Below are 54,935 nucleotides of genomic sequence, written 5' to 3' on the forward strand. Positions count from 1 at the left end.
GGCATCACGTCGCCGCGCTGACCCGGCGCTCCCAGCCTCCGCGAGAGCGCGTCACCTGGATCGACGGCGCGCTAGACGACACGCCCGCGCTCGCCCGCCTTGCCGAAGGAGCCGACGCGGCCATCCACGTCGCGGGCGTCCTCAATGCGCCTGACGAGGCCGGTTTCGACGCAGGCAACGTCGCCGGCACTGCCGCCATGCTCGACGCGGCCCGCAGCGCAGGCGTCGGACGCTTCGTCCACGTGAGTTCGCTCGCCGCGCGCGAGCCCGGCCTGTCGCTCTACGGCGCGAGCAAGGCGCGCTCGGAAAAACTCGTCGAAGCCGCGCCGCTGTCGACCGCGATCGTTCGTCCGCCGGCAGTCTATGGTCCGGGCGACCGCGAGACGCTCGACCTGTTCCGGATGGCGAAGCGCGGCGTAGTGCTGCTGCCCCCCGCGGGTCGTCTATCGCTAATCCACGTCGACGATCTCGCCGACCTGCTCCTCGCCCTCGCCGACCCGGCTGCGCCGCACGAACTGCTGATCGAGCCCGACGACGGACGCGTTGGCGGTTGGACCCATCAGGAATTTGCCCAAGCGCTCTGTACCGCGGTCGGGCGGGCCAAGGTCGCGACCATCGCCGCGCCTAGCCCCCTCCTTCACTTCGCCGCGCGGATCGACAAGCTGCTTCGCGGCACCCGCGCCAAGCTCACCCCCGACCGCGCCGCTTACTTCAGCCACCCCGACTGGGTGGTCGACGCCGCGCGCGCCGCGCCGGCCACCCTGTGGCGCGCAAAGGTCACGACCGCCGACGGACTCGCCGCCACCGCGCGCTGGTATCGAGAGGCCGGCTGGCTCTGACGCCTTGCCTTCGCCCCATTCGATTGCGAAAGCCGCCCCAAGCAGCCTAGGACGAAACCATGACCGACAAAGCCGAAACCAGCGCACGGGTGAAAGCCCTGATCGAACCCTTCAACAAGAAGGGCGTCGCCGTCACCGACGACACGCGGTTCGCGCAGGACCTGGAATGGGACAGCCTGACCGTGCTCGATTTCGTGGCGACGATCGAGGACGAATTCGACATCCTGATCACCATGAATCAGCAGGCGGAAATCGAGAATGTCGGGCAGCTGGTCGACGCGGTCGAGACGCTGAAGGCCGCCTGATTTGACCGACCTTTTCTCCAAGTTCGATCCGCTGATCGAAACGCGCCGCTCGCTCCTGTCGACCGGGCTGACCGATCCTTTCAACCTGGTGATGGAAGAGGTCGTCTCGCCCACCGTCGCGATCTGCAACGGCAAGCGCACGATCCTGCTCGGCACCTACAATTACATGGGCATGACCTTCGACCCCGACGTCATCGCGGCGGGCAAGAAGGCGCTCGACGAATATGGGTCAGGCACCACCGGCAGCCGCGTCCTCAACGGCACCTACCAGGGCCACAAGGAATGCGAAGCCGCGCTGTGCGACTTCTACGCGATGGACCATGCGATGGTCTTTTCGACCGGATACCAAGCTAATCTCGGCATCATTTCGACGATCGCGGGCAAGGACGATTACATCGTCCTCGACATCGACAGCCACGCGTCGATCTACGACGGCTGCGCGCTGGGCAACGCCAACGTCGTCCCCTTCCGCCACAATGACGTCGAGGCACTCGAGAAAAGGCTGAAGCGCATTCCCGAGGGCGCCGGATGTCTCGTCGTCCTCGAAGGCGTCTACTCGATGCTCGGCGACATCGCGCCGTTGAAGGAAATGGTCGCCGTCTCGAAAGCGGCAGGCGCGATGGTGCTGGTCGACGAGGCGCACTCGATGGGCTTCATCGGCGAGAACGGCCGCGGCGTCGCCGAGGCGCAGGGCATCATTGACGACGTCGACTTCATCATCGGCACCTTTTCCAAGTCGGTCGGCACCGTCGGCGGCTTCTGCGTGTCGAACCATCCCAAGTTCGAGATTCTGCGACTGGTGTGCCGCCCCTATGTGTTCACCGCGTCGCTCCCGCCCTCGGTGGTCGCCACCGCCGCGACCTCGATCCGCAAGCTGATGCACGGCGCCGACAAGCGCGCGCACCTTTGGGAAAATTCGCGCAAGCTTCACGCGGGTCTGAAGGCACTCGGCTTCACGCTTGGCACCGACACCCCGCAGTCGGCGATCATCGCGGTCATCATGCCCGACCTCGAAAAGGGCGCGGCGATGTGGGAAGCGCTTCTGAACGAAGGACTTTACGTCAATCTCGCACGTCCCCCGGCCACCCCCGCGGGCATGACCCTGCTGCGTTGCTCGCTCTGCGCCGAGCATAGCAGTGAGCAGGTCGACGAGATCCTCGGCATGTTCGAAGCGGCGGGCCGAGCCACCGGCTGCATCGGCGGAGCAAATTAAGGTTTCGCAGGGCGACTCGAAGGAATAGAGTAAGCGCCATGACGTCGGGGGAAGAACAAGAGTTCGACTGGCGCGGTGGCGGCGCGGCAGCGCTTGGCCTCGTCGCGACGCTCGTCCTGCTTGGAATGCTGGTACTGGTCACGCTGACCAACAGCGCCCGCGACCGCGCGATCCGCGACGAGCGCCACACTTACGATGTCACCCTGCTGACGCGCTCGCTCGATTCCGCCATCGCCCGCTCCGAGGCCGCGCTCGGTCGCTTCGTCCTCGATGAGGATGTCGCGGGCAACGGCAACATCTATTATTCGCAATGGCGTCTCGCCGGGCAGCAGGTCCGTCAGCTCGACCGCCTCGTCAGCGGCAATCCCGAACAGCGCGCGCGGGTCGACGAACTTGAAAAGCTGTTCGCCAAGCGCGGCGAGGAATTCGCGCAGACCGCTCGCGTCGTCGGCGGGCGCCAGAAGGACTATGGCCTCCGCTATTATTACAGCCTCGGGAAAGCCGCGCCGGGCGAAACCAAGACGACCGGCGAATTGCTTCGCGCAAAGCTTGCCGAAATCGCCGATGCGGAGCGCGAGACGCTCACCCGGCAGATGCGCGAGACACAATTCTTCGCGGCCGAATCCAGCCGCCTGACCGACTATCTCAACCTCCTCGGCCTCGTCGTCGGACTGTTCGCGATCTTCATGGGCTATGTCGCAGTCAAGGCGATGCGCCTCAACGCCTCGATCCGCCGCGAAGTCGAAAGCGAGTCCGAACGCGCGCAATTGCTCGAACAGGCGGTCGCGGAGCGCACGCAGGAGCTTTCGACCGCCAACGAGGCGCTCAAAGCCGAAGCAGTCGAGCGGCAGGCGGCCGAAGCACAGCTGCGCCAGGTCCAGAAGATGGAGGCGGTCGGCCAATTGACCGGCGGAATCGCGCACGACTTCAACAACATGCTGGCGGTCGTCGTCGGCGGGATCGACCTCGCCCGGCGTCGGCTCAACGGACCGCGGCGCGAGGTGATGACCCACCTCACCAACGCGATGGAGGGCGCGACCCGCGCCGCCGCGCTCACCCGCCGCCTGCTGTCCTTCGCGCGGTCCGAACCGCTGCTACCCGAACGCGTCGAAAGCACCGCGCTCGTCGAAGGGATGAAGGACCTGCTCGACCGCACCCTCGGTGAGCGGGTCACCGTCCAGACCGACCTTGCCGCCGATGCCTGGCCGGTATTCGTCGACTCCCACCAGCTCGAAAACGCGATCCTCAACCTGGCCGTCAACGCGCGCGATGCAATGGACGGCACCGGCACGATGACCATTGTCACGCGCAACGTCACGCTCGCCTCCAACGCGGTCGGCGACATTCGCCCGGGTGACTATCTGGCGATCGAGGTGGCCGACACTGGCTGCGGAATGTCCCCGGAAGTGCTCGAACGCGCCTTTGAGCCGTTTTTCACCACCAAGGAGGTCGGCAAGGGCACCGGCCTTGGCCTGTCGCAACTGTTCGGCTTCGCGCACCAGTCGGGCGGCGAGGTTGGCATCAAAAGTATCGTCGGCAAGGGCACCATCGTGTCGATCTACCTGCCCCGCACCGAAGCCGCCGCGCCAAGCAACGTCCGCCTGCATCCCGCCGCTCAGGCCCGCGCCGACGAGGACCTCACCGTTGCAGGCGCGCGCATCCTGCTGGTCGAGGACGATCCGCGCGTTCGCACTGCGACCGTTGGCGCGCTCGAGGACCTTGGCTACGATCCGATCGCCTGCTCGGGCGGGGGCGAGGCGCTGGCCCTGTTCGACAGCATGGAATTCGACCTCGTCATCTCCGACGTGATTATGCCCGAGATGACCGGGCCGGAGATGATCCGCGAGATCAAGGCACGGCGCAGCGACGTCGCAGTGCTGTTCGTGACCGGCTATGTCGGCGAAGGCGAAGGCGACGACCTCGTCGGCTACGACCTGCTTCGCAAGCCGTTCACGGTCAGTACGCTCGCGACCTCGGTCGCCAACGCACTTGCCAATCGGCCTATCGAATCGCCCCCGAGCGCAAGAGCCGGGGCAGCAGGCTGACCGCCGCCATCAGGGGGTGGCGCTTCTGCCACTCGCTCAGTTCGAAGTTCGTGCCTGCGTGGCGATTGATCTTCCACACGATATATTCCGCCCCGCCGGCATAGGTCGCGCTGGCCTTGGCAAGGCGCGCCACAGACCAGAATTTTCCCTCGATCCGCCGCCGCCGCCAGCTGGCGCGCGGCGCCGTCTCGATCGCCGCCATCGCGGGGGCGAGGAAGCGGCGATAACGTTCGCGGTCGGTATCGACGATCGACCCCGACCGCGACTTGCGCTCGGCGCGAAGCTCCGCCGAATAGGTCAGCGAAAAGGCCTGCCGCCACGGGTCGAGCTCGTCGCCGCCGCGCCCGAACGGCTGCGCCGCGCCAAGCAGCGTCGGCGCCGCACGCGACACAGCGTCGATCGCCCGATCGCGCGCCGCCTCGTCCCTCGCCCACACCAGCCGCGACGGTTGCGCGAAGCGCGCCCACACCGAAACGCTGCGCGTTTCCGGTCCGTTGAGGCGATGGAAGTCGGCTTCGCTCAGCACCGCATATTTGGACATCAGCCCGTCATGCTCGAACGGAAAGACGTTGGGCGGGATCAGCGCATTGGCGCGCGCCAGCCAGCGCTTGTCGTAGGCGGCGCGATAGTCTGACACGATCAGGTAGAAATCGAGCATCAGCCCGTCGAGCTGCTTTTCGCGAAGGCACGACCCGTAGAACAGCACCGCCCGGCTGGCTTCGCCGTGCCGGGCGGCGATCGCTTCCGCCATCGCGCTGACCTTGGGATCGACCGGCTGGCCGAGCTCCTGCTCGACGAGGTCGCGTAGCATTTGCGTCATGGCCTGGCTCAGGCGGCGATGCGCACGAACGACAGCGGCGTCGCCGGACGCAGCAGGATCGGCATGCCCAGCCCCGCGCGGAACGTCTCGCCGTCCAGAATCACTTGGCTGCGATCACCCTCGATTGCGATCTCGTCGGCTTCCTCGACATGGACGCCGCGCATCTTGGTCCGGCCGAGCCGGCCGCCCAGGCTGGCGGCGAAGGCGCGCAGTAGCGACACCGGTCGCTGCTCGACCGCGACGAACTTCAGCGCGCCCTTCCCGTTCGACCCGAACTCGCTCGACAGCAGTAGCTTCTCCAGCGTGGTCACGAACAGCAAGGCGAAGCGCCCGGTGATCGCACCCTCGCGCCGCACCGAAATGCTGAGCTCGCTGGGATCGGGCGGAAGGAAACTTGCGCGCCAGCCGAACACCTGGCGCAGCAGCACCGCAAAACCGGTGATGACGTGCGAAATGCCGTTAGGAAGCCCAAGCGGGTAGATCCGCTCGCGGCAGTACATCATGACGTCGGCAAGGCCGGCACCGCCGAGGAACATGCCGATCACCGGCTTGCTCCCGCCCTCACCCCCCGACAGCGCGATCAACTCGCGCGCGACAAGGTGCGGCGCAAGGTCGGCACGCGCGAGATCGATCAGGCGCCGGAGCGCATCGACCGGATCGCCCTGCGCGCCAAGGTCGAGCGCGATGAGGTTGGTCTTTCCGCTCGGCAGCACCGCGACCGGGGGAAGCCCGTCCGCAAAATGGTCGCCGTTGTGAAGCTCGGTCAGCGCGGCCTGCACGGTCCCGTCGCCACCGTTGATCGCCAGCACGGTCGGCTTGATTCGCGCAATGGTTCGCATCGCTTCGCCGATCTGGTCCGCGGCCTCGACCTCGTAGTGAAAGACGTCGGGGTGTTCGGCGCAAAAGGCGCGAATGCGCGGAAGCTGGGCGATATTGCCGGTCGACTTGGGATTGCTGAGCAGCGCGATTCGCGCGCGCGTCGGCGGTGCACATTCGTTCGCCGCCACCGGGCGCGCCGCCGACATCGCCGAAACGGCGACGGGATCGATCAGCAGGGCCTTAGTTTTTGACATGAAGTGGCCGACCAATTCGCTATAGGCATGTGCGCTCACTTCGTGTTCGGCCTGCTTTGCGGCCAAATCATGGTGCGGCGGTAAGGAAAGAAGGCACATACGTGGCGTTGTTCGACCGCTACCTCGCTCGGAATATCACGGTCCCACTGATCGGCACGCTGGTGCTGGCGGCGATGCTGCTGGTGCTGGAGAAGATGCTGCGGCTGTTCGACTTCGTCATCACCGCGGGCGGTCCGGTCAGCGTGGTGTGGCGGATGCTCGCCAACCTCCTGCCCGAATATTTCTCGCTCGGGATCCCGATCGGTCTGCTGATGGGCATCCTTCTCGCCTTCCGGAAGCTTGCGCTGGCGTCCGAGCTCGACGCGCTGCGCGGAGTCGGGATCGGCTACGGTCGCCTGCTACGCGTGCCCTACATGTTCACTGCAGTCGCGATGCTGGCGAATATCGCCATCGTCGGCTGGCTCGATCCCTATGCCCGCTACCGCTACGAAGGCTTGCGCTTCGACCTTCGCTCGGGCGCGCTCGGCGCGGCGATCAAGGTCGGCGAATTCAACCAGTTCGGCCGGATGACGCTTCGCATCGACCGCAGCGAAGAAGGCGGCAAGCGCCTGCTCGGCATTTTCACCGCACTAGACGACCGCTCGGGGATGCGCGTGTCGGCGACCGCGGCCGAGGGCGAATTCCTGTCGACCGACGATCCCGAGACGATCATCTTCCGCCTCAAGCGGGGCCGCCTCGTCCAGCAGCCGGCGGACGTGCCCAACCCCCGCTCGCTCAGCTTCACCAGCTACGACCTTCCGATCAACCTGCCCTCGGTCGATCCCTTCCGCGGTCGCGGCAACGACCAGCAGGAACTGACGCTGCCCGAGATTGCGCGCAACGCCTATGGATCGACGCAGATTTCGGCCGACGACCGACAGGACGCACGCGCCAACCTGCATTTCCGATTGGTCGAGGTGGCGATGATGCTGATGCTGCCGATGCTCGCGGTCGCGCTCGCGGTCCCGCCCAAGCGAAGCAGCAGTTCGCTCGGCATCTTCATCGGCATCGTGATGGTCGTGACCTATCACAAGATCAATCAATACGCAGAGGATGCGGGCAGCCAGGGGCGGCTGATCCCGGAGTTGGCGCTATGGCTGCCCTTCCTTGCCTTCGCGGCGTTGATCGCGTGGATGTACCACGTCATTTCCTCGCGCCCGGGAGGCCAGCCGATCGGCGCGCTCGAAGCCGCGTTCGCGAAGCTCGGCAAGTGGATCAAGCGGATCATCCCGCGCCGCCGCTATGAACGGCTCGAAGCGGAGCCGGCGCAGTGATCAACCTCGACTTCATGCCCTCGCGGCAACTCGCGCTCTACGCCGCGCGGCTGTTCCTGACGCGCAGCCTCGCGGTGCTGGTGCTGCTCGTCCTCGTGCTGATGGCGCTCGACCTGCTCGGGGAATCGGGGAAGATTCTCGGCGTTCCCGGCAATGGCCAGGCCGAGCTGTGGCACTACGTCTCGCTGCGCGTGCCGATCCTCATTTCGCGCTTCCTGCCCTTCTCGGTGCTACTCGGCGCGCTGATCGCCTTCGCCGGGCTCAACCAGCATAGCGAGGTCGTGTCGATGAAGGCCGCGGGGCTATCGGCTCACCAGATCCTGGCGCCGATGATCGTCGCCAGCCTCGCCGTGGCCGCGATCCTGTTCGTCTTCAACGAAACGGTGGTCGTCCGATCGCAGCGGATGATCAACGCGTGGGACAGCGCCGACTATCGTCCCATTCCGCCCGAAAGCGGCATCCTGTCGAACGTCTGGATTCGCGACGGCGACGACTTGATCCGCGCGCGCCACATCGGCGGTCGCGGGGCGAACACGCACCTCGAGAACGTCACCATCTACCAACGCACCAACGGCGCGCTGCAGCGGGTGATGGACGTCAAGCGCGCCGACCAGGTGCCCGGCGGATGGGAACTGAAGGACGTCGCGACCTACGACGCCAACATGAACCTGATCACGCGCCAGCCGCGCCAGATCGGTATGCGGGGCGTCGAACCGACGCGCTTCACACTGGCCAAGGTGGTGCCGGGCGAGCGCGACTTCCTGTCGCTGCGCCAATCGATCGACGAGCTTGAGGCTGCAGGTCGACCATCGGAAGAAGCGCGAACCGGATGGTGGCACAAGCTGTCGGGACCGCTGTCGACGCTGCTGATGCCGCTGCTCGCCGCCACTGCCGCGTTCGGGCTGGCGCGGTCGGGTCAGGTGCTGCTGCGCGCCGTGGTCGGCATGGCGCTCGGCTTCACCTATTTCGTCGCCGACAATTTCAGCATCGCGCTCGGCAACATCGGCGCCTACCCGCCGTTCCTCGCCGCCTGGGCGCCGTTCTTCCTGTTCCTGCTGATCGGCGAACTCGTCCTGATCAGACAGGAAGAATAGCCACGCGCAGGCAGTCCGGGGGACTGCCGAGCATGGCTATCAAGCGCAGGCAGTCCGGGGGACTGCCGCGCATGGCTATGTCAGGCCGCCTTGCCCCGCCACGTGCTGGCGGCAAGGCGACCGACCAGCGGCCAAAGCCCGCGATGCGAAGAAGCGTGATAGGCCGATTCTGGCTCAAGGCTGTCGCACAGGCGGCGATGCGCCTCGCCCAGCGCGTGATAGGGCAGGCCCGGCAACAGGTGATGCAGCGCGTGGTAGCGAAGCCCGACCGGCGCCCACAGTTCGGCGACGATCCCCGGCGGCGGCACGTTGACGCTGTCGAGATATTGCTCGGTCACGCTCATCGCCTCGCCCTCATTCTCCCACAGATGCGCGACCAACGTCCGCACCTGGTTGAGCAGCATCACGCCCGACGCGACCGCGAGGAAAATCAGGAAGGCGCCAAGCGGGATGACGCCCGTGAACACCATCGCCAGCAGCGCGATCGACCAGACCGACGTCGCGGCCTCCTGCCACGCCCACTGGCGCTTCAGATCGCCTTCGGGCGGCTTGCGACGGAACAGCGGATTGATCTGCAGACCCGAGTAGCGGCTGACGACCATCGCACGCAGCTTGGGGCTAAGCAGCGACAGGGGCGACAGCACCGCGAAGCGGAACAGCAGCGCGACGGGCGCCAGCGCGGCCGCGACCACGAACAGCGGCAGCGTCCACGGCTTCATCAGCGCGAGCGGAAGATATTCGGGATCTTCGACCGTGCCATAGCGGATCTTGGCGTGGTGAAGGTTATGCACACCCTCATACAGGAACGACGGCACCAGCAGCGGAATGCCGACGAGCAAATTCCAGCCCAGCTTGAACCCCGGTAGCGCGCCGCGGTTGATGTGGGTCAGTTCGTGGATGAAACTGCCCGCGCGGTACAGCGCCAGCACTGCGACGATCCCTGCGACGATCGTCACCAGCCAGGATCCTGCGGTCATCGCCACCGCCAGCGCGCCATAGCCGATCGCCACCGACGCCAGCAGGTCGGCCCAATAGATGCGGTCCGACGGCGCGTTGAGATCACGCGTCAGGTTGGCGGCGGCGCGGATCATCGCCCGATCATCGCTTCGAACAACCCCGTCGCCACGCGCAACCGCGCGCGCCGGCGCCGAGGTGTTCGGCGCGTCGAGGGTCTCGGAACTCAAGCGGCTGGCAATGTTCATCATTTTCCCAAGATAGGAAGTCAGGACGCCCGATTGAAGGCAGACTATGGCGCCTTCATGGCGCGTGCCGGGTAGCGCGGCCGGTCTGAACCCGCCGTGACAAGCCATTCCGCCCCCGCTAGCCCTGCGTGAATGAGCAGTCCCCTCACCGTCCGCCAGATCGACTCGCGCGCCGACCGCAAGGCATTCGTCGACTTCGCGTGGGAAGTCTATCGCGACGATCCCGCCTGGGTTCCGCCACTTAAGGACGAGGTCCATGGCCTGCTCGACGCGAAGAAGAACCCGTGGTTCGGCCATGGCCGCGCCGCGCTGTTCCTGGCGGAGCGCGATGGCCGCATCGTCGGCCGGATCAGCGCGCAGGTCGACGATCTGGTGCAGGAGCATATGCAGGCCGGCACCGGCCAGTGGGGTATGTTCGAGGCGCTCGACGACGAGGCTGCGGCGGCCCTCATCGCGACCGCGGAGGACTGGCTTCGTGGGCAGCGCATGGTCCACGCGCTCGGCCCCATATCGATCAGCATTTGGGACGAGCCCGGCCTGTTGATCGAAGGCTTCGACCAATCGCCGATGGTGATGATGGGTCATCACCGCCCCGAATATCGCGCCTGGATCGAGGCCGCAGGCTACGCCAAGGCCAAGGACCTCCACACGTACGAGGTCGACATCCGCCCCGGCATGGCGCCGCTGATCGACCGGTTGATCCAGTCGGGCGAGCGCAATCCGCGAATCCGCATTCGCCCGGTCGACAAGTCCAACTTCGATGCCGAAGCCGCGATCATCCTGCACTTGCTCAACGACGCCTGGTCCGAAAATTGGGGCTTCGTCCCGCTCACCGACGCCGAGATCGCCTACGCCGGCAAGAAATTCCGGCCGATCATCTACGAGGACCTCGTCCGCATTGCCGAGGTGGACGGCGAGCCGGTCGCGTTCATGATGACCATCCCCGACGTCAACGAGATGATCCGCGACTTGAACGGCAGCCTGTTCCCGTTCGGCTGGGCAAAGCTGTTGTGGCGCCTTCGACGCCCGCGCGTCGCGCGGGTCCGCGTGCCCCTGATGGGCGTCGCGAAGAAGCTCCACGGCACCCGCCTCGCAGGGCAGCTCGCCTTCATGCTGATCGAACATACCCGCCGCGCCTGCGTCGGCACTTATGGTGTCACGCACGGTGAGTTCGGCTGGATCCTCGAGGACAATCAGGGGATGATGTCGATTGCCGAGTTACCCGGCGCCAAGATCAATCACACCTATCGAATCTTTGAGCGCGACCTCTAGGCCAGCTCGATCCCAACCGGCGCGTGGTCGGAGGCCTTTTCCTCGCCCCGCGCCCACTTGTGCACCGACGCATGCCTCAGCCGATCCGCGGCCTGCGGCGAGCACAGCAGATGGTCGATCCGGAAGCCCGCGTCGCGCTGCCACGCGCCCGCTTGGTAATCCCAGAAGGTGAACAGCTTCTCTTCGGTCGGGTGAAGCGCACGCAGCGCATCCGTCCAGCCCTGGTTGACCAGCCGCCGGAATGCCCCCTGGCTCTCCGGCTGGAACAGCGCGTCGCCCGCCATTGCCCGGCGCGAAAAGGTATCGCGGTCCTCGGGAATGACGTTGTAGTCGCCCGCCAGCACCGTCGGCCGCTCCGCCGCGAGTAGCTCGCGCGCGTGCGCTTCGAGCCGCTCCATCCAGCGCAGCTTGTAATCGAACTTTTCGGTCCCGATCGGATTGCCGTTGGGCAAATAGATCGACGCCACGACGATGCTGTGCGCCTCCGCCTCGATGTAGCGACTGTGGCTGTCGTCGGGATCGCCCGGCAGGCCGACGCGGCGCAGGATCGGCTGCTCCCCCTTCGACAGGATCGCGACCCCGTTGAAGCCCTTCTGCCCGTGCCACACGGCGTGATAGCCCGCCGCCTCGATATCCCCGATCGGCAGCGACTCGTCAGCGCATTTCAGTTCCTGCAGGCAGGCGATGTCGGGCGCCTCACGCGCCAGATATTCGAGCAGCCGCGGCAGGCGCGCGCGGATTCCGTTGATGTTGAAGGTGACGAGTTTCATCGCCCACCCCTAGCCGCGCAGGACTAGATCGAAAAGCTCGACCCGCAGCCGCAGCCCGAGGCCGCGTTGGGATTGGTCACCTTAAACGCCGATCCGCCGAGATCCTCGACATAATCGACCTCGCTGCCATCGAGCAGGTCGAGGCTGACCGGATCGACCACCAGCGTCACGCCGTCGGTCTGGGCCTGCGTGTCGTCCTCGGCGATCTCGCCCATTTCGAACTTGTAGGAGAAGCCGGCACAGCCGCCGCCGTCGACCGACAGGCGCAGGATCGCGGGCTTCCCCTGGCGATCGGCGATGAAGGCAACGCGCTTCGCGGCGCTGGGGGACAAGGTAATGGAGGTCACGAGCGCGATGTAGGCTTTCGGCCCCGTGACAACAAGCGCGGCGCCGATTGGGCGCCGATGCTGTCGATCAGCGCTTCGGCCCGCCCAGGGCGACCGCGTCCATCGAATGCGTTCCGCCGCCCTTGCGCTGCATCGCGAGCAGATAGTCGTTCGACTTCATGAAGGGGATCGGGTTGACCGCGCGGCCGTCGATGCGGACTTCGTAGTGAAGGTGGCTGCCGGTCGAGCGGCCGGTCGAGCCCATGCGGCCGATCATCTGGCCGCGAGTGACGCGCTGGCCCGAACGAACCGCCATCGACGAAAGGTGACCGTAGCGCGTTTCGATGCCGCGGCCGTGGTCCAGCTTGATGAGGTTGCCGTAGCCGCCGCTGTTATATTCCGAGGTGGTCACGACGCCGTCGGCGGTGGCGTAAATCGGGGTGCCCAGCGGCGCGGCAAGGTCGATGCCGGCATGCTTGGCGGCGGCGCCGCGGAACGGGTCGTTGCGAATGCCGTAGCCCGAGGTGAAGTTGGCGGTGCGGACCGGCTTGTCCGACGGAACCGCGATCGCGCTGTCGGCGAGGTTGTCGAGCTTCTTCCAGCTCGAGAAAAGCTGCTTGAAGGTGGCATCGCCCTTGCCGAGCGGCTCGAACGGGCCGCCCTGCGCCGGGACCGACACGCCAAGGCGCTTCATTTCCGCGGCGGCGGCGGCATAGCGCTCGTCGAGAGCGCGGGCGGTGGCAGCGGCTTGGCTGGCGGTGGCATCTTCGACGCGGGCCAGCGGGCCGGCGAGTTCGGCGGGGAGCGTTGCAAGGGCAGTGGTCTCGGGGAGCGCGGCGACATCGACATCGTCACCGGCGAGCATCGCGGCGAGGATCGCCTGGCGCTGCTCGATCTGGCGGGCGCGAAGCTCGGTCGCGGCCGCCAGCTTGGTAAAGTCGCCCGACGGGGCAGGCTGCGCGATCATCTGCGCGGTCGAATAGGCCGACCAGCCGAGCAGCATGATCATCGCCGCCAGCATCGCCAGCTGGGCGGGAACCGACAGACGCAGACGGCGCAGGTGGCTTCCGTCATGCACGAACAGGTCGCGACTGCGGATCAGCCCGGTCATCGCGTTGGTCGATTGCGTCATTGTTGGTACACGCTCCCTAAGGCCTTCAACGAGCGCGTTGCCGCGCTCGGCCTGAAATCTCTTCGGTCATGGAGCTCCCCAGCCCCGGCGTTGCCGATCAGCGATTGCCCTCGCTCATCGACAGGCTGAAACTGACCCGGACTGGTTAATCAATTCAACCTAATGTTCCTCCCGACAGGATGAACCGTCCATCGACCACGACGAAATGAGGCCAAACCTTGCGATAGGTTATCCGTTTAGCGCGAAATTAATAAGGAATGGCGGTTTCCCGCCCGCGAATCCTTCACCTTTTTCGACCGAGTGAGCGGTTTCACTATGCCCGCCACTCGGCTAGAGCCAGCGGCGGGCCACGCCGTCCCAACGCGGCGCGAGCTCTCTGTGAGGAGAGTCTACATGTTGAAGCCAACGACCCGTCCCGCGCGGCCGCATTTTTCGTCCGGGCCCTGTGCCAAGCCTCCCGGCTGGGCCGCCGCCGCGCTTGCCACCGACGTTCTCGGTCGGTCGCATCGAAGCGCGCTTGGCAAGAAGCGCCTCCAATCTTGCATCGACCTGATGCGCGAGATGCTCGCGCTTCCCGACACGCATCGAATCGGGATCGTGCCGGGATCCGACACCGGCGCGTTCGAAATGGCGATGTGGACGATGCTTGGCGAGCGCCCCGTCACCACGCTGGCCTGGGAAAGCTTCGGCGAAGGCTGGGTCACCGACGCGGTCAAGCAGCTCAAGCTCGACCCCACCGTCATCCGCGCCGATTATGGCGACCTGCCCGACCTGTCGCAGGTCGACTGGTCGAGCGACGTCCTGTTTACTTGGAATGGCACCACCTCGGGCGTGCGCGTCCCCGACGCGAACTGGATCGCCGAGGACCGCGAAGGCCTGTCCTTCGCCGACGCGACCAGCGCGGTGTTCGCCTACGATATCGACTGGGCGAAGATCGATGTCGCGACGTTCAGCTGGCAAAAGGCGCTCGGCGGCGAAGGCGCGCACGGCGTCCTGATCCTCGGCCCGCGCGCGGTCGAACGGCTCGAAAGTTTCGCTCCCGACCGCCCGCTGCCCAAGCTCTTCCGCCTCACCGCCAAGGGCAAGCTGATCGAGGGCATCTTCACCGGCGAGACGATCAACACGCCTTCGATGCTCGCGGTCGAAGACGCGATCGCCGCGCTTGAATGGGCGAAGTCGGTCGGCGGCCTCCATGGCATGATCGCGCGCACCGCCGCCAACGCCGCCGCGCTCGACCGCATCGTTGCGGAGCGCGACTGGCTCGGCCATCTCGCCGCCGACCCCGCCAGCCGCTCGAAGACCAGCGTCTGCCTGACCGTCGACGGCGCCGATGCCGACGCGATCAAGCGCTTCGCCAAGTTGCTTGAGGCCGAAGGCGCCGCCTTCGACATCGCTGGCTATCGCGACGCCCCGCCGGGGCTTCGCATCTGGTGCGGCGCGACCGTCGACACCGCCGATATTGAGGCCCTCGGGCCGTGGCTCGACTGGGCCTGTGCTGAGCTTGGAGCGAACCAATAATGACCGTCAAAGTCCTCATTTCCGACGCCATGGACCCCAAGGCCGCGGCCATCTTCCGCGAGCGCGGGATCCACGTCGACGAGATCACCGGCCAGACCCCCGAACAGCTTGCCGCCATCGTCGGCGACTATGACGGCCTCGCCATCCGATCCTCGACCAAGGTGACCAGCGCGATCCTCGACGCCGCGACCAACCTCAAGGTCGTCGGCCGGGCCGGGATCGGCGTCGACAACATCGACATCCCTGCGGCGACCCAGCGCGGCGTCGTCGTGATGAACACCCCCTTCGGCAACTCGATCACCACCGCCGAACACGCCATCGCGCTAATCTTCGCGCTCGCGCGCCAGCTGCCCGAGGCCGACGCCTCGACGCAGGCGGGCAAGTGGGAAAAGAACCGCTTCATGGGGGTCGAGGTCACCGGCAAGACGCTCGGCCTGATCGGCGCGGGCAACATCGGCTCGATCGTCGCCGCGCGCGCGCTCGGCCTGAAGATGAAGGTCGTCGCCTTCGATCCCTTCCTCACGCCCGAACGTGCGATCGACATGGGCGTCGAAAAGGTCGAGCTCGACGAGCTGCTCCGCCGCGCCGATTTCATTACGCTCCACACCCCGCTGACCGACCAGACGCGCGGCATCCTCGGCCGCGAGGCGCTCGCCAAGACCAAGCCCGGCGTGCGCATCGTCAATTGCGCGCGCGGCGGCCTGATCGACGAGGCGGCGCTCAAGGACGCGCTCGATTCGGGGCATGTCGCGGGCGCAGCGCTCGACGTGTTCGAGACCGAGCCCGCCAGGGATTCGCCCTTGTTCGGCACCCCGGGCTTCATCTCGACACCGCACCTCGGCGCGTCGACCAGCGAGGCGCAGGTCAACGTCGCGATCCAGGTCGCGGAGCAGATGAGCGATTACCTCCTGCTCGGCGGCGTCACCAACGCGATCAACATGCCCTCGCTTTCGGCCGAGGAAGCGCCGCGGCTGAAGCCTTACATGGCGCTCGCCGAAAAGCTCGGGAAGCTGGTCGGGCAGGTCGTCGGCGAGGACATCCAGTCGGTCGCGATCGAAGTCGAGGGCGCCGCCGCGCAGCTCAATATCAAGCCGATCGCGGGCGCCGTGCTCGCCGGGCTGATGGGCACCTATTCGCAGAGCGTGAACATGGTCAACGCGCCGGTCCTCGCCAAGGAACGCGGCCTTGCGGTCAAGGAAGTCCGCCACGAGCGCGAAGGCGATTACCACACGCTCGTCGCGGTCGAGGTCGTCACCAGCAAGGGCGCCCGCCGCGTCGCCGGCACCCTGTTCGGCAACAGCGCCCCGCGTCTCGTCGACCTGTTCGGGGTCGAGCTGGAGGCCGAACTCGACGGCTCGATGATCTACATCGTCAACACCGACGCGCCCGGCTTCATCGGCAAGCTCGGCACCGCGCTGGGCGAAGCCGGAATCAACATCGCCACCTTCAACCTCGGCCGCCGCAAGGCCCGCGGCGACGCCGCCGCCCTGGTCGCGGTCGATGGCGACGTCTCCGCGCAAGTGGTCAAGACGCTGTGCGAACTCGACGGCGTGCGAAAGGTCGTCCCGCTGAAGTTCTGAGAAGTCAGCCGGTGATCGGCTCAGTTGGGCGAGGCGAGCGTTTTGCCTGAGCCGCTTATGCGCGCGTCGACGAACACTTGTCCGGTCGCCTCGAACGACGAGTAGCTCCACTTTGCTTGCGGTTGGATCCCCCACCCCACGCCGCAGTTCCAACCAGCGCCTTGCTTGGACAGGCAGATGCGGACGTCGACCGGCTCGCCGCATCCGTTCGTCACGTACGCCGCGGTATTGCCTTTCGACGTGTCGTCGCGGCGCAGGTCAGGAGACGAAACGCACCGGTTGGCGTCGGTTTCGACGGAAGCTGTCGCGTTCCCGCCCGAAGACGCAACGACGGGTTTGCCAGCGGCAATGTCGGCGCATGACTGCTTGTCCCCCGCCAGGCAGGACGCATGCCGCTGCTGGGTTGCTTGATATTGGCGAAGCACCTGATCGTGCTCCGCGAGCTTCGCACCATGTTGTCGGATCACATCCTGTGCCGCGGCTTGTTGCTCGGCCTTCCGGCGCGCAACATCGTCCTGCGCCTGTTTGAACTCGGCGACCCTCCGCTGCTGCTCGGCCAAGTCGGCCTCATATTTTGCCTGAGCATCGCGATTGCGCTTTTCCACGGCTTCGTGCGCGCGCTTTCGTTCCTCGGCGGTGGGTCCAGCGGTCGGGGCAGCCTTTACGGTATCGCCCGACGCTGTGGTCTGAGGCCGATTTGCGCTTTCCTTGCGCGAACTGCCGGCATTTTTCGCTCGACGAAGAGAAATGCCTGACACCGTCAGTTGGTAGGAGTCCGCGAATACCGACAGGACTGCACCGATGTTGCCGCAGGGAATGACCTTATACTGCGATGGTGACTGATCGCGTTGGTGATCGAGGCACGTCGATCCGCTGAACCGATAGGCTCGAGGCTCCGACTTCCCATTGTTATTCAGCACGCCGAGCACCGTCCCGACCGGAAGCCAATTGTAGGTGTCCGGGTCGCCTTTTGTCAGCACGACGCGACCATTGGTAATTGTAACGGCCCAATCCTCCCAAATTCCGTTCCAATCACCTTCGATCGCAGCGACTGGATCGCTTGGTACCGACAGGTCCTGCGCCAGCGCGGATGCGCTGGTCATCACGCCGGAAAGCACCAGAATGTGGGCCGGCCAGCGCCGCCAAGCTGAATTGAGTGTCATCATCGCCCCCCGACTAGATGCGCGAAAATTACCTCGCGAAATCCGGAACGCAACCGAAAACAGTGCGCCGCCCCTAACCCGCTTTGACCCCCGCCCGCGCGTCCCCTAAGGCGCCAGCGCAACCTTCCAGGGGAATCATCACGTGGGCAATGTCACCGTCATCGGCGCGCAGTGGGGCGATGAGGGCAAGGGCAAGATCGTCGACTGGCTCGCGTCCCAGGCCGATCTCGTCGTGCGCTTCCAGGGCGGGCACAACGCCGGCCACACCCTCGTCGTCGGCGACCAGGTATACAAGCTTTCGCTGCTTCCGTCGGGCATCGTCACCGGCACCCCCTCGGTCATCGGCAACGGCGTCGTGCTCGACCCGTGGGCGCTGAAGGCCGAGGTCGAGAAGCTTCGCGGCCAGGGCGTCGCGATCACCCCGCAAGTGATGATGATCGCGGAAACCTGCCCGCTGATCCTGCCGATCCACCGCGACCTTGATGCATTGCGCGAAGATGCCAGCGGCGCGGGCAAGATCGGCACCACGCGCCGCGGCATCGGTCCGGCGTATGAAGACAAGGTCGGCCGCCGCGCGATCCGCGTGTGCGACCTCGCCCACCTCGGCGAGCTCGACCCCTTGCTCGACCGCCTGTGCGCGCATCACGATCACCTTCGCGCCGGCTTTGGCCACCCCCCGGTAGACCGCGAGCGGCTCCGCACCGACCTCGAAGGCATTGCCGAGTTCGTGCTTCAGTTCGCCCGCCCGGTGTGGCGCGACCTCGACGAGGCGCGCCGCCGCGGCCGCCGCATTCTGTTCGAAGGCGCGCAGGGCGTGCTGCTCGACGTCGATCACGGCACCTATCCGTTCGTCACCTCGTCCAACACCGTCGCCGGATCGACCGGCGCGGGCAGCGGAATGGGCCCGAACGCCGCAGGCTTCGTGCTCGGTATCGTCAAGGCCTACACCACCCGCGTCGGCAGCGGCCCCTTCCCGACCGAACTGTCCGACGAAACCGGCCAGCGGCTGGGCGAACGCGGCCACGAATTCGGCACCGTCACCGGACGCCAGCGCCGCTGTGGCTGGTTCGACGCGGTGCTGGTGCGCCAGTCGGCGGCGGTCAGCGGCATCACCGGGATCGCGTTGACCAAGATCGACGTGCTCGACGGCTTCGACAAGGTGAAGATCTGCACCGGCTATCGCATCGGCGACCAGACCTTCGACTACCTTCCGCCCCACGCCGCCGATCAGGCGCGCGCGGTCCCCATCTACGAGGAAATGGACGGCTGGGATGGCACCACCGCGGGCGCGCGCAGCTGGGCCGACCTGCCCGCGCAGGCGATCAAATACGTCCGCCGGATCGAAGAACTGATCCGCTGCCCGGTCGCGCTGGTCAGCACCTCGCCTCAGCGTGACGACACAATTCTGGTCCGCGATCCGTTCGCGGGCTGAGCCGCCCGAGCGTCGCGTCGCCGGAGCATCGCGAAGAGTCGGCGACTCAATCGCCCGCCCTTATTCAGCTTCGCGCAACTTGGTGGTGGGCAGGGCCGTTATGACTTTACCTTTTCCACTGGGAGCAGCGGTCACCACCGCTTGAAATCCATGCGCTTGCCTACCCTGATCCTTGCCGCCGGCGCCATGCTGATGACCGCGCCCGCTTCGGCGCAGCCGCGCGGCGACGCGCCCGTCGCGGTGCCGCGCGCGATCAAGCAGGGCGTCGACTTCGTCTATGTCGACCCGCAGATGAGCAGCGTCGCCAAGCGGCGCCAGCGTCCGCAGAACTGGTTCCAGCGGGTGTTCAGCTTCGATCGCGACGCCGGCCGGGCCGGACAACCCAATCCGATGTTCGTCGGACTGGCGCGTGGGCTTCAAAATTACCAAGCGACATGGGGCCGCCTTCCCCAGACCAAGATCACGGCGGGCGGCGTGCTCAAGCCCGGATCGACCGGCAAGCGCGTCACCGCGCTTCGCACCCGGCTCGGCCTAAGCCCCGACGGCGGCTATGACGAGCAACTGAAGCAGGCGGTCACCGCCTATCAGACCGTCCATGGCCTCGACCCCGCCGACGGCATCGCCGGACGCGCCACCGTCGCCTCGCTCAACCGCGGCGCGACCTATTATGCGCGCCGGATCGCGATCAACATGGAACGCGCCTATCGCCTGCCCGCGGTGCGCGCGTTCGACCGCTACGTCGTCGTCGATTCGGGCGCGGCGGAAGTTCACCTGTTCGACCGCGACCGCCGCGCCGACAGCATGCGCGTCGTCGTCGGAACGCCCGAAACCAAGACCCCGATGATGGCGGTGCTGATGCGCAACGCCAAGGCGAACCCATACTGGAACGTGCCCCCCGATCTGGCCCGCACGCTGACCGCCAAGCGCGCCGCGCAGCAGGGTCCGTCCTACTTCAAGCAATTTCATTACGAGGTGCTTGCCGACTGGAGCCCCAACGCCCCGCTGGTCGATCCCAAGACGATCAACTGGAAGCGCGTGGCCGCGGCCAAGACCGATCCCACCTTCCGCGTTCGCCAGCTGCCCGGACCGTGGAATTCGATGCGCAACATGAAGTTCGAGATGCCTAACGATTACGGCATCTACCTTCACGACACCCCGCATCCCGAACTGTTTGCGAAAAAGGATCGCTGGCTCAGCAATGGCTGCGTGCGGCTGGAGGATTACCAGCGCTTCGCGGGCTGGGTGTTCGGACGGATGCCGCAGGTCACCGGCCAGCCCGAGCAGGTAATGAACCTGCCGCGCCCGGTGCCGATCTACATGACCTATCTGACCGTGTCGGCCAATCCGAACGGGGTCGTCTTCCGCCCCGATCCTTACGGGTTCGACGCGCTGGCGATGCCGCAGATGTTCCCCGCCTGATCGGGGGCTTCAGCAAAGGATCCTGTCCTACAGCGCCCGCGCTGTGGCAGGATCCGATGCTCAATGTCGGACGCTGAATCCCTTGTCGCTGCTGGGCTCGGCAGCTTTTTCGTCGAGGCGATCGACCCTGGCCGCGCTCGGACCGCTGCGCATCCGCTCGATCAGGTCGGCGACCGCGGTTTCGTCGCCTTCAAGGAAGGCTTCGACCGACCCGTCGGATCGGTTGCGGACCCAGCCGGAAACGCCGAGCTGGTCAGCCTGTTGCTTGGTCCACGCGCGGAAGAAGATGCCCTGCACGCGGCCGGTGACGATGACGTGGCGGGCAACCATCATGGCCATTCCTTAAGTTCGCAATGCGGGCGCGAAAATGCGCCTCACTCCACGAACTTTGTGAACTTAGGACGCCGTCAGACGGTGGCGATGTCGGGCGCGTCCTCGGCCTTCATGCCGATCACGTTATAGCCCGCGTCGACATGGTGGATTTCGCCGGTCACACCGCTGGCGAGGTCGCTCAGCAAGTAGAGCCCCGCCCCCCCGACGTCCTCGATCGTGACGTTGCGGCGCAGCGGCGAATTATACTCGTTCCACTTCATGATGTAGCGGAAGTCGCCGATCCCGCTCGCCGCCAGGGTCTTGATCGGCCCCGCGCTGATCGCGTTGACGCGAATGCCTTCGGGGCCGAGGTCGGCGGCGAGATACTTCACCGACGTCTCGAGCGCGGCCTTGGCGACGCCCATGACGTTGTAATGCGGGATGACCTTTTCGGCGCCGTAGTAGGACAGCGTCAGCATCGACCCGCCCGGCTTCATCATCCGCCGCGCGCGCTGCGCCACCGCGCAGAAGCTGTAGACCGAGATGTTCATCGTCATCAGGAAGTTGTCGAGGCTGGTGTCGACATAGCCGCCGCGAAGCTCATTCTTGTCCGAAAAGCCGATCGCATGGACGATGAAGTCGAGGCTGTCCCAGCGCTGCTGCAGCGTCGCGAATGCCTCGTCGAGCCGCGCGGGATCGCTGACGTCGCAGTCGAAGCAGAAGTCGCTGCCTAGGCTGTCGGCGAGCGGTCGCACCCGCTTCTCCAGCGCCTCGCCCTGATAGCTAAAGGCAAGCTCGGCGCCATGCTCGGCCAGCTGCTTCGAAATGCCCCACGCCAGCGACTTGTCGTTGGCCAGCCCCATCACCAGCCCACGCTTTCCCTGCAACAGTCCGCTCATCTACGCCCCCTGTTTCGCGGTGGCCTTCGCTCCGCGCTTGCCCGTCTCGTCGGGTCCCGGCTCCTCGACCGGAAGCTGGTCGGTGAACGGGCCCTCGTAATGTTCGCCCTTTAGCGCCCTTCCCCCCGGTTCGACCAGCGCCGCGTTCAGTTCCGCGCCCGCGACGACGCCAAGGCCGATGACGAAAAAGAAGATCAGCACGACCATCACGCCGGCCAGGCTGCCGTAGGTCAGCTCATACCCGCCGAAGAGGCCGATCCCCCAGGGCAGCAGCTCGACGGTCAGCAGCCACCATACCGTGACGACGAACGCGCCCGGCCACTTGCGGCATTCGATGATTCGATACCGCTTGGGCGTCAGTGCCAGGAAAATGACGTAAAAGGTGCCGAACAGGGTCAGCGCCGGAACGATGCGATATAGCCCGAGCGTCCGGCCGATCCCGTCCGAGAAGGGCAGCTGAGCGACGACGAAGTGGTGCACCGAGGTCATCAGGATGGTGAGGCCGAACGCGATCAGCAGCAGGATCACCGACCCCAGGATGACCGCCATCGACGCCAGCCGATACTGCCAGAAACTCGCTCCATATTTCACGCCATAGGCGCGACGGACGATGTCGCGGATCGTCTCGATGAAGCTGCCCGCGGTCCACAGGCCGACGATCGCACCGAACCACAGCAACGATCCCGAGCGCCCGTTAAGCACTTCGTTGATCGGACCCGCCAATACGCCGCCGACATCGGGCGGCAGGCGGCCGAGGATGGTGGCGACGGTCAGCTGCGTCGCTTCCCCGCTGCCGATCAGGCGCGCGATCGCGGCGGCGAGGATCAGGAAGGGAAACAGCGCCAGCAACGCCAGATAGGCGAGATTGCCGGCGTGGATGAAGCCGTCGTTATAGAGGCCGAGCCCAACGCGTTTGGCGATGATCAGCGGTTTGATCTCCCGCCGCGCGCGCTCCATCGCATCGCGGCCGAAGCGCGCACGGATGCGGGCGAGCCGCTTGCGCCGCTCTTCGGGCGATTGGGAATGTAGATCGTCCATACAGGCGGGCTAAACCCCCAGCGACGCCCGCGGGTTGCCGCCGCCGTCCCAGCCGGAGGCGAATTGTTCGAGTGCGGCGTCGCCGGCGGGAAGATCGACCGCCAATTCGACGATCTGGTCGCCCCTTTTGCCGTCCTTGCCGGTAAAGCCGCGCTCCTTGAGGCGGAGCAGCTTTCCCGAGGTCGATCCCTTGGGAACGGTCAGCACCACCGGACCTTCGGGCGTCGGCACCTTTACCTTCGCGCCGAGCACCGCTTCCTTGAGCGTGACCGGTAGCGTCAGGCGGATGTTGTTTCCTTCGCGTTGAAAAAAGGCATGGCCCGCGATCTCGATCGTCACGATCGCATCGCCGCGGCCGCCCGGGCCTTCCTGCCCCTGCCCCGCCAACCGGATCTTCGCGCCGTCCTCGACGCCCTTGGGCAGCTTGAGGTTGATCTTGCGACCGCCCGCCAGCGTGACTCGCTGTTCCTGCATCGTCGCCGCGTCGACGAACGGCACCTTCAGGCGATAGGCGACGTCCGCGCCCTTCTGCTGAGGCCGCGCGCGGTTGTAGGCGTTGCCGCCGAAGCCGCCGCCGCGCCGCCCGGCCGCGCCGCTGAACAGGCCTTCGAACAGGTCGCTGAGGTCCGCCGGATCGACCCCGGCCCCGAAGCCACCGGGATATTCCGCGCCGGCGCCACCGCGCGGCGAACCGCCCGGATAGCCGCCCCCGCCACCGTAGCCGCCGCCGAACGGCATCTTGGGATTGCCGTCCTCGTCGATTTCGCCCCGGTCGTAGCGCGCGCGCTTATCCTTGTCGGACAAGAGGTCGTAAGCCCGCGTCACGCTTGCGAAGCGCTCCGCCGCCTTGGGATTGTCCTGATTGCGATCGGGGTGCAGCTGCTTGGCCAGGCTCCGATAGGCCTTCTTGATCTCGGCCTCGCTTGCTCCCCGGCTGACTCCCAATTGCTGGTAGAGATCCATGTTTTCCCTTTTGTTGACGGCCTCCGTTTCGGGATGGGGAGCGCTCACGTCAAGCGCCACCGCTCGACAGACGCGCGCCGACGCGGCAAAGCGCGGCGATGGCCGACGATCCCTTTGTGATGTTCGAAGACTGGTTCGCCGAAGCGAAGGCCGCCGAGCTCTGCTTCCCGGAAGCGGTCGCCGTCGCGACATCGACCCCCGACGGCCGGCCGTCGGTGCGGATGGTCCTGATGAAGGACCACGGCACGGACGGCTTCACCTTCTTCACGCACGGCGACAGCCGCAAGGGCAGCGAGCTTGCCGCCAATCCGCACGCTTCGCTGCTGTTCCACTGGAAATCGTTGATGCGCCAGGTGCGGATCGACGGGCGCGTCGAGGAAGTGAGTGCGGCGGAGTCGGAAGCCTATTTCGCGACGCGGAGCCGCGAGTCGCAACTAGGCGCGGTTGCGTCCCGCCAGTCGCGACCGCTCGCCAGCCGCGAACAGTTCGAGCGCGAATATGCCGAGGCTGCCGCGCGTTTCGAGGGCAAGGCGGTCGACAAGCCCGGGCGCTGGACCGGATTTCGCGTGATCCCCGAGAAGATCGAATTCTGGCAGGACCGGCCATTCCGCCTGCACGACCGCCTGCTGTTCGTCCGCGATGGCGAGGGGTGGACGCAAAGCCTGCTCTATCCATGAGCGGCGGACATTCGCACCAGCATGTCCACGGCGAGCATCGCGCCTCGCTGACCAATCGTGCCGCGATCGCCAGCATTTCGATGGCGCTGTTTCTCGTCGTGCTGAAAATCTACGCCGCGTGGGCGACCGGATCGGTGGCGATGCTCGGCAGCCTGGCCGACACCGCGCTCGACCTCATCGCCAGCATCATCACCTTCCTTGGCGTCCGCTGGGCGGCGATGCCCGCCGACAGCGAGCATCGCTTCGGCCACGGCAAGGCCGAAGCGCTGGCCGCGCTGGTGCAGGTCATCCTGATCTCGGTGTCCGCGCTGGGGATCGCGATCCGCGCGGTCGACCGGCTCAACGACGATACCCCGACGCAGGGGTTCGAGGCGGGGATCGGCGTGTCGCTGATCGCCATGGTCGCGACGGTCGCGCTGCTGGCGTATCAGCGCCATGTCATCAAGCGCACCAATTCGGTCGCAATTACGACCGACCATGTCCACTACCAGTCGGACGTGCTGCTCAACGTGTCGGTCATCGCCGCGCTCAGCCTCGATCAATTGTTCGGCTGGCGGCTGGCCGATCCGCTGTTCGGGATCGCGATTGCCGCGTGGCTCTTTTACGGCGCGTTCCGCGCAGCGAGCGATGCCGTCGACCAGTTGATGGACCGCGAATGGGGCGAGGCCGAGCGCGCAGAATTCCTCGCCGCAGCGCGTGAATATCCCGAGCTGACCGGCCTGCACGACCTGCGGACGCGATCGTCGGGCGTCTACAAGTTCGTCCAGTTCCACGCGTGGGTGCCGGGCGACTGGTCGCTCAAGGAGGCGCATGACCGGCTCGAGGCCTGCGAGCATGCCTTGCGCGATCGCTTCCCCGGGACCGAGATCCTGATCCACCTCGACCCGATCGGCCACACCGACCGCGAGACGATCCTTCCCAGCCACATGACCGAGAAGGCCGAATGAGCACCTCGCTGCCCTTCTTCCAGGTCGACGCCTTCGCGTCGGCGCCGTTTACCGGCAATCCCGCCGCGGTAATGCCGCTCGACCACTGGCTCGACGATGCCACGATGCAGGCGATCGCCGCCGAGAATAATCTGAGCGAGACCGCCTTCACCGTTCCATCGACATCGCACGAGGTCGACTACGATTTGCGCTGGTTCACGCCGACGGTCGAGGTCGACCTGTGCGGCCACGCGACGCTGGCGTCGGCGCATATCCTGATCAAGGGCGATCGAGTGCGCTTCTCGACGCGATCGGGCGTGCTGGCGGTGACGCGCGGCGAGGACGGGCTGCTCAATCTTGACCTGCCTGCCTATCCGGTGGTCGAGGGCGAGGAAGAGGGGTTGCTCGACGCACTGGGCGTGACCGGGCCGATCTTCCTGTCGCGCGGGGGTAACGGGGCCGCGATCGTGCTGCTGTCCGACGAGGCTGCGGTCCGCGCCGTGTCACCCGATTTCACGAAGCTCCGTAAGATAGACCGGCTGGTGATCGTCACGGCACCGGGCGACGACCACGCCGTCGCAAGCCGCGTGTTCGCCGCCTATCACGGCATCGACGAGGACCCGGTCACCGGTAGCGCCCATGCCGCGCTGACGCCCTTCTGGGCCGACCGGCTAGGCCGCAATCGCTTTACGGCGCTGCAAGCCAGCGCGCGCACCGGCGTGATCGAGTGCGAGCATCAGGGCGAACGTGTTGTCCTGGGCGGACGCGCGGTCACCGTCATCGAAGGCTATTTCCAGATCGCCTAACCCTGCGGCGTCGTCGTCGTCGTCGTCGCTGCGGGCGTCACGCTGTGCAGGATCATCCGGAAACGGAGCACGCTGTTGGGTGGGATCGGTCCCGACTGGCGCTCGCCATAGCCGAGCGCGGGCGGGATCCACACGATCCAGTCGTCGCCCGGGCGCATCAGCTTCAACGCCTCGGTAAAGCCGGGAACGAAGTCGCCGACGCCGCCGGTGAGCGGTTCGCCGCGCGCGATGCTGCTGTCGAAGGTCGTGCCGTCGGTCAGCTTGCCTTCGTAGTCGAAGGTGACGGTATCGCCGTCGACCGGTGCGCGGCCAGTTTTCGGTCCCGACTTGAGCACGAAATATTGGAGGCCGCCCGGGGTCGTGACCACGCGCTTCACCGCCGCGTTGCGCGCGAGGAAGTCGGGTCCGGCCGGCGTCATCGGCTCCTTGGGAGCGGTGGCGCAAGCGGACAGGAGGAGCAGCGGGGCGGCAAGCGCGAGGATCATTTTCATGGAAAACAGTCCTAGCGCCTTTTTCGAATCAGGCAGCAGCTTTTTCGATCTCGCGCGCGGCCTCGGTCTCGACGATCGTTCCCCCGCCGAGCAGGCGGTCGCCATCGTAGAATACCGCCGATTGGCCCGGCGCGACGCCATATTCGGGATTGGCGAAGGTCAGCCAAGATCCGTCCCAGCGGGCCGGGACCGGCCGAGCGAGACTGCGCACCTTGGCTTCAACATCGACCTGATCCTCGGCGAGCCAGTTGATCCCCTCGACCCGCGCCCCGCCGACCGCGAGCGCGGAGCGTGGACCGACGACGAGCTGCCGCGCGTTCGGATCGATCCGCACGACGTACAGCGGCTCGGCCTGCCCGCCGATCTCGATTCCGCGGCGCTGGCCGACGGTGAAGTGAACGACGCCCTGGTGCTGGCCGAGCAGGGTGCCGTCCAGGTGGACGATCTCGCCCGGGGCGGCGGTTTCGGGACGCAGCTTCTTTACGAGGCTGGCATAGTCGCCGTTGGGGACGAAGCAGATGTCCTGGCTGTCGGGCTTGTCGGCGACAATCAGACCCTCCTCGCTTGCCAGCCGCCGGACCTCACTCTTTGGCAGATTTCCGAGCGGGAAACGGAGGAAATCGAGCTGGTCGGCGGTGGTACCGTAGAGGAAATAGCTCTGGTCGCGCGCGGGGTCGCGGCCCTTCCACAGTTCGACGCGGCCGTCCCGCTCGACCCGGCGGACATAATGGCCGGTCGCAAGGCAGGTCGCGCCGAGTTCGCGCGCAAAGGCGATCAGGTCGACGAACTTCACGCCCTGGTTGCACAGCGAGCAGGGCACCGGGGTCCGGCCCGCCGCATATTCGTCGGCGAAGCGGTCGATCACGCCGGTGCGGAACCGGCTTTCATAGTCGAGCACGTAATGCGCGATGCCGAGGCGGTCGCATACGGTCTTGGCATCGTAGATGTCCTGTCCCGCGCAGCAGGCGCCCGGGCGACGGGCGGCTTCGCCATGGTCGTAGAGCTGGAGCGTGACGCCGATCACTTCGGCGCCGGTGCGCGCGGCGAGCGCGGCGACGACCGATGAATCGACCCCGCCGGACATGGCGACGACGATTCGCGCCGTTTCGGCGCCATTTGGCAGGTCGAACGTGGGGGACATGGAGCGGGTCTTTACCTGAAATTCACCCTGTCCGGCTAGACCACCTTCCAACGACCATGGTTCGAGGGACGAAGATTGGCACGGCACGACGGACAATTGACGGCAGCGGGGGAAGCCCCGTTCGACATCAAGGACTGGCTTGACCTGATGGCCGCGACGTCCGCGGACCGGTCACAGGACCGCGGCGACGCGATCGCCTGTTTCCTGGCGTCCGGCGAGGGGTGGAAGAGCGCGCGGAGTACGCTTCGCGGCCGCTTTTCGACCAGCGCGGCAGCGACAGGGTTAATGAGCGGTAAGGACAAATGAAGGCGAAGGTTACCTTCGGGGTTCAGACCTTCGCAATGGCCTTCGGTTAAATACTGGCCATCGACTGACGATTAACACGGCTGAGGTTTTGGTATGCTTGAGAATCAGAAAATTCGTCCCGCGCAGGTCATTGGACCGCTTGGCGAACCGCTGACGCTCGACTCGCTTCCGCCAGCCGGAACGACCCGCTGGGTCGTGCGCCGCAAGGCCGAAGTGGTGGCCGCGGTCGCGGGTGGTTTGCTGACCGTCGACGAGGCCTGCCAGCGTTACACGCTGAGCCTTGAAGAATTCACCGGATGGCAGCGCGCGGTCGATCGGTCGGGAATGCCCGGCCTGCGTGTCACCCGCATCAAACATTATCGCGATCAGTACGAGCGCCAGCAGCGCTACTGAACCTACTGTAATCGCGTCGCAATCTTCAAAGGGCTCCGTCTTTGGCGGGGCCCTTTCGCGTTGCTGCGTGCCTCAGGGCTGGACAGGTCGCTACTTTGCCGGAACAACATTGGTGCATCGCGCGTCTTTGATGCCGGAAGGCGTCCCGCGAACAGGGTCCCACTAAGGCCGTTGCTTTGGTGGGTGTTCGTACAAGGGGGGCCGCGAACAGGAGGAACGCAATGACCCTTATCCTTATCATCATCGTCGGTGGTATTCTTGGCTGGCTCGCCAGCATCGTAATGCGCACCGATGGCCAGCAGGGTATCCTGCTCAACGTCGTTGTCGGCATCGTCGGCGCTCTGCTCGGCGGTTTCCTGCTTGCACCGCTGCTTGGCGGCGGTTCGATCACCACCGGCGACTTCTCGCTGCCGAACCTGCTGATCTCGCTGCTTGGCGCGATTATCCTGCTCGCGATCGTGAACCTGGTTCGCCGCGGCAGCGTTCGCTAAGCGAACGACAAGCTGAAAAATTGGGGCCGTCCGGATCGTCCGGGCGGCCCCTTTTTTTGCCTATTGCAGTTCAAAGCTCATCGAGACGTTCGCCTGCACTTCCTGGACACCCGGATCGATTTCGGTCTTCGCGACCCTCGATCCCTGCGCGATGACCGCGTCGGCCGCATAAGGCATCGGCGGCGGCACGTAGGCGCCGCTTTCGCTGACCGACAGGATCCGGACCACCCGCTTGCCTAGGGCCCGCGCATAAAGCTCGGCCCGCGCGCGGCCAGCCGCGATCGCCTTCACCCGCGCTTCGTCATAGGCGGCTTCGGGCTTGTCGATCGTCAGGTTGGGGCCGTTGATCTGGTTCGCCCCCTCGGCCACCAGCGCGTCGAGCACGGTGCCGGTGCGCTTCAAGTCGCGAAACTTCACGTTGACGCTGTTCGTCGCGCGATAGCCGGTCAGCGCGGGCGGCTGGTTTTCGGCATAGCGATATTCGGGGCTCAGGCTGATCGACGACGTCTGGATATCGCGATCGGCGATCCCTGCGCGGCGAAGCGCGGCGCGAACCCGCTCCATCCGGGTGGCATTTTCTTCAATCGCCGCGGTGGCGGTCGGGCGGAGCGTCTGCACCCCCGCGGTGATGACGGCGACGTCGGGAACGCGGCTGACCTCGCCGCGCGCGTTGACGTCGAGACGGGTGCCGGCAAGCGAGGGCACGCCGACCACCGCGGTCTGCGCGGTCGCGACCGCCGGCAGGCTCACGCTTCCCAGCGCCGCGAGTGCGATCAGGGATTTCATCATCTCAATCTCCTTTTACGGACCAACAAAAAGGCCACCGCCGCCGCCCGGATGGCGGATCGGCGATGGCCTCAAAATGAACGGCGAACCGTTGCTTAGCGGCGGCGAAGCACCAGCCGGTAGATCAGCAGCAACAGGAAGGCACCGACGATCGCGGCAATGAAGCCGGCGGCTTCGCCCTCGTCATACCAACCGACCATCTTGCCGAGGAAACCGGCCAGCAGGGCGCCGGCAATGCCGAGCAGGATGGTGATGATGCAGCCGCCCGGATCCTTGCCCGGCATCAGCAGCTTGGCGATCGCACCGGCAATGAGGCCGATCACGATCCATCCGATAATTCCGTAACTTTCGATCATCCCCTTCGCGCTCCCTTACATTTGTCGAATAGGCCCCTGTTGGACCATGGTCGTTGCAGTTTGGCAACAACGCGCTTCGGCAGGACCAGTGCCGCCGTTCGTAGAAAAGCGCTTCACACCGGCGCCGGCTATCTGCAGTTGCCTGTAGTGCCTTATTTGGGTAACACAGTTTCGGCAGACAGCTGTCGGATCCACGGACATGAATGATGAGAGAATGCGGCCAATGAACCGGGAAACCACTTTCGCAAGTTCCGACACGCTGGTCGTGGTCGATCGGTCGAATCGTCGGCGCAACATCATCATCGCGGCCTTGATCGTCGTCGCGGCGCTCGCGGCGGCGTGGTTCCTGTTCGGCAAGGGTGACGATCCCGCCGCGACCGCCGGCGCAGGCCAGGGCGGACGCCGCGGCCAGATTCCGACCGTGTCGATCATCGTTCCGGGACAAAGCCAAGTCGGCCGCACGCTGACCGCCTCGGGCGCGCTGGCCGCGCGTCGCGACCAGCCGGTCGGTGTCGCGGGCGAAGGCGGCCTCGTCCGCGCCGTCACCGTCGATGCTGGCAGCTGGGTCCGCCAGGGCCAGGTGCTCGCCAGCGTCGATCGCTCGGTGCAGACCCAGACCGCCGCCCAGCTCGGCGCGTCGATCCAGGTCGCGCGCGCCGACGCCGCTCTTGCCCAGAACGAATATGAGCGCAGCGCTTCGCTCGTCGGTCGCGGCTTCGTGTCGAAGGCCGATCTCGATCGTAAGCGCGCCGCGCGCGACGCCGCCAACGCCCGCGTCCGCGTCGCCGAAGCGCAGCTTGGCGCCGCTCGTGCGCAAATCGGTCGTCTCGACATCCGCGCGCCCACCAGCGGCCTGATCCTCGCCCGCAATGTCGAAGTCGGTCAGGTCATTTCGGCCGGATCGCCCGCGCTGTTCCGCCTTGCTAGCGGCGGCGATTTTGAAATGCGCGCGCAGATGTCGCAGCAGGATTTGGCCTTCGTCCGCGAGGGGATGCCGGCTTCGGTCACGCCGATCGGCTCGACCCGCGCCTTCTCCGGCCGCGTGTGGCAGGTGTCTCCGATCATCGACCCGACCAGCCGCCAGGGCGAGGTTCGGATTTCGGTTCCCTATGACGCCAGCCTTCGTCCGGGCGGGTTCGCGGAGGCCAAGATTGCCGCCGGCGCGACCACCGCCCCGCTGCTTCCGCAGAGCGCGGTGCTGAGCGACGAGAAAGGCAATTACGTCTTCATCATCAACGCCAAGAACGAGGTCGAACGCCGCGACATCCGCATCGGAAGCGTCGGCGACCAGGGCGTGACCATCGCGCAGGGCCTGTCGGGCCAGGAGCAGGTCGTGCTGTCGGCCGGTCCGTTCCTCAACCCCGGCCAGAAGGTTGCGCCGCGCCGCCAGGCAGCGCGTTGACGCCCACGATTGAGCGAAAGCTGACCCCATGAATTTTCGTAATATCTCATCGTGGTGCATCCAGAACCCGGTGCCGCCGATCGTCCTGTTCATCGGGCTAATGCTCGCGGGGATCGTCGCCTTCATGGGGATGGAGGTCAATAACAACCCGGACATCGATTTCCCGGCGGCCAACGTCAACATCTCGCAGCCCGGCGCCGCGCCGACCGAGATGGAGAACCAGATCACGCAAAAGGTCGAGGCCGCGATTCGCAGCGTCGACGGCGTTGACGAGATCAACAGCTCGGTCCGCGAGGGCAACAGCAACACCTTCGTCCAGTTCGAGATCGGCACCCCGACCGACCGCGCGGTCAACGACGTTCGCGACGCGGTCACGCAGATCCGCGGCGACCTGCCCGAAGGCATCCTCGAGCCGCAGATCAGCCGCGAAGACATCAGCGGCGATCCGATCCTGTTCGTCGCCGCCGAAACCACCGACATGACGCTGGAACAGCTCAGCTGGTATGTCGACAACACCGTGTCACGCCGCCTGCTGGGCGTCGAGGGCGTCGCCGCGGTCAGCCGCGAGGGCGGCGTCGATCGCACCATCCGCGTCATCCTCGACCCCGCCGCGCTCCAGGCGCAGGGAATCACCGCCGCGTCGGTCAATGCGCAGCTTCGCCAGACCAACCTCAATGCCGCAGGCGGCCGCGCCGAGATCGCGGGCTCCGAGCAGGCGGTCCGCGTGCTCGGCAATGCCGCCAATGCCTACGACCTGTCGCAGACTCAGATTGCCGTCCCGGGCGGCCGCACCGTTCGCCTGGCCGACCTTGGCGAGGTCAAGGACGCCTATTCCGAGCAGCGCACCATCGCGAAGATGAACGGCCGCCAGGTCATCAGCTTCAACGTCCAGCGCTCGAAGGGCTCGTCCGAGGTTACCGCCTATGACGACGCCTGGGCAGAGCTTCGCAAGATCGAGAAGGAGGATCCGCGGATCCGCTTCGTCGAGATTATCAACCAGGTCGACTACACCAAGGAACAGTATCACTCGGCGATGATGGGCCTGATCGAGGGCGCGGTCCTCGCGGTTCTCGTGGTGTTCCTGTTCCTTCGCGACTTCCGCGCGACACTGATCGCGGCGATCGCGATCCCGCTGTCGGCCATCCCCGCCTTCTGGTTCATGAGCCTGATGGGCATCACCCTCAACGGCCTGTCGCTGCTCGCGCTTAGCCTGGTCGCGGGGGTGCTCGTCGATGACGCGATCGTGGAGATTGAGAACATCGTCCGGCACATGCGCATGGGCAAGACCGCCTATCAGGCGTCGATGGACGCGGCCGACGAAATCGGCCTCGCGGTCGTCGCGACCACCATGGCGATCGTCGCGGTGTTCCTGCCCGTCGCGCTGATGCCGGGCATCTCGGGCCAATTCTTCAAGAGCTTCGGCTACACCGTCGTCATCGCGGTGCTGATGAGCCTGTTCGTCGCGCGCATGATCACGCCATTGATTGCCGCTTATTTCCTGAAGGCCCACGGCATCCAGGAACATGCCGGCGGCAAGGGGATGGAGAAGTATCTCGGCATCCTGCGCTGGAGCCTCGATACCTCCAAGGCAGAAAATTACCGCCGCGAGCATCCGGGCAAGATGAGCGCCGTCTGGTCGCTGACGAAGGACCACCGCTTTGCGATGGTGCTCGCCGGGATCGGCGCGTTCGTCCTTCAGGGCGTGCTGTTCGCGACGCTGTCGATGTCGTTCCAGCCGCCGGTCAACGTCGACTTCAGCCGCGTCCGCATCGGCATGCCGCCGGGCACGACGCTGGAGCAGACCGCCGCCGTTGCCGACCGCGCCGCGGAGATCATCGAAAAGGATCCGTCGGTCGACCGCGTCTTCCAGCGCATCTTCGTCGGATCGGGCTTCCTCAACATCGTGCTGAAGAAGGACCGCGAAGTCACCTCGACCGAGTTCGAGCGCAACCTTGCCCCGCAGGTGTCGGCCATCGCCGACGCGCAGGTGAACTTCATCAGCCAGGCTGGTGGCGGTCCGGGCGGCGGCGGGCGCGACATGACGCTCTACCTCGGCAGCGACAATCCCGAACTGCTGATGGCGACTGCGAACAAGATCGTCGACGAGATGACCCCGCTCAGCCAGCTTCGCGCCCCGCGCGTGCAGGGTGATCTGGTGCGTCCGGAAATCACGATCGCGCCGCGCTTCGACCTGGCCGCCGACCTCGGCGTCACGACGACCGCGCTCAGCCAGACGATCCGCATCGCGACGCTGGGCGACATTGCGCAGAACAGCGCAAAGTTCTCGCTGGCCGATCGCCAGGTGCCGATCACCGTCTCGCTGCCCGAAAGCTCGCGCAAGGATCTCGCCACGCTCGAGAATCTGCCGGTGCCGACGTCGAGTGGCGGCTCGGTGCCGCTGAAATCGGTCGCCGAGATCGGCTTCGGCTCGGGTCCGACGACGGTCCAGCGGACCGACCAGATCCGCCGCATCGCGATCGGCGCCGACCTGTCGCCGGGCCTGGTGTCGGGCGACGTGTGGCCGCTGATCAACAACCTGCCGACGGTCAAGAATCTGCCCGACGGCGTCCAGAAGCTCGAGCTTGGCGACAGCAAGTGGCAGGCCGAACTGCTCTACTACTTCGCGATCGCGCTGGGATCGGGCGTGCTGCTGGTGTTCGCGGTCCTCGTGCTGCTCTACCGCCGCTTCCTGTCGCCGCTGGTCAACATGGGCTCGCTGCTGCTCGCTCCGCTCGGCGCAGCGATTGCACTTCACCTGACCGGCAACCCGATCTCGCTGCCGGTGCTGATCGGCATCCTGATGCTGTTCGGGATCGTCGCCAAGAACTCGATCCTGCTGGTCGACTTCGCGGTCGAGATGATGGGGCACGGCGTCGAGAAAAACGAGGCGATCGTCGAAGCGGGCCACAAGCGCGCGCAGCCGATCGTCATGACGACGGTGGCGATGGTCGCGGGCATGGTTCCGATCGCGCTGTCGCTCAGCGGCGACGGCAGCTGGCGCGCGCCGATGGGCGTGACCGTGATCGGTGGCCTGCTGTTCTCGACCTTGCTGACGCTGCTGCTGGTCCCCGCCTTCTTCTCGATCGCGATCGACATCGAGACGTGGTTGGGCTCGAAGTTCAGCAAGCTCGTCGACAATGGCGAGCCGCACAAGCCGATGGACGAGCCGGTTCCCGAACCCGCGGAGTGACATCGGCGTCGGCGAAGCTAAGGTGGCCGCGATGACCGCGCGGCCACCAGCACTCTCCCGATTCAATCCTTCCCAGCCCGGCGCTGCCGGCATGAAGGCTGCCGCGACCGGCCTGCTCGTCGCGATGGCGGGCGTCTTCATCGTCGCTCGAATCTACGAGCCCGCCTATCCCTGGGTCGGGTTCGTCAAGGCGTTCGCCGAAGCGGCGATGGTCGGCGGGCTGGCCGATTGGTTCGCGGTGACTGCCTTGTTCCGCCACCCGCTCGGCCTTCCGATCCCCCACACCGCGATCATCCCGCGCAACAAGGATCGCATCGGCGAGACGCTGGCGAACTTCCTGCAGACCAATTTCCTGATTGCGCCCGTGGTGGCGCGACGGATGCGCCACATCGACCTGGCGGGCGCGGCGGGCCGTTTCCTGCAGGCACCACAGGGCGAGGAAACGCGGATCAGACGCGGGGCAAGCCGCCTCATTGCCGACCTGTTCGAAGGACTCGACGACGAGCGGCTTGGTGGGCTCGTCAAAAGCTCGATCGCCAATCGTATCCGCTCGATGGAGGTGTCTCCCTTGCTCGGCCACGCGCTTGCGTCGGCGATCAACGAAGACCGCCACGTGCCGATGCTCGAGGCCGCGATCCGCTGGACCGCGCGCGCGCTCGACGCAAACGAAGGCCTGATTCGCGAAATGGTGCACAAACGCGCCAACTGGGTGCTCAAGCTTGCCGGACTCGATGCCAAGCTTGGCGATGCGATCATCGACGGCCTGCGCAAGCTCAGCGTCGACATGCAGGCCGATCCCGCGCACCCGGTGCGGGTCAAGATCGAACAGGCGCTAGCCGACCTCGCCAACGACCTTCAGACCAAGCCCGAAACGCGCGAGCGGGTCGAGGCGATGAAGGTCGAGCTGCTCGACAACAAGTCGGTTTCGTTGTGGCTCGATACGCTGTGGCAGAAGGGGCGTGAGGCGATCATCCGCGCCGCGCGCAATCCCGATGCGGCGATGGCGGGCAAGCTTGGCGACGTGCTGAAATCGATGGGCGCAAGCCTCGATACCGACGCGTCGATGAAGCGCGCGATCAACCAGTTCGCCCGGCGCGCGGTGGCCGGCATGGCGGCAAGCTATGGCGGGTCGATCGTCAAGCTGGTCAGCGAGACGATTCGCGGCTGGGACGCGCGCACGATCACCGACCGGCTGGAGAGCGCGGTCGGGCGCGATCTTCAGTATATCCGGATCAACGGCACGCTCGTCGGCGGCCTGGTCGGCCTCACGCTGCACGCCCTCGACACGCTGTAGTTGCGCCGCGCGAACGCCGCGCTACGCTCCGCCACATATCATCTCGGGGGGAATTTTATGATCAAGACCTTGCTTGCGTCGGCCGCGCTGACGATCGCCGCGCCTGTCGTCGCGCAGACCGCCGCGGCGCCCGCCCCTGCCCCTGCCCCTGCCGTCACCGTCATCCACGCTGGCAGCTTGTTGGCGGAGCCGGGCAAGGCCCCGCGCCGCAATGTCAGCATCGTCGTGCGAGGGCGCACCATCGCCGAAGTCCGCGACGGCTTCATCGACACTCCCGGCGCTCGCGTGGTCGATCTTCGTGGCGCGACCGTGCTGCCCGGCCTGATTGACAGCCACGTCCACTTCAACGGGCTCGACGACCGGCTTCAATCGCGATTGCAGGCGCCGTTTCGCGACAATGAGGATGAGGCGTTCACCGCGCTGCTCAACGCTCGCAAGACGCTGCTTGCGGGCTTCACCACCGTTCGCGACCTTGGCGGCGACGCGCGCACGATCCTGTCGCTGCGCGATGCGATCGAGGCCGGGCAATTCGCCGGGCCGACGATCGCCAGCGCGGCGGATATGGTGTCGGTCGGCGGCGGGCACGGCGACGTCAACGGCCTCAACCGCGACCTCACCGACATCTACAAGCCGCGCGCGACCAACGTCTGCAACGGCCCGGACGATTGCCGCCGCGCGGTTCGGGCGCAAATCAGCGCGGGCGCGGACGTGATCAAGTTCGCCGCGACCGGCGGCGTGCTGTCGAACGTTCCCGGCGGCCTCAACCAGCAGATGATGGACGACGAAATGCGCGCCGTGGTTACGACCGCCCGCACCTTCGGCCGCAAGGTCGCCGCCCATGCGCACGGCGTGGAGGGCGTCAATGCCGCCCTTCGCGCCGGGGTCAATTCGATCGAGCACGGCACCTTCACCAACGAAGAGAGCTTCCGCCTCTACAAGCAGACCGGCGCTTACTACGTGCCGACGCTGCTCGCCCCAGCGGCCGCACTCGCCGACGGGCAACGCGGCGCGCTGACGCCGGCCCAGTTCGAAAAAGCGCGCGCCGCCGCGGGCAATGCCGAGAAGAGCTTTGCCGAGGCGCACCGGCGCGGCGTAAAGATCGCGTTCGGCACCGACACCGGGGTCAGCCCGCACGGCCGCAATGCCGAGGAGTTCGCGCTGATGGTCCGGAACGGCATGAGCCCCGCGCAGGCGATCCGCACGGCAACGGTCGACGCCGCCGACCTGCTCGGCGTGTCGGCGAAGGTGGGGACGATCGAGCCGGGCAAGGACGCCGATATCATCGCGGTGGACGGCGACCCGACGCAGAATGTCCGCCTGCTCGAATCGGTTGGCTTCGTGATGAAAGCGGGCCGCGTTCACAAGCAAGGCGGCGCGCGGCAACTGACCGAGGTCGACTGACCGTACCACCCGGAGGGGCTGTCCGGCGGGCAGCCCTATCCGGCGGAAACGCGCTCGATCGTCGCTCCGACGCCCTGCAGCTTTTCCTCGAGCCGCTCGTACCCGCGGTCGAGGTGGTAGACCCGCAGCACTTCGGTCTCGCCTTCGGCGCATAGCCCGGCAAGCACGAGGCTCATCGACGCACGAAGGTCGGTGGCCATCACTTGCGCGCCGGTCATCGACTTGACCCCGTGGACGATCGCGGAGCGCCCGCGCACGTCGATCTCGGCGCCCATGCGGCGAAGCTCGGGGACGTGCATGTAGCGGTTCTCGAAGATCGTTTCCTCAAGGAAGCTTTCGCCTTCCGCGCGGCACAGCATCGCCATGAATTGCGCCTGCATGTCGGTCGGGAACCCCGGATAGGGAGCGGTCGAAATCGCCAGCGGCTTGAGCGGGCGATCGGCGGTCACTTTGATGCCGTCGTCGGTCATCTCGATCAGCAGGCCAGCCGCCGCCAGGGCGTTGGTGATCGCCAGCATGTCCGCTGGTCGAGCCCCGACCAGCTCGATCGATCCACCGGTGATCCCGGCGGCGCAGGCATAGCTCCCCGCCTCGATCCGGTCGGGCATGACGGCGTAGGTGCAGCCGTCGAGCCCTTCGACCCCGTCGACGATCAGGTGCGACGAACCGATTCCTTCGATCTTCGCGCCCATCGCCACCAGCAGGTTGCACAGATCGACGATCTCGGGCTCGCGCGCCGCGTTGAAGAATTGGCTGCGGCCGCTGGCGAGGACCGCGGCCATCAGCACGTTCTCGGTCGCGCCGACCGACACGACCGGGAAGGTATAATCGCCGCCGGTCAGGCGTCCCTTGGGCGCGCTCGCCTTCACATAGCCGGCCGCCAGTTCGATGTCGGCGCCAATGGCTTCGAGAGCCTTCAAGTGAAGGTCGATCGGGCGATCACCGATCGCGCAGCCGCCCGGAAGCGACACGGTCGACTCGCCCGCTCGCGCCAGCATCGGCCCGAGCACCAGGATCGACGCGCGCATCTTGCGGACCATATCGTACGGCGCGACGGTCGACGCGATCTCGCGCGCGCTGAGCGTCATTCGGCGACCATATTCGCCTTTCTTGACGCCGGCGACCTTGGTCGAGGCGCCGAGGCCATTGAGAAGATGTGAGAAATTGTCGACGTCGGCGAGACGCGGAAGGTTGGTCAGCGTCAGCTTGTCGGCCGTCAGCAGCGCGCAGGGAAGCAGCGTCAATGCGCTGTTCTTGGCGCCCGAAATGGGAATGCGGCCTTCGAGGCGCTTGCCGCCCTTGATGCGAATGGAGTCCATCGTCCGCGCCTAAGTGGAACGCGGTCCGCTTTCAAGTGAGCGAGCTTGTCAGGCCTTTTCGAGCGTCGCCTGAAGCGGGTGCTGGTTCTCACGCGCGAAGTCGATCACCTGACTGACCTTGGTCTCGGCGACCTCGTAGGTAAAGACGCCGCATACGCCGACGCCCTTCTGATGAACCTGGAGCATGACGCGGGTCGCGTCCTCGATTCCCATCGAGAAATAGCGCTGCAGGATCAGCACAACGAATTCCATCGGCGTGTAGTCGTCGTTGAGCAGCAGAACTTTATACTGACTGGGCTTCTTGGTCCGCGGCTTGGTGCGCGTGACGACGCCGATCTCGACATCGTCGATACCGTCGCCCTGCCCCGGCTCGTCACCGGCATTGAGAATCACGTCGCTGATCATGCTGCTTGTCCGAATATGGCATCGCGCCGACCGGCTGCAAGCGCCGACGAAGAAAAGCACGCGCCCAAATGAAAGCGGCCGCCCCCTCACGAGGAGGAAGCGGCCGCGAACTTGGTTGCCCTGGGAGAGGGAGAGTTAGGCAACCAGGTCGTTCATGCGCTCGGCATTGACGCTGGCGCGGTTCTGAAGCGGCTGGGCCGCTTCGCCGGCCAGCTTCACGACGCGCTCGGTCAGCTGCGAGCTCTGCGCAACCATGCGGTCGAACGAGGCGCGGACCAGTTCCGACTGGATCTGGAAGAATTCGGTCGGCGACTTGGCTTCGGCCAGCGTCTTGAACGCGTCTGAAGCCTGCTCGATGCCGTCACGGCTCGACGACAGGACGTCCTGGCCGATCGAACGCGCGCCGGTGGCGGCGATACGGCCGGCTTCGACAATCGCTTCGACGTTCGCCTTGGCGATGTCGGTCATTTCTTCGGCCACCTTCTGGGTCTTGCCGACCAGCTGCTGGCCACGGTCGCCGGCATCGCCGAGGACGTTCTGGAACTTGTCGGCGGCCGGGAACTGGAAGCCGGCGAAGAGCGAGTTGAAATCATAAGCCATGGTCTTGGTCCTTTCGATGGGGGCAGCGGCCGCTTCGACGGTCGCCTTGCTCACGCGACGAGCGGTCTTCGCTGCGCGCTTGTTGTTCTTGGTCACCGCTTCGACGACCTTGGCCGATGCCTTGCGAGCACGGCGGGCGCGAACGGCCTTCGCCGGTGCCTGCGCTGCCTTCTTGGCGGTCTGCTCGACGGCAGTCGCGGCAGCCTTCAGCGGCGCGGTCGCCTTGTCGATGGTCGATTCGATCACGGTGTCGTTCTTGATTTCGTCAGCCACGGTAAACTCCTGTTTGTTGCATTGCACAATACGCATCTGCGGCGAAGGTTTCAAGGTTTTTTGTGCGTTGCAGCATAAAACCGATTTGCCGTCCTTGACGCGCGGCGCGAAGGCGGGGCAAGTGCCGCCATGGCCGACCCCACTTCCGCCCCGTCCGCTCGCCGCCGTCGCGGGCTTCTCATTGTCCTTTCTTCGCCGTCAGGCGCGGGCAAGTCGACGATCAGCCGGATGCTGTTGGAGGCCGACGATCACGTCACCATGTCGGTTAGCGCTACGACCCGGCCGAGCCGTCCGGGCGAAGTCGAAGGGCGCGACTATCATTTCGTCGACGCGGACGAATTCCAGCGGATGATCGCCGACGGCGAGTTTGCCGAATGGGCGCCGGTGTTCGACCATCATTACGGAAGCCCGCAGGCGCCGATCAAGGCGGCGCTGAAGGAAGGCCGCGACGTCCTGTTCGACATCGACTGGCAGGGCACGCAGCAGCTACACGCCGCGATGGGCGAGGACCTCGTCCGCGTATTCATCCTGCCGCCGTCGATGGCTGAATTGCAACGCCGGCTGGAATCGCGCGGCACCGACAGCGCAGAGGTCATTGCCGGCCGCATGCGCCGCGCCGCGGGCGAAATCAGCCACTGGGCCGAATATGATTATGTCCTGATCAACGAGGACAGCGAAGCCTGCCTTGCCGACGTGCACGCGATCCTTGCGGCCGAGCGGCTCAAGCGGTGGCGTCAGGCGGGACTGGTGACGTTCGTCCGCGACCTCGTCGCCGGATCAGCCGCGCAATAGTTCGAGAAACTTGGCGGCGCTGAGGAAGGCTTCCCGCCGTCCTTCTTCCGCCGCCGCGGCGTCGGCATCGACGCCCCATTGTTCGGCCTGCCACGCGACATCCAGCCCCACTGCATCCCAGGCAGCATCGGGCGCGATCGCCTTTTCATACAACGCCAGCGCCGCGACCAGCGACCCGCCGATCGTGACCACCGGTTGTAGCCCTGCAAGCTGATAGGGTCCCAGCGAGGCGACCGCGGCGGACAGCCGGCGGATCGTTTCTTCCGGCTGCGACACGGGCATGATTCCGGTCACCGGCGTGAACGCGACGTCGAACCGCTGCCGGGCCCAATCGAGCAACGGATCCCACGCCGCCGCCTGCCGGGCGACAAGTGCACGGGGCATGTCGGCGCGGTAGAGCAAAAGGTCGCTTTGAGCGTAGGCCGACAGGTCGTCGGCAAAACGCTGGGGGTCCGCGGCCACGCGATCGATCGCGGCGTTGGCGAGCCCGGTGAAAGGCATCGCGCGCGGATCAATCGTCTCCCCGCAATCGCGCCACTCGGCGGCGACCGCCTCCGCCAACGCGGGCGTCGGCAGCACCAGCCGCTCACGCGCGGGCGTTCGAACCGGTCGGCCGTCGAGGTTTACTCCCCATCCGCCGTCGAGCGACTCAAGCTCGACCGTCGTCCAGAAGCGCTTCATTCGTCCCAGCTGCGCTTGAGATAACGACCGATCAGCACCGCCTCGATCGCACCGGTAATCGCCAATATCCCGCCAAGCAGCGGCCAGCCACCCGGCTTCAAGATGTCTGTAAACGCGATGGCAGTGCCGATCAGGAACAGCAGCACCCCCGCGATCCGAAGCGCGGCGAAGACCCGGAACCGGCGGCGCCATTCAATCTCGTCGTTCATCACGCCCCGCCCGTCATCCGTTCGGCGATGTCCGCAACCTCGGTGGGCAGGGACGCGATCGCGTCGGCCCCGCCTTTGGTCAATTCGTCGGCATCCTGATAGCCCCAGACGACACCGATCGCGCCGACGCCGGCGCCGCGCGCGCAGCCCATGTCCCACGCGGTGTCGCCGATCATCACCGTCCGCTCAGGCACCGCTCCTGCCTCGATCATTGCCGACAGCGCCATCGACGGATGTGGCTTTGAGGGGTGATCGTCACTGGTCTGAAGCGAGACGAAACGCGCGTGGAGGCCGTGATGCTCGAGGCAATGGCGAAGGCCGCGCATCGACTTGCCGGTCGCCACCGCCAGCTGCCAGCCGTCGCCCTCCATCCGATCGAGCAGGTCGACGATGCCGTCGTAGAGCGGCTCCTCGACCTCGCCCGATCCGCGCATGGCGATGAACGCCTGCTTGTAGGTCTCGGACAATGCGTGATGGTCATGCTCGGGGGCCAATTCGCTCATCACTTCGCCCAAGCTGCGGCCGATCAGCCGGCGCGTCACCTGCTCGGGCGGCGGCTCGAGGCCGTGCGCGACGAAGGCGCGGCAGAGCGCGGTGCGGATCGTGGCGCCGCTGTCGACCAGCGTGCCGTCGCAATCGAAAATCGCCAGCCGGGTCACGGGCGGCGGGGCTTGGTCGGCTTCGATGGGCGCGCGGGCCGGCCCGACTTGGTCGGCTTGCCCGCCGGCGGTCCACCACGTCCGCGACGCTCGCCCTTGCGGGCCTTGCGCGCGGTCTTGGCGGCGGCGGCAACGCGCTTCGCCTTGGTTTCGGGCAGCTTCGCAGGGTCAGGATTGTCAAGCGGCATCATGTCGCCCGCCATCGCCTCGAACCCAAGCGTCGCCAGGCTTTCGGCAAAGTGCGAGGGAAGCTCGGCGGTCTGGTCGATCGGCTTTCCGTCGACCCCGTCGATCCGCAGGCGCCGCGCGTGCAGGTGCATCTTGCGGCTGATCCCGCCGGTCAGAAATGCTTCGGCCCCGCCATATTTGGCGTCGCCGACAATCGGGTGGCCGATCGCCGCCATGTGCGCGCGAAGCTGATGCGTGCGGCCGGTCATCGGCTGAAGTTCGACCCAGGCGGCGCGGTTGCCCGCGCGATCGATCAGACGATAGCGGGTGCGCGCCGGCAGTCCGTTCTCCTCGTCGACGTGCATTTTTTCGCCGCCGGTTCCCGGCTGCTTGGCGAGCGGCGCGTCGATCACGCCTTCATCCGCCGAGGGGACGCCGGTGATCAGCGCCCAATAGACCTTGCGCGCGGTGCGGCCCGAAAAGCTCTTGGCGAAATGCCCCGCCGCCCGCGCCGATCGCGCGACGAGCAGGACGCCCGACGTGTCCTTGTCGAGCCGGTGCACGAGCTTCGGACGATTGCCTTCGTCATCGGCCAGGCCGTCGAGCAGGCGATCGAGATGCTGGACGGTCTTGGTCCCGCCCTGCGTGGCGAGGCCCGGCGGCTTGTTGAGCACGAACCAGTCGCGGCCCTTGGCCATGACCATTTCCTGCACGTAAGCGGCTTCGTCAGCGGTCAGCGGCTCGACAATCCGTTGCGGCCGGGCACCGGGCCCTTCGGCGGGCGCTGGCTCGGCCGGCGGCACGCGAAGGACCATGCCCGTAGTCAGCCGGTCGCCTGGGGTCGCGCGCTTGCCGTCGACGCGTAGCTGCCCCGTCCGCGCCCAGCGCGAGACGGTGTTGAAGCTGGTGTCGGAAAGGTGGCGCTTGAACCATCGGTCGAGACGGATTCCGTCGTCGTCTTCGCCGACCGTGAAGGTCCTGACGGTATCGCTGGGAGGGGCAGTCATGCGGCCCCTTAGCCCGAAGCGCCCTCCGGCGCCATTGCCCAATAGTCGAACGCCGCCTGCTGCAGCCGCGCCACCAGCTTCGCCGCCGTCGGATCTTCCCACGATCCGCGATGATCGTGCGCCGCCGCGCCATCGGCCCACCAGCCTTGCCCTGGCAGCCCATCGCTCTGGCGGACGACGAGCACCGCCAGTTCGGGCTCCCCCCGCTCCTGCGCCTCGCGATCGACCGCCGCCAACGTCTTGCACAGCGCGCGCATCTTCGGCCGCGAAAAGGAATGGCCGAGCCGTTCGAGCATTTCCGAATAGGTCAGCGCATGGCCTGCGGATGCCGCAGCGACGAGGTGGGCGCGCACTTCGGCCGGGTCGGCGATACCGCCCGGACCGTCGCCCACAATCACTTGGGCTGTTCGGCGACCGGGGTCAGTTCGAACACGTCGAGCCGTGCGCCGTTCTGCGGATAGGGGATAACCAGCCGCCACACGAACGGACCAATCCGCTCGAACACACCCGCCATGTCGCGCTTTGGATCGTCGCCATAGGCGCGCGCTTCCTCTTCGCTGCCCAGCGCGAGCGTGCCGAGGAAGATCATGCGATTGGGATTGTCGTCTTCCCACAAGCGTCCTGCTGGTCGCTGGCTGCCGGTCTGCTTGACGATCGTGAACAGGTTTCCCTCGACCTCGACGTAACAGAAGAAGGGTTTGAATTTCTGGAAGGCGGGGCCCTTGCCGCCTTGTCGGCCGAGCGTGACGACGCGGCAACTATAACTGCCCGGCGTCGGCGCCGGGCGCGCCTGCGCCGCATCGGGATCGAGCAGGCGACCTTCGGCGGTAATCTCGGCGCGGTGGCCGCGGGCGCGCGCCTCGGCGAGGCCGCTCGACCAGCCCGTCGCCACTCGCCGGATTTTGGCGAGGTCGGCCTGGCTGGCGATGCCTTGCCAGATGTCCGCCTTGGTCCGCACGTCGGCGGTCACGACCGGACGCTTCGTCTCGGGCGTCACGCACCCGGCCACCGCAAGGGCAAGCGCCAAGGGAATGAGCGACCCACAACGTCTCAAGCGAACGACTCCAATCCTGTCCTACGATCGGCCAAGGGTGGCCTAATGGCGCGCCCCGTTCAACCAACGAAAGGTTAACTGCGTCGATTGACGGCGCGCTGTCAGTCGCTAGGCGCATCATCCGTGAACGATCCCCGCCCCCTGCCGCCGACCGACACGGCCGCCCGCACGATGCGCGCGGGGCTGCTCTATGGCCTCGTCGCCTACGTGTTGTGGGGCGTCATGCCGATCTACTTCAAGCAGATCCAGGCCGTCCCCGCGGTCGACATCGTCGCGCACCGCATCGTCTGGTCGCTGCTCATGCTGGCGGGGCTGCTGACCGTTGTTCGCGCATGGAGCGAGGTTCGCGCTGCCCTGCAGAATCGTCGCACGGTGCTGATCCTGTGCGCGACCTCGGTGCTGATCGCCGCCAACTGGCTGGCCTACGTTTACGCCATCAACAGCGGGCATATCCTGGCGGGGAGCCTCGGCTACTATCTCAACCCGCTTGCCAACATCCTGCTCGGCCGTTTCGTGCTGAAGGAGCCGCTATCGCGTTTGCAGTGGCTCGCGGTGGCCATCGCCGCGGCGGGAATCGCGGTGCTCGCGGCCGGCGCGGTCGATACGCTGTGGCTGAGCATGATCCTGTGCATCAGCTTTGCGAGCTACGGCCTGCTCCGCAAAATCGTGAAGGTCGATTCGCTCGCCGGCCTGTCGATCGAGACGGCGCTGCTGTTCCCGTTCGCGATCGGCTGGCTGCTCCTGGGCGGTGCCGCCGGTCGTCCCTTGATCGGATCGTCGAATGCCGAGACTTGGTTGCTGGTGGCGTCTGGGATCGTATCGACCATCCCTTTGCTCAGCTTTACCGCGGCGGCGCGGCGTCTGCCTTATTCGACCGTTGGCATCCTGCAGTTCATCGCCCCGACGCTGCAATTCCTGCTTGCCGTCGCGATCTACGACGAGCCGTTCACGCGCGCCCACGCCATAGCATTCGGCGCGATCTGGACGGCGATGGCGCTCTATATCGTGTCGATGATCGACACCCGCCGACGCGCCGCCCTTGCGTCCTAGGCCGCGACACGCCACCTTCGCGTCATGTTGAACATCGTCTCGCTCATCATCGGGGTCGTCGCGCTGCTTTGTGCCGCGGTGGCCTTCATTCCGCTGCTCGGCTGGGCGAACTGGCTGATCATCCCGCTCGCTGTCGTCGGCGCAGGTATCGGCGCTGTGTCCAACAGCAACGCCGGCCGCAACCTGAACCTGTTCGTCATCGTCGTCGGCATCATCCGCCTGATGATTGGCGGGGGCATCATCTGACGCGCGATCCGCGCATCGATGCCTACATCGCGAAGGCCGCCTCCTTCGCGAACCCGATCCTGACCCGGATCCGCGAGCAGGTTCACGCCGCCGTTCCGGAGGTCGAGGAAACGCTCAAGTGGGGCGCGCCGGCGTTCACGCTGGATGGCAAGATTCTGCTGATCATGGCCGCGTTCAAGGCGCATGCCGCCATCAATTTCTGGCGCGGGCAGGAGATTGGAGAGGGTGATGCCAAGGCCGACGCCATGGGGCAGTTCGGCAAGCTGCGCAGCGTCGATGACCTGCCGAGCGAGGCCGAATTCGCCTCATTGCTCAAGGAAGCGGTGGCGCTGGTTTCGAGTGCTCCGGCGCCGCGCAAGACCAAGCATCAGCCGAAAGCGGCGACCGAGGTCCATCCTGACTTTCTGACAGCTCTAGAAGCAAATCCCGCAGCGAAGGCCGCCCTCGACAGCTTCTCAGCCTCTGCCCGGCGCGACTATGTCGACTGGATCGCGGAGGCGAAGCAGGATGCGACCCGCGCCAAGCGCATCGCGACCGCGGTCGAATGGCTCACCGACGGAAAGAAGCGGCACTGGAAGTACGAAAAATGCTGATGCTACGGCGTTGGCATTTGCCATTCGCAACTAATGCCTATCGCGTGCGAACGTAGCGCCCCGGCGCATCCTCAATCGCCTTCTTCTTGCCCTCGCCCGGCACTCGGGCGCCGGTCGCCTTCAGCGTCTTGGGACCGCGACCCTTCAGCCATTCGATCCAATCGGGCCACCAGCTGCCCTTGTGCTCGCTCGCGCCGGCGACGAACTCGTCGAGGCTCGCGGCTTCGCCCTCGTTGGTCCAGTATTGATATTTGCCCGCGGCGGGTGGGTTGACCACGCCGGCGATATGGCCCGACCCGGCCAGCACGAAGCGCTTCGGTCCGCTCAGGATCCGCATCAGTTTCCAGACGCTGGCCGACGGCGCGATATGATCCTCGCGCCCTGCCTGGATGTAGGCCGGCGTCTCGATCTTCGTCAGGTCGATCGGCACGCCCAGCACCTCGATCGCGCCCGGCTTCACCAGCAGATTGTCGCGATATAGCCGCTGCAGATAGTCGCGGTGCCACGCGCCGGGCAGGTTGGTGACGTCGCCGTTCCAGTGGAGCAGGTCGAACGGCGGCGGGTCGTTGCCCATCAGGTAATTGTTGACGACGTAATTCCAGATGAGGTCGCGCCCGCGCAGCAGGTTGAACGTCGCCGCCATCACCCGGCCGTCGAGGACTCCGGTCTCCGCGGTCAGCTTCTGCAGCGTTGCCATCGTCTCGTCGCCGAGGAACAGCTTGAGATCGCCCGCCTCCTCGAAATCGACCTGAGCGGTGAAGAAGGTCGCGCTGGCGACCTTGGACGCTTCGCCCTTCGCCGCGAGGTAGGCGAGCGTCGCGGCGAGCGTCGTGCCCGCGACGCAATAGCCGATGGTGTGGACCGCCTCGACGCCGAGGACGTCGCGGATGACGTCGATTGCCTCGATCTGTGCAGCGACATAATCATCCTGGCTGATGTCGGCGATGCTTTCGTCGGCCGACTTCCAGCTGACCATGAACAGGCTGATGCCCTGGTCGACCGTCCAGCGGACGAAGCTTTTTTCGGGCGTGAGGTCGAGGATGTAGAAACGGTTGATCCAAGGTGGGAAGATCACCAGCGGCGTTTCCACCACCTCGTCGGTGGTCGGCGCATAGTGGATCAGCTGGAACAGCTTGGTCTCGTGGATCACCTTGCCCGGCGTGGTGGCGAGGTTACGGCCGAGTTCGAACGCGCCTTCGGGGCTCTGGCTGACCTGTCCGCGCGCGACGTCGGACAGCATGTTCTTCAGGCCCGCGAGCAAATTCTCGCCCTTGGTCTCGATCGTCCGCTTCATCACGTCGGGATTGGTCGCCATGAAGTTGGCCGGGCTCATCGCATCGACGAAGCCCTTGGTGGCGAAGCGCAGGCGATTACGCGCCGCCTCGTCCAGACCCTCGATCTCCTCCACCGTCCCAAGCAATTTGTCGGAGATGGCGAGGTAGGATTGGCGGACCGTGTCGAAGATCGGGCTGTCGCGCCACTCGGGACTGCCGAAACGGCGATCGCGCGCCTCGCCCGCATTGGCGAACTGGCCGAGCATCTGGCTCCACGATTCCAGCCCCTTCGACCACGCCTCCGCGCCAGCACTCATCCACTGCATCGGATCGGTCGGCGCGGCGGCGGGCGACAGGCCCAGCCCCGGCATCGCGCTGCCCTTCGCCAGATTGTCGGCCCATGCCTCCATGATCATCTGGTTGGCGCGCGCCATGACCAGCGCCCAATGCTGCCAGTCGTCGAGGGTTGGAATGCTGGTGTCGGGAGTGTCGGTCATGTCATCCTTACTAGCCGTTCGCGCGGAGCCTGTCGAAAGGACGGGCCTTCGACAATCCCGCGACCAACGTTTAGGGCGGCCCGATGACCCCGCCCGCCCTGCTTCCCGATGCGCTCGTCCTGCTCGATTATGTCGGGATCGCCGTGTTCGCGGTGTCGGGCGCGCTGCTCGCGGCGGAGAAGAAGCAGACGCTGGTCACCTTCATCTTCTTCGCGGTGGTCACCGGCGTCGGTGGCGGCACGCTGCGCGACCTGTTGATCGGCGCCCCGGTCTTCTGGGTCGGGACCAACGCCACGCTGCTGATCTGCATCGGCGCGGCGATCGGGGTGTGGTTCCTGTCGCGCAAGGTCATCGCCGACCGGGCCCTGCTGTGGTTCGACGCGATCGGGCTGGCCGCCTACTCGACCTACGGCGCGGCCAAGGCGCTCAATTATGGCGTCGCGCCGGTGCCGGCGTTTGCGATGGGCGTGATGACGGCCTGCGTCGGCGGCATCATCCGCGACGTGCTGGCGGGCGAGCCGTCGATCCTGATGCGGCCTGAACTCTATGTCACCGCAGCTGCCCTCGCCTCGGGACTATTCGTCGGGCTGACGCTGGCCGGAGCGCCGCCTGCCCTCGCCGCGCTGGTCGCAGGGCTCGCCGGATTCAGCCTGCGCGGCGCCGCGATTGCGCGTGGTCTCAGCCTGCCGGCGTACGACCGCTAGGCCCCTTGCCGCACCGCACAATCGCCGTCACAACCGGGCGATGACCGACGATTTCTACCGCATCCAACGCCTTCCGCCCTACGTCTTTGCGGAGGTCAACGCGATGAAGGCGGCCGCCCGGGCGCGCGGCGAGGACATCGTCGACCTGGGCATGGGCAATCCCGACGGCGCGCCGCCGCCGCACGTCATCGCCAAGCTGGCCGAGGTCGCGGCGAAGCCGACCGCGCATCGTTATTCGGCGTCGAAGGGCATTCCCGGCCTCCGCCGCGCGCAGGCCGCTTATTACAAGCGCCGGTTCAACGTCGACTTAGACCCCGACAGCGAAATCATCGTCACGCTCGGCAGCAAGGAAGGGCTCGCCAATCTGGCACAGGCGATCACCGCGCCGGGCGATGTCGTCCTCACTCCGAACCCAAGCTACCCGATCCATCACTTCGGCTTCATCATCGCCGGCGCCGCGATCCGTTCGATCCCCGCCGTTCCCGGCCCGGACTTCTTCGACCGGCTCGAACGGGCGATGCGCTATACCGTGCCGCGTCCCAAGGTTCTGGTGATCGGCTATCCTAGCAATCCGACTGCCGAAGTCGTCGACGTCGCTTTCTACGAGAAGCTGGTCGCGTTCGCGCGCGAAGCGGGGCTGATCGTCATTTCCGACCTCGCCTATGCCGAGATCTATTTCGGCGACACGCCAACCCCGTCGATCCTTCAGGTCGACGGCGCGAAGGAGGTCGCGGTTGAGTTCACCTCCATATCGAAGACCTATTCGATGGCCGGCTGGCGGATCGGCTTCGCGGTCGGCAATGCCCGGCTGATCGGCGCGCTGACGCGGGTAAAGAGCTACCTCGACTATGGCGCCTTCACCCCGATTCAGGCCGCCGCGACCGCGGCATTGAACGGCCCGCAGGATATCGTTGCCGCGAACCGCGCGCTCTACAAAAAGCGCCGCGACGTCATGGTCGAAAGCTTTGGCCGCGCCGGGTGGGACATTCCGGTGCCGCAGGCGAGCATGTTCGCCTGGGCTCCAATCCCGGAGCCGTTCCGTCACTTGAGAAGCATGGAGTTCGCCAAGCGTCTGCTCACCGACGCGCAGGTCGCGGTCGCCCCGGGTGTTGGCTTCGGCGAGGAAGGAGAAGGCTTCGTCAGGCTCGCACTGGTCGAGAACGAGCAGCGGCTTCGCCAAGCGGCGCGTGGCATCAAACGGGTGCTGTCGAAGCCCTGATCGTTAACCTGCCGTCGACGAATTATCGACGAGCCGTTTCCCGGTGCTGCCGCACGCCAGTCGCTATTAACGGCAAGTCGATTGCCGACCGGCGATCCATCGTGCATCGAACGGGCTTGCGATGTGGTGGGTTGGGGCGAACAAATGATCCGATTTTTCAAGGCACTGACCGTTGCCGCGGCGATCTCGCTGGCCGCATGTTCGACCACGCCTCCACCACCTCCCGCGCCGATCGCGCAGGCGCCGAGGACCTACGGCCCGCCGACCAACTACGAATGGACCAACGGCTTCTCCGCGACCGGCTATGAGGCGATGCACGCCATGCTTGGCCGCACCAACCTGCGTCCCGGCGAGTTCCACTGGGCGCAGAGCATTCCGGCAGAGGGCGAGGTCGCGATCACCGTCGACATCGCCAACCAGGTCGCCTTCGTGTTCAAGGGATCGCAACTGATCGGCGTGACCAACGTGTCGACCGGCAAGAAGGGGCACCCGACTCCGCTCGGCTTCTGGACGATCAACTTCAAGCGCGAGAAATATTTCAGCCGCAAGTACGACAACGCGCCGATGCCGTGGATGCAGAACATCGACGACAAGGGCATCGCCTTCCACGGCGGAAACACCCCTGGCTATCCGGCCAGCCATGGCTGCATCCGCTTGCCGATGCCCTTTGCCAAGCAGCTGTTCACGCTGACCAAGAAGGGCAACAAGGTCGTCATCGAGGGCTGACGCTCTCGCATATTTGGCGCGAAGACGGCATAGCGGTGCGATGACTGTTCCACCGCTGCTGCCGCCCACGCCCGAACTGACGCACCTGGCGCAGATCATCCAGCTTGCGGTCGCGCCGGTGTTCCTGCTGGCAGGGCTTGGCGCCTTCCTCAACGTCTGCGTCGGCCGTCTCGCCCGGATCGTCGATCGCGCCCGCGGGCTCGAGCCGCGCATCTTTGCCAGCCGCGGCGTGGAGCATGACCGCCTGCTCGGCGAAGTCCGGATTCTCGACAAGCGGATCCGCGTCGTCAACGCGGCCATCTTCAGCTCGGTGCTTGCCGCGCTACTGATCTCCGCCGTGGTCGTCCTGCTGTTCGTCGCCTTCCTCACCGGCAGCCGGGTGGGGACCGCCATCGCGTTGCTATTCATCGCCTCGATGATCTGCACCGCCTCGGGCTTCGCGATCTTCCTTCACGAAACGCGGCTCGGAACGCGCTCGGTCCGGATCGGCAGCCACGTGCTCGAACATGAAGCCGAAGAGGACCGCGTGTGAACGCGGCGGTTGCGCGCGGACGGTGCTGACCCTATCGGCGGGGCACATCCTTTCCCCTCCGGAGTTCCCATGGTCAGTGCCAGCAACGTCCTCGATCGCGTCCTTGTCCTCGAGATGGTGCGCGTCACCGAAGCCGCCGCCATTGCCGCCTCGACGCTGATCGGGCGCGGCGACGAAAAGGCCGCCGACGCCGCCGCGGTCGAAGCGATGCGGGCTGCGCTCAACGAACTGCCGATGGACGGCACCGTCGTCATCGGCGAAGGCGAACGCGACGAGGCCCCGATGCTCTACATCGGCGAAAAGGTCGGATCGGCGCAGGGCGACGGTCCCGGGATCGACATCGCGCTCGACCCGCTGGAAGGCACCACCATCACCGCCAAGGCCGGCCCCAACGCACTCGCCGTGCTGGCGATCGCCGAGAAGGGCGGCCTGCTTAATGCCCCCGATGTCTACATGGACAAGATCGCGATCGGGCCAGGTTATCCCGCGGGCACGATCAGCCTCGACAAGTCGCCGACCGACAACGTGCGCGCGCTCGCCGCCGCGAAGAACGTCCGTCCGGGCGACATCATCGCCTGCGTGCTCGACCGTCCCCGTCATTCCGACCTGATCGCGGAGCTTCGCGCGCTGGGCTGCGGCATCATGCTGATCCCCGACGGCGACGTCGCGGGCGTGATTGCCACCACCGATCCCGAAACCACGGTCGACATCTACCTCGGCACCGGCGGGGCGCCTGAAGGCGTACTGGCGGCAGCGGCGCTTCGCTGCGTCGGCGGGCAGATGCAGGGCCGCCTCGTCTTCCGCAACGACGACGAGCGCCAACGCGCCGTGCGTTGGGGCATCGAAGACCTCGACCGCATCTATTCGATGGAAGACATGGCCAAGGGCGATTGCATCTTCGCCGCGACCGGCGTGACCGACGGATCGCTTCTGAAGGGCGTGAAGCGCCGCAAGAACGGCCTGATGACCACCGAAAGCATCGTCATGCGGGCAAGCTCCGGCACAGTCCGGCGCGTGTCGGCGGAACATCGCCAGGGCGTCGCCTGATCCCCTTGCGGGACGGCGGACGCACTGTACTATGCGCGCATGACAGTTGACCCCGTCGCCGGTGCGCTCCACCCGGTCGAGCCTGCTTATCGCAACGTGCTGCGCACCCGCGCCGCGTTGTTCTGGGTGCCGATCTTCGTCGGTGCGCTCGCCGTCCGGCTGACGGCGCTGGAGGAGTTCGCGTCGGCGGACATCCTCCCCGTCGTCATTGGACTGATCGGGCTCAGCGGGATCACCATTGCACCCAACCGGGTCTATCGCCGGCTTGGCTATGCCATCGACGGCGGGCTGCTTCGCGTGGTTCGCGGATGGCTGTTCCATGTCGACACCGTTGTCCCGTTCGTTCGGGTCCAGCACATCGACGTGAAGCGCGGGCCGATGGACAAGCTGTTCGGCACCGCCAGCCTGGTGGTTCACACCGCCGGCACGCACAACAGCATCGTCACCCTGCCCGGCCTGTCGCCGACCCGCGCCGCCGACATTCGCGACGACATCCGCGCCGATATCCGTAGCGACGCCGAGTGAGCGAAGCCGCCGCCCTTCCCGTCGACCGCGCCGCGCTCGGGCCGCCCGAGCGGCTCCATCCGCTGTTCCTGCTGACCGGGCTTGGCAAGGCATTCAAGGGCGCGTGGGGCATGATCGCGGGCGGCGCCGTGCTGGCGGCGCAAGGCTATTGGTGGACCGTCCTCGCCTTGGCCGTCGGGATGCCGCTCTATTCACTGATCGCGCTGTACCTGAGGTGGCGCAGACTTGAGTATCGCGTCGGCGCCGACGAACTGCGGATCGACAGCGGCCTTCTCTCGCGCACCAGCCGCGCAATTCCGTTCGACCGGGTCACCGACGTCGACCTGGAGCAAGGTCCCGTCCACCGCCTGTTCGGGCTTGCCCGCGTCCGGTTCGAAACCGGCGCATCGGCCGGCGCGGCGGCCGAGGACGGGGTTCTCGACACCATTTCGCTCGAGCGAGCGGAGGCGCTGCGCGACTTCATCCGCGCGCGCCGCAGGGGCCACGCCGTATCGCCGACCGCCGTACTGGCCGAGGTTCCGGCCGAGGTCGAATCGCCGGTCTTTGCGATGGACAGCAAGCGCGTGCTGACCGCAGGCCTGTTCAACTTCTCGCTGGCGGTGCTGGCCGGCCTGTTCGGTGTCACCCAGACCTTTGGCGACGTGCTGGGGTTCGACCCGTTCAAGCGCACTTTCTGGCTGATGGTCGCCGACCGCGCGGGACCACTGCGCGACGTGATCATGGCGCATCAGATCGTGGCGATCATCGGCGGCGCCATCCTGCTCATTGCGCTGGGAGTCGCGACGGGCACGATCCGCACCGTCCTTCGCGAGCATGGCTTCAGGCTCGATCGCACCGTCAACGGTCTCCGGCGGCGTCGTGGCTTGCTGACGCTCACCGACGTCACGATTCCGGCGCGGCGAGTGCAGGCGGCGATCCTCGCGACCGGCCCGATCCGCCGCCGCTTCGGCTGGCGCGTCCTCAAACTGCAAAGCCTCGCCATGGACGGCGGCAAGGGCGACCATGTCGTCGCCCCCCTGGCGCGTGAAGAAGAGGCCAGCGAAGTGCTTCACTCGCTCGACTGGCCGATCGCCCCGGCCGAAGGGCTTTGGCACCGAGTATCGAGCGCGCACGTCACGGCCTTTGCGGTGATGATGGCGCCTGCGATCGCCGTCGCGGTCGTCGCGGCGATCCTGCTCCAGCCCCTCATTCTCATCGCCATCCTCGGCGCCGGCATCGCGATCCTCGTTCGCTGGCTCGAATGGCGCCGGACGCGCTTCTCCTTGTCGGACGGCGTCCTGTTCGTCGAAACCGGATGGTGGCAGCAGCGGCGGCGGATCCTTCCCTTGCGCAAGATCCAGAGCGTCGACATCGCCGAGAGCGGCTGGTCGCGCCTGTTCGGCTTCTGCACCCTGCGATTGGGTGTCGCGGGCGGCGGCGGCTTTTCGGGCCATGAGATTCCCTCACTCCCCCGCAGCGGTGCCATCGAGCTTCGCCATCGACTGCTGGCCAAGGCATGAGCGAGGCGTTCGTCTGCGGCGTGTCCGCCGGCCTGTCGGGCCGTCCCTGGCGCTGGCGCCGTGCGGGCGGCGACGAGCTTGGCCGCGACCTGACCGACCAGTTGCTGCTCGCGCGCGGCGTCGAGGAATCCGACCTTCCCCGCCACCGCGCGCCGACCCTGCGCGAATTTCTGCCTGACCCGTCGGTCTTCGCCGACATGGACCAGGCCGCGGTGCGGATCGCCGACGCGGTCGAGGCCGGGGAGAAAATCGCGATCTTCGGCGACTATGACGTCGATGGCGCGACCTCATCGGCATTGTTGATGCTGCTCCTTCGCCGGCTCGGCAACGATCCGATGGTCTACATCCCCGACCGCCTGATGGAGGGCTACGGCCCATCCGGCGCGGCGCTGGTCGAACTGAAAGCGCGCGGGGCATCGCTGATCGTCACGGTCGATTGCGGCGCGCAGGCGTTCGATGCGCTCGACC

General features: G+C 66.3%; 58 protein-coding genes (2 of these 58 running past the window's edge). 33 read left to right on the plus strand and 25 right to left on the minus strand.

Translation table 11 applies throughout. From position 1 onward, the window contains the following. The 4 genes in view from SH584_RS05400 to SH584_RS05415 are tightly spaced (at most 59 nt apart) and all read left to right on the plus strand, a layout consistent with a single transcriptional unit that may run on beyond the window. A protein-coding gene (locus SH584_RS05400; protein ID WP_324809172.1) for an NAD-dependent epimerase/dehydratase family protein crosses the window boundary here: on the plus strand, positions 1–839 show its 3' portion. 70 nt of this gene lie to the left of the window's left edge; 839 of the gene's 909 nt are visible here — the last part of the coding sequence; the start codon falls outside the window, past its left edge; its stop codon occupies positions 837–839. A gap of 59 nt (positions 840–898) precedes the next feature. Beyond that, a complete protein-coding gene (locus SH584_RS05405) occupies positions 899–1,144 on the plus strand; it encodes an acyl carrier protein (protein ID WP_324809174.1) in 246 nt (81 codons plus the stop codon). A 1-nt stretch (position 1,145) separates the two neighbouring features. Next, complete coding sequence (spt, locus tag SH584_RS05410; protein WP_324809176.1) at positions 1,146–2,357, plus strand: serine palmitoyltransferase; 1,212 nt, start codon at positions 1,146–1,148, stop codon at positions 2,355–2,357. 38 nt (positions 2,358–2,395) lie between these two features. Beyond that, positions 2,396–4,402, plus strand: coding sequence for an ATP-binding protein (locus SH584_RS05415; RefSeq protein ID WP_324809177.1), 2,007 nt, complete (start codon positions 2,396–2,398; stop codon positions 4,400–4,402). Here SH584_RS05415 and SH584_RS05420 read toward each other — a convergent pair. Beyond that, positions 4,359–5,222, minus strand: a complete 864-nt coding sequence (locus SH584_RS05420) for a hypothetical protein (RefSeq protein WP_324809178.1) — start codon at positions 5,220–5,222, stop codon at positions 4,359–4,361. The genes SH584_RS05415 and SH584_RS05420 overlap by 44 nt on opposite strands. A gap of 8 nt (positions 5,223–5,230) precedes the next feature. Next, complete coding sequence (locus SH584_RS05425) at positions 5,231–6,247, minus strand: diacylglycerol/lipid kinase family protein (protein WP_324809484.1); 1,017 nt, start codon at positions 6,245–6,247, stop codon at positions 5,231–5,233. Between the two features lie 149 nt (positions 6,248–6,396). Between SH584_RS05425 and SH584_RS05430 the strand changes: the two genes are divergently transcribed. Further along, on the plus strand, positions 6,397–7,608 hold the full coding sequence (locus tag SH584_RS05430; RefSeq protein ID WP_322842193.1) for an LptF/LptG family permease: 1,212 nt from the start codon (positions 6,397–6,399) through the stop codon (positions 7,606–7,608). After that, entirely contained in the window at positions 7,608–8,702 is a 1,095-nt protein-coding gene (gene lptG / locus SH584_RS05435; RefSeq protein WP_324809485.1) for an LPS export ABC transporter permease LptG, read from the plus strand. Before SH584_RS05430 ends, lptG begins: the two co-directional genes overlap by 1 nt. A gap of 80 nt (positions 8,703–8,782) precedes the next feature. On the opposite strand, the gene SH584_RS05440 is transcribed toward lptG, so the two are convergent. Then, positions 8,783–9,904, minus strand: a complete 1,122-nt coding sequence (locus SH584_RS05440) for a fatty acid desaturase family protein (RefSeq protein WP_416385154.1) — start codon at positions 9,902–9,904, stop codon at positions 8,783–8,785. Between the two features lie 132 nt (positions 9,905–10,036). On the opposite strand from SH584_RS05440, the gene SH584_RS05445 reads away from it, so the two are divergent. Beyond that, positions 10,037–11,176, plus strand: coding sequence for an N-acetyltransferase (locus SH584_RS05445; protein ID WP_324809183.1), 1,140 nt, complete (start codon positions 10,037–10,039; stop codon positions 11,174–11,176). Here SH584_RS05445 and xth read toward each other — a convergent pair. The 3 genes from xth to SH584_RS05460 all read right to left on the minus strand — a co-directional run bounded on the left by xth (position 11,173) and on the right by SH584_RS05460 (position 13,404). Continuing rightward, positions 11,173–11,946: an exodeoxyribonuclease III gene (xth, locus tag SH584_RS05450; RefSeq protein WP_324809185.1), complete on the minus strand. Its 774-nt coding sequence runs from the start codon at positions 11,944–11,946 to the stop codon at positions 11,173–11,175. The two genes, SH584_RS05445 and xth, sit on opposite strands and share 4 nt — an antisense overlap. Before the next feature lie 23 nt (positions 11,947–11,969). Next, positions 11,970–12,293 (minus strand): iron-sulfur cluster insertion protein ErpA, encoded by a 324-nt coding sequence (erpA, locus tag SH584_RS05455; protein WP_416385155.1) that lies wholly within the window; start codon positions 12,291–12,293, stop codon positions 11,970–11,972. A 67-nt stretch (positions 12,294–12,360) separates the two neighbouring features. Then, positions 12,361–13,404: a M23 family metallopeptidase gene (locus tag SH584_RS05460; protein WP_324809187.1), complete on the minus strand. Its 1,044-nt coding sequence runs from the start codon at positions 13,402–13,404 to the stop codon at positions 12,361–12,363. A 393-nt stretch (positions 13,405–13,797) separates the two neighbouring features. Between SH584_RS05460 and SH584_RS05465 the strand changes: the two genes are divergently transcribed. After that, positions 13,798–14,922 carry a phosphoserine transaminase gene (locus SH584_RS05465; RefSeq protein ID WP_324809189.1) on the plus strand — a complete coding sequence of 375 codons (1,125 nt, stop codon included), beginning with the start codon at positions 13,798–13,800 and terminating at the stop codon, positions 14,920–14,922. Then, complete coding sequence (serA, locus tag SH584_RS05470) at positions 14,922–16,502, plus strand: phosphoglycerate dehydrogenase (RefSeq protein ID WP_324809192.1); 1,581 nt, start codon at positions 14,922–14,924, stop codon at positions 16,500–16,502. The genes SH584_RS05465 and serA overlap by 1 nt, the downstream gene beginning before the upstream one ends. A gap of 20 nt (positions 16,503–16,522) precedes the next feature. On the opposite strand, the gene SH584_RS05475 is transcribed toward serA, so the two are convergent. After that, entirely contained in the window at positions 16,523–17,107 is a 585-nt protein-coding gene (locus SH584_RS05475) for a hypothetical protein (RefSeq protein ID WP_324809194.1), read from the minus strand. A gap of 700 nt (positions 17,108–17,807) precedes the next feature. On the opposite strand from SH584_RS05475, the gene SH584_RS05480 reads away from it, so the two are divergent. Both SH584_RS05480 and SH584_RS05485 read left to right on the plus strand, forming a co-directional pair. Next, the gene (locus SH584_RS05480; RefSeq protein WP_324809197.1) at positions 17,808–19,097 is read left to right on the plus strand and encodes an adenylosuccinate synthase; all 1,290 of its coding nucleotides are present in this window, start codon (positions 17,808–17,810) and stop codon (positions 19,095–19,097) included. Positions 19,098–19,247: 150 nt separating this feature from the next. Then, positions 19,248–20,516 carry a L,D-transpeptidase family protein gene (locus SH584_RS05485; RefSeq protein ID WP_324809199.1) on the plus strand — a complete coding sequence of 423 codons (1,269 nt, stop codon included), beginning with the start codon at positions 19,248–19,250 and terminating at the stop codon, positions 20,514–20,516. A gap of 60 nt (positions 20,517–20,576) precedes the next feature. On the opposite strand, the gene SH584_RS05490 is transcribed toward SH584_RS05485, so the two are convergent. The 4 genes from SH584_RS05490 to SH584_RS05505 form a co-directional block, all read right to left on the minus strand. Then, positions 20,577–20,849 (minus strand): acylphosphatase, encoded by a 273-nt coding sequence (locus SH584_RS05490; protein ID WP_324809201.1) that lies wholly within the window; start codon positions 20,847–20,849, stop codon positions 20,577–20,579. A gap of 74 nt (positions 20,850–20,923) precedes the next feature. Next, the gene (gene fabI, locus SH584_RS05495; RefSeq protein WP_324809202.1) at positions 20,924–21,727 is read right to left on the minus strand and encodes an enoyl-ACP reductase FabI; all 804 of its coding nucleotides are present in this window, start codon (positions 21,725–21,727) and stop codon (positions 20,924–20,926) included. Next, positions 21,728–22,765 carry a YihY/virulence factor BrkB family protein gene (locus SH584_RS05500; RefSeq protein ID WP_324809203.1) on the minus strand — a complete coding sequence of 346 codons (1,038 nt, stop codon included), beginning with the start codon at positions 22,763–22,765 and terminating at the stop codon, positions 21,728–21,730. Positions 22,766–22,774: 9 nt separating this feature from the next. Then, the gene (locus tag SH584_RS05505; RefSeq protein WP_324809204.1) at positions 22,775–23,728 is read right to left on the minus strand and encodes a J domain-containing protein; all 954 of its coding nucleotides are present in this window, start codon (positions 23,726–23,728) and stop codon (positions 22,775–22,777) included. Positions 23,729–23,826: 98 nt separating this feature from the next. On the opposite strand from SH584_RS05505, the gene pdxH reads away from it, so the two are divergent. Genes pdxH through SH584_RS05520 form a run of 3 tightly spaced genes read left to right on the plus strand, consistent with a single transcriptional unit; the run spans position 23,827 to position 26,137 of the window. Beyond that, positions 23,827–24,405 carry a pyridoxamine 5'-phosphate oxidase gene (gene pdxH / locus SH584_RS05510; protein ID WP_324809206.1) on the plus strand — a complete coding sequence of 193 codons (579 nt, stop codon included), beginning with the start codon at positions 23,827–23,829 and terminating at the stop codon, positions 24,403–24,405. Continuing rightward, a complete protein-coding gene (locus tag SH584_RS05515) occupies positions 24,402–25,352 on the plus strand; it encodes a cation diffusion facilitator family transporter (RefSeq protein ID WP_324809208.1) in 951 nt (316 codons plus the stop codon). The genes pdxH and SH584_RS05515 overlap by 4 nt, the downstream gene beginning before the upstream one ends. Next, the gene (locus tag SH584_RS05520; RefSeq protein WP_324809210.1) at positions 25,349–26,137 is read left to right on the plus strand and encodes a PhzF family phenazine biosynthesis protein; all 789 of its coding nucleotides are present in this window, start codon (positions 25,349–25,351) and stop codon (positions 26,135–26,137) included. Before SH584_RS05515 ends, SH584_RS05520 begins: the two co-directional genes overlap by 4 nt. Here SH584_RS05520 and SH584_RS05525 read toward each other — a convergent pair. Then, a complete protein-coding gene (locus SH584_RS05525; RefSeq protein WP_324809212.1) occupies positions 26,134–26,628 on the minus strand; it encodes an FKBP-type peptidyl-prolyl cis-trans isomerase in 495 nt (164 codons plus the stop codon). The two genes, SH584_RS05520 and SH584_RS05525, sit on opposite strands and share 4 nt — an antisense overlap. A gap of 28 nt (positions 26,629–26,656) precedes the next feature. Continuing rightward, positions 26,657–27,769 (minus strand): tRNA 2-thiouridine(34) synthase MnmA, encoded by a 1,113-nt coding sequence (mnmA, locus tag SH584_RS05530; protein ID WP_324809214.1) that lies wholly within the window; start codon positions 27,767–27,769, stop codon positions 26,657–26,659. 75 nt (positions 27,770–27,844) lie between these two features. Here mnmA and SH584_RS05535 point away from each other — a divergent pair, with 75 nt between their 5' ends. The 3 genes from SH584_RS05535 (at position 27,845) to SH584_RS05545 (ending at position 28,959) form a co-directional block, all read left to right on the plus strand. Beyond that, a complete protein-coding gene (locus SH584_RS05535; RefSeq protein ID WP_322842173.1) occupies positions 27,845–28,075 on the plus strand; it encodes a hypothetical protein in 231 nt (76 codons plus the stop codon). A gap of 93 nt (positions 28,076–28,168) precedes the next feature. After that, on the plus strand, positions 28,169–28,468 hold the full coding sequence (sciP, locus tag SH584_RS05540; protein ID WP_322842172.1) for a CtrA inhibitor SciP: 300 nt from the start codon (positions 28,169–28,171) through the stop codon (positions 28,466–28,468). A 221-nt stretch (positions 28,469–28,689) separates the two neighbouring features. Continuing rightward, positions 28,690–28,959 (plus strand): GlsB/YeaQ/YmgE family stress response membrane protein, encoded by a 270-nt coding sequence (locus tag SH584_RS05545; protein WP_322842171.1) that lies wholly within the window; start codon positions 28,690–28,692, stop codon positions 28,957–28,959. Positions 28,960–29,019: 60 nt separating this feature from the next. Here SH584_RS05545 and SH584_RS05550 read toward each other — a convergent pair whose 3' ends face one another. Next, positions 29,020–29,748 carry an SIMPL domain-containing protein gene (locus SH584_RS05550; protein ID WP_324809217.1) on the minus strand — a complete coding sequence of 243 codons (729 nt, stop codon included), beginning with the start codon at positions 29,746–29,748 and terminating at the stop codon, positions 29,020–29,022. A gap of 92 nt (positions 29,749–29,840) precedes the next feature. Further along, positions 29,841–30,101, minus strand: coding sequence for a GlsB/YeaQ/YmgE family stress response membrane protein (locus SH584_RS05555; RefSeq protein WP_322842169.1), 261 nt, complete (start codon positions 30,099–30,101; stop codon positions 29,841–29,843). 223 nt (positions 30,102–30,324) lie between these two features. On the opposite strand from SH584_RS05555, the gene SH584_RS05560 reads away from it, so the two are divergent. The 4 genes from SH584_RS05560 (at position 30,325) to SH584_RS05575 (ending at position 37,388) form a co-directional block, all read left to right on the plus strand. After that, a complete protein-coding gene (locus SH584_RS05560; RefSeq protein ID WP_324809220.1) occupies positions 30,325–31,503 on the plus strand; it encodes an efflux RND transporter periplasmic adaptor subunit in 1,179 nt (392 codons plus the stop codon). 28 nt (positions 31,504–31,531) lie between these two features. Further along, the gene (locus SH584_RS05565) at positions 31,532–34,693 is read left to right on the plus strand and encodes an efflux RND transporter permease subunit (RefSeq protein ID WP_324809221.1); all 3,162 of its coding nucleotides are present in this window, start codon (positions 31,532–31,534) and stop codon (positions 34,691–34,693) included. A gap of 91 nt (positions 34,694–34,784) precedes the next feature. Continuing rightward, complete coding sequence (locus SH584_RS05570) at positions 34,785–35,987, plus strand: DUF445 domain-containing protein (protein WP_324809223.1); 1,203 nt, start codon at positions 34,785–34,787, stop codon at positions 35,985–35,987. A gap of 57 nt (positions 35,988–36,044) precedes the next feature. Next, a complete protein-coding gene (locus tag SH584_RS05575; RefSeq protein WP_324809225.1) occupies positions 36,045–37,388 on the plus strand; it encodes a metal-dependent hydrolase family protein in 1,344 nt (447 codons plus the stop codon). A gap of 35 nt (positions 37,389–37,423) precedes the next feature. On the opposite strand, the gene murA is transcribed toward SH584_RS05575, so the two are convergent. The 3 genes from murA to SH584_RS05590 all read right to left on the minus strand — a co-directional run bounded on the left by murA (position 37,424) and on the right by SH584_RS05590 (position 39,985). Next, on the minus strand, positions 37,424–38,707 hold the full coding sequence (gene murA, locus SH584_RS05580; RefSeq protein ID WP_324809227.1) for a UDP-N-acetylglucosamine 1-carboxyvinyltransferase: 1,284 nt from the start codon (positions 38,705–38,707) through the stop codon (positions 37,424–37,426). A 48-nt stretch (positions 38,708–38,755) separates the two neighbouring features. Beyond that, positions 38,756–39,112: an ATP-dependent Clp protease adapter ClpS gene (gene clpS, locus SH584_RS05585; RefSeq protein WP_324809229.1), complete on the minus strand. Its 357-nt coding sequence runs from the start codon at positions 39,110–39,112 to the stop codon at positions 38,756–38,758. 135 nt (positions 39,113–39,247) lie between these two features. Next, positions 39,248–39,985, minus strand: coding sequence for a phasin family protein (locus SH584_RS05590; RefSeq protein ID WP_324809231.1), 738 nt, complete (start codon positions 39,983–39,985; stop codon positions 39,248–39,250). A gap of 129 nt (positions 39,986–40,114) precedes the next feature. Between SH584_RS05590 and gmk the strand changes: the two genes are divergently transcribed. Next, positions 40,115–40,777, plus strand: a complete 663-nt coding sequence (gene gmk, locus SH584_RS05595) for a guanylate kinase (protein ID WP_324809233.1) — start codon at positions 40,115–40,117, stop codon at positions 40,775–40,777. Here gmk and SH584_RS05600 read toward each other — a convergent pair. Genes SH584_RS05600 through SH584_RS05625 form a run of 6 tightly spaced genes read right to left on the minus strand, consistent with a single transcriptional unit; the run spans position 40,763 to position 44,498 of the window. Beyond that, positions 40,763–41,458 (minus strand): ATP12 family chaperone protein, encoded by a 696-nt coding sequence (locus SH584_RS05600; RefSeq protein ID WP_324809235.1) that lies wholly within the window; start codon positions 41,456–41,458, stop codon positions 40,763–40,765. The genes gmk and SH584_RS05600 overlap by 15 nt on opposite strands. Then, on the minus strand, positions 41,455–41,667 hold the full coding sequence (locus tag SH584_RS05605; RefSeq protein WP_322842159.1) for a hypothetical protein: 213 nt from the start codon (positions 41,665–41,667) through the stop codon (positions 41,455–41,457). Before SH584_RS05605 ends, SH584_RS05600 begins: the two co-directional genes overlap by 4 nt. Next, entirely contained in the window at positions 41,667–42,326 is a 660-nt protein-coding gene (locus SH584_RS05610; protein ID WP_322842158.1) for an HAD-IA family hydrolase, read from the minus strand. The genes SH584_RS05605 and SH584_RS05610 overlap by 1 nt, the downstream gene beginning before the upstream one ends. Beyond that, positions 42,323–43,501 carry an RluA family pseudouridine synthase gene (locus tag SH584_RS05615; protein ID WP_324809239.1) on the minus strand — a complete coding sequence of 393 codons (1,179 nt, stop codon included), beginning with the start codon at positions 43,499–43,501 and terminating at the stop codon, positions 42,323–42,325. Before SH584_RS05615 ends, SH584_RS05610 begins: the two co-directional genes overlap by 4 nt. A gap of 8 nt (positions 43,502–43,509) precedes the next feature. Then, positions 43,510–43,893: a ribose-phosphate pyrophosphokinase gene (locus SH584_RS05620; RefSeq protein ID WP_324809241.1), complete on the minus strand. Its 384-nt coding sequence runs from the start codon at positions 43,891–43,893 to the stop codon at positions 43,510–43,512. A gap of 2 nt (positions 43,894–43,895) precedes the next feature. Beyond that, on the minus strand, positions 43,896–44,498 hold the full coding sequence (locus tag SH584_RS05625) for a DUF4893 domain-containing protein (protein WP_324809243.1): 603 nt from the start codon (positions 44,496–44,498) through the stop codon (positions 43,896–43,898). A 180-nt stretch (positions 44,499–44,678) separates the two neighbouring features. Between SH584_RS05625 and rarD the strand changes: the two genes are divergently transcribed. The 3 genes from rarD to SH584_RS05640 are packed head-to-tail and all read left to right on the plus strand — an operon-like array spanning position 44,679 to position 46,444. Further along, positions 44,679–45,605: an EamA family transporter RarD gene (gene rarD, locus SH584_RS05630; protein WP_324809245.1), complete on the plus strand. Its 927-nt coding sequence runs from the start codon at positions 44,679–44,681 to the stop codon at positions 45,603–45,605. A gap of 24 nt (positions 45,606–45,629) precedes the next feature. After that, entirely contained in the window at positions 45,630–45,851 is a 222-nt protein-coding gene (locus SH584_RS05635) for a hypothetical protein (protein WP_322842153.1), read from the plus strand. Positions 45,852–45,877: 26 nt separating this feature from the next. After that, a complete protein-coding gene (locus SH584_RS05640; RefSeq protein WP_324809488.1) occupies positions 45,878–46,444 on the plus strand; it encodes a YdeI/OmpD-associated family protein in 567 nt (188 codons plus the stop codon). A 37-nt stretch (positions 46,445–46,481) separates the two neighbouring features. Here the strand turns inward: SH584_RS05640 and SH584_RS05645 are convergent, their stop codons facing one another. Continuing rightward, the gene (locus SH584_RS05645; RefSeq protein ID WP_324809247.1) at positions 46,482–48,215 is read right to left on the minus strand and encodes a PHA/PHB synthase family protein; all 1,734 of its coding nucleotides are present in this window, start codon (positions 48,213–48,215) and stop codon (positions 46,482–46,484) included. 83 nt (positions 48,216–48,298) lie between these two features. Between SH584_RS05645 and SH584_RS05650 the strand changes: the two genes are divergently transcribed. The 8 genes from SH584_RS05650 to recJ all read left to right on the plus strand — a co-directional run. Next, complete coding sequence (locus SH584_RS05650) at positions 48,299–48,919, plus strand: trimeric intracellular cation channel family protein (RefSeq protein WP_322842151.1); 621 nt, start codon at positions 48,299–48,301, stop codon at positions 48,917–48,919. Between the two features lie 40 nt (positions 48,920–48,959). Beyond that, on the plus strand, positions 48,960–50,138 hold the full coding sequence (locus SH584_RS05655) for an LL-diaminopimelate aminotransferase (protein WP_324809249.1): 1,179 nt from the start codon (positions 48,960–48,962) through the stop codon (positions 50,136–50,138). 144 nt (positions 50,139–50,282) lie between these two features. Next, positions 50,283–50,864, plus strand: a complete 582-nt coding sequence (locus SH584_RS05660) for a L,D-transpeptidase family protein (protein WP_324809251.1) — start codon at positions 50,283–50,285, stop codon at positions 50,862–50,864. 40 nt (positions 50,865–50,904) lie between these two features. Then, entirely contained in the window at positions 50,905–51,396 is a 492-nt protein-coding gene (locus tag SH584_RS05665; protein ID WP_322842148.1) for a DUF2721 domain-containing protein, read from the plus strand. Between the two features lie 69 nt (positions 51,397–51,465). Then, positions 51,466–52,443, plus strand: a complete 978-nt coding sequence (glpX, locus tag SH584_RS05670; protein ID WP_324809253.1) for a class II fructose-bisphosphatase — start codon at positions 51,466–51,468, stop codon at positions 52,441–52,443. Between the two features lie 39 nt (positions 52,444–52,482). Further along, positions 52,483–52,968, plus strand: coding sequence for a PH domain-containing protein (locus tag SH584_RS05675; protein ID WP_324809255.1), 486 nt, complete (start codon positions 52,483–52,485; stop codon positions 52,966–52,968). Further along, positions 52,965–54,467 (plus strand): PH domain-containing protein, encoded by a 1,503-nt coding sequence (locus SH584_RS05680; protein WP_324809256.1) that lies wholly within the window; start codon positions 52,965–52,967, stop codon positions 54,465–54,467. Before SH584_RS05675 ends, SH584_RS05680 begins: the two co-directional genes overlap by 4 nt. After that, positions 54,464–54,935, plus strand: partial view of a single-stranded-DNA-specific exonuclease RecJ gene (gene recJ, locus SH584_RS05685; RefSeq protein WP_324809258.1) — the beginning only. 1,286 nt of this gene lie beyond the right edge of the window; 472 of the gene's 1,758 nt are visible here — the first part of the coding sequence; its start codon is at positions 54,464–54,466; the stop codon falls past the right edge of the window. Before SH584_RS05680 ends, recJ begins: the two co-directional genes overlap by 4 nt.

The sequence above is a fragment of the Sphingomonas sp. LY29 genome, assembly GCF_035593985.1.
In the GTDB taxonomy this organism is placed as follows: domain Bacteria; phylum Pseudomonadota; class Alphaproteobacteria; order Sphingomonadales; family Sphingomonadaceae; genus Sphingomicrobium.

Excerpts from the sequence above, each read along its gene's own strand:
- fabI (WP_324809202.1), bottom strand. The coding sequence starts at position 21,727 with ATGAGCGGACTGTTGCAGGGAAAGCGTGGGCTGGTGATGGGGCTGGCC.
- SH584_RS05525 (WP_324809212.1), bottom strand. The coding sequence starts at position 26,628 with ATGAAAATGATCCTCGCGCTTGCCGCCCCGCTGCTCCTCCTGTCCGCT.
- SH584_RS05545 (WP_322842171.1), top strand. The coding sequence starts at position 28,690 with ATGACCCTTATCCTTATCATCATCGTCGGTGGTATTCTTGGCTGGCTC.
- pdxH (WP_324809206.1), top strand. The coding sequence starts at position 23,827 with ATGGCCGACGATCCCTTTGTGATGTTCGAAGACTGGTTCGCCGAAGCG.
- SH584_RS05445 (WP_324809183.1), top strand. The coding sequence starts at position 10,037 with ATGAGCAGTCCCCTCACCGTCCGCCAGATCGACTCGCGCGCCGACCGC.
- SH584_RS05500 (WP_324809203.1), bottom strand. The coding sequence starts at position 22,765 with ATGGACGATCTACATTCCCAATCGCCCGAAGAGCGGCGCAAGCGGCTC.
- SH584_RS05465 (WP_324809189.1), top strand. The coding sequence starts at position 13,798 with ATGTTGAAGCCAACGACCCGTCCCGCGCGGCCGCATTTTTCGTCCGGG.
- xth (WP_324809185.1), bottom strand. The coding sequence starts at position 11,946 with ATGAAACTCGTCACCTTCAACATCAACGGAATCCGCGCGCGCCTGCCG.
- SH584_RS05650 (WP_322842151.1), top strand. The coding sequence starts at position 48,299 with ATGACCCCGCCCGCCCTGCTTCCCGATGCGCTCGTCCTGCTCGATTAT.
- murA (WP_324809227.1), bottom strand. The coding sequence starts at position 38,707 with ATGGACTCCATTCGCATCAAGGGCGGCAAGCGCCTCGAAGGCCGCATT.
- SH584_RS05575 (WP_324809225.1), top strand. The coding sequence starts at position 36,045 with ATGATCAAGACCTTGCTTGCGTCGGCCGCGCTGACGATCGCCGCGCCT.
- SH584_RS05485 (WP_324809199.1), top strand. The coding sequence starts at position 19,248 with ATGCGCTTGCCTACCCTGATCCTTGCCGCCGGCGCCATGCTGATGACC.
- SH584_RS05505 (WP_324809204.1), bottom strand. The coding sequence starts at position 23,728 with ATGGATCTCTACCAGCAATTGGGAGTCAGCCGGGGAGCAAGCGAGGCC.
- SH584_RS05600 (WP_324809235.1), bottom strand. The coding sequence starts at position 41,458 with ATGAAGCGCTTCTGGACGACGGTCGAGCTTGAGTCGCTCGACGGCGGA.
- SH584_RS05415 (WP_324809177.1), top strand. The coding sequence starts at position 2,396 with ATGACGTCGGGGGAAGAACAAGAGTTCGACTGGCGCGGTGGCGGCGCG.
- clpS (WP_324809229.1), bottom strand. The coding sequence starts at position 39,112 with ATGATCAGCGACGTGATTCTCAATGCCGGTGACGAGCCGGGGCAGGGC.
- SH584_RS05515 (WP_324809208.1), top strand. The coding sequence starts at position 24,402 with ATGAGCGGCGGACATTCGCACCAGCATGTCCACGGCGAGCATCGCGCC.
- SH584_RS05570 (WP_324809223.1), top strand. The coding sequence starts at position 34,785 with ATGAAGGCTGCCGCGACCGGCCTGCTCGTCGCGATGGCGGGCGTCTTC.
- serA (WP_324809192.1), top strand. The coding sequence starts at position 14,922 with ATGACCGTCAAAGTCCTCATTTCCGACGCCATGGACCCCAAGGCCGCG.
- mnmA (WP_324809214.1), bottom strand. The coding sequence starts at position 27,769 with ATGTCCCCCACGTTCGACCTGCCAAATGGCGCCGAAACGGCGCGAATC.
- SH584_RS05550 (WP_324809217.1), bottom strand. The coding sequence starts at position 29,748 with ATGATGAAATCCCTGATCGCACTCGCGGCGCTGGGAAGCGTGAGCCTG.
- sciP (WP_322842172.1), top strand. The coding sequence starts at position 28,169 with ATGCTTGAGAATCAGAAAATTCGTCCCGCGCAGGTCATTGGACCGCTT.
- SH584_RS05490 (WP_324809201.1), bottom strand. The coding sequence starts at position 20,849 with ATGATGGTTGCCCGCCACGTCATCGTCACCGGCCGCGTGCAGGGCATC.
- SH584_RS05675 (WP_324809255.1), top strand. The coding sequence starts at position 52,483 with ATGACAGTTGACCCCGTCGCCGGTGCGCTCCACCCGGTCGAGCCTGCT.
- SH584_RS05565 (WP_324809221.1), top strand. The coding sequence starts at position 31,532 with ATGAATTTTCGTAATATCTCATCGTGGTGCATCCAGAACCCGGTGCCG.
- SH584_RS05645 (WP_324809247.1), bottom strand. The coding sequence starts at position 48,215 with ATGACCGACACTCCCGACACCAGCATTCCAACCCTCGACGACTGGCAG.
- glpX (WP_324809253.1), top strand. The coding sequence starts at position 51,466 with ATGGTCAGTGCCAGCAACGTCCTCGATCGCGTCCTTGTCCTCGAGATG.
- SH584_RS05555 (WP_322842169.1), bottom strand. The coding sequence starts at position 30,101 with ATGATCGAAAGTTACGGAATTATCGGATGGATCGTGATCGGCCTCATT.
- SH584_RS05615 (WP_324809239.1), bottom strand. The coding sequence starts at position 43,501 with ATGACTGCCCCTCCCAGCGATACCGTCAGGACCTTCACGGTCGGCGAA.
- SH584_RS05665 (WP_322842148.1), top strand. The coding sequence starts at position 50,905 with ATGACTGTTCCACCGCTGCTGCCGCCCACGCCCGAACTGACGCACCTG.
- gmk (WP_324809233.1), top strand. The coding sequence starts at position 40,115 with ATGGCCGACCCCACTTCCGCCCCGTCCGCTCGCCGCCGTCGCGGGCTT.
- SH584_RS05605 (WP_322842159.1), bottom strand. The coding sequence starts at position 41,667 with ATGAACGACGAGATTGAATGGCGCCGCCGGTTCCGGGTCTTCGCCGCG.
- SH584_RS05420 (WP_324809178.1), bottom strand. The coding sequence starts at position 5,222 with ATGACGCAAATGCTACGCGACCTCGTCGAGCAGGAGCTCGGCCAGCCG.
- SH584_RS05440 (WP_416385154.1), bottom strand. The coding sequence starts at position 9,904 with ATGAACATTGCCAGCCGCTTGAGTTCCGAGACCCTCGACGCGCCGAAC.
- SH584_RS05425 (WP_324809484.1), bottom strand. The coding sequence starts at position 6,247 with ATGTCGGCGGCGCGCCCGGTGGCGGCGAACGAATGTGCACCGCCGACG.
- SH584_RS05520 (WP_324809210.1), top strand. The coding sequence starts at position 25,349 with ATGAGCACCTCGCTGCCCTTCTTCCAGGTCGACGCCTTCGCGTCGGCG.
- SH584_RS05635 (WP_322842153.1), top strand. The coding sequence starts at position 45,630 with ATGTTGAACATCGTCTCGCTCATCATCGGGGTCGTCGCGCTGCTTTGT.
- SH584_RS05405 (WP_324809174.1), top strand. The coding sequence starts at position 899 with ATGACCGACAAAGCCGAAACCAGCGCACGGGTGAAAGCCCTGATCGAA.
- SH584_RS05655 (WP_324809249.1), top strand. The coding sequence starts at position 48,960 with ATGACCGACGATTTCTACCGCATCCAACGCCTTCCGCCCTACGTCTTT.
- SH584_RS05460 (WP_324809187.1), bottom strand. The coding sequence starts at position 13,404 with ATGACGCAATCGACCAACGCGATGACCGGGCTGATCCGCAGTCGCGAC.
- SH584_RS05560 (WP_324809220.1), top strand. The coding sequence starts at position 30,325 with ATGAACCGGGAAACCACTTTCGCAAGTTCCGACACGCTGGTCGTGGTC.
- SH584_RS05660 (WP_324809251.1), top strand. The coding sequence starts at position 50,283 with ATGATCCGATTTTTCAAGGCACTGACCGTTGCCGCGGCGATCTCGCTG.